Here is a 56,326-nt window from a genome sequence, read left to right on the forward strand (position 1 = left end):
GGAGGATCCGCGATGAGCCCGTCCCGAACCGCGACCACGTTTTCGCCGCCCGTGATGGAGGCGCGCCGCTGGCTTGAAGGGGTGGCGTTTTCGCCCGAGCGGCCGCTGATCAACGTAAGCCAGGCCGCGCCGGTAGAGCCGCCGCCGGAAGCGTTGCGCCGCGTGGTGGCCGAGGCGGCACTGAACGATGCGCAGGCGCATCTTTACGGACCGGTGCTGGGCCGGGGCGATCTGCGCGAGGAGGTGGCGGCGCAATGGACGGAGGCCTATGGCGGCGCGGTCGCGCCCGGACAGGTGGCGGTCACCTCGGGATGCAATCAGGCCTTTTGCGCGACGATTGCGGCGCTTTGCGGCGAGGGCAGCGAGGTGATCCTGCCCGTGCCGTGGTATTTCAACCACAAGATGGCGCTCGACATGGCCGGCGTACGGGCGGTGCCGCTGGAGACAGGCCCGGGCCTTTTGCCGGACCCAGAGGCGGCGCGCGCCCTGATCGGGCCCGCGACCCGGGCCATCGTGCTGGTGACGCCGAACAACCCGGGCGGCGTGGAATATCCTGCCTCGCTTGTGCGCGCGATGTACGATCTGGCGCGGGATGCCGGTATTCATCTGTTGATCGACGAGACCTATCGCGATTTCGACGCCCGCCCGGGCGCGCCGCACGATCTTTTCACGGACGCGGACTGGGACCGGACGCTGGTGCAGCTTTATTCGTTCTCCAAGGCGTACCGCCTGACCGGGCACCGGGTCGGCGCGATTGTTGCCGCCAATAGCCTTCTGGTGGAGGTGGAAAAGTACCTCGACACGGTCACGATCTGCCCCAATCAGCTGGGCCAGATCGCGGCGCTTTGGGGGATGCGCAACCTGCGCCAGTGGCTGGCCGGGGAACGGGCCGAGATCCTGGACCGGCGTGCCGCGATCGCGGCGGAGATGCCCAAGCTTGAGGCATGTGGCTGGGAGCTTTTGGGGTGCGGTGCCTATTTCGCCTATCTGCGGCACCCGTTCGCGCGGACCTCTGACGATCTGGCGCGCGAGCTGGTGCGAGAGGCGGGCATTCTGCTGCTGCCTGGCACGATGTTCCGCCCCGCGGGCGACGCGCAGGGCGCGCGGGAAGTTCGGGTCGCCTTTGCCAATGTGAACCGGGCCGAGATCGGCACGCTTTTCGACCGGCTGGCCGGGCTGAGCTGGCCCCTTGCCCCCGCTGGGGCAAGCGCTTAGACAGGCGCAACGAGACAAAACACCGCCGTCCGACGGGGAGCGACATGGCAGCCAAGAGCATTACGAAACCGCTGGTCTGGATCCTGATGGGCCTGCTGATCCTGGGGCTTGGCGGCTTTGGGGTGACCAACCTGTCGGGCACGCAGCGGGCCATCGGGTCGGTCGGTGAGGCGGAGATCACCGTCAACGATTACTTCCGCGGATTGCAGCGCGAGCTGCGCGCCATCGAGGCGGGCACAGAAGAGCCGATGAGCTTTGCGCGGGCGCGCCAGCTTGGTGTGACCGATCAGGTCCTGGCGCAGCTGGTGACGCAGGCCGCGTTGGATCACGAAACGATGCAACTGGGCCTGTCGGTGGGCGACGAGGCGCTGGCGCGGCAGATCCTGGAATTGCGGCAATTCACAGGTCCGGACGGGCAGTTCAACCGGGAGGCCTATCGTTTCACGCTGGAGCAGGTCGGGCTGAACGAGGCGCAGTTCGAGGAGGAAATCCGCGATGAGACCGCGCGATCGTTCCTGCAGGCGGCCGTGCTGGCGGGCGTGCAGGTGCCCGAAGTCTATACCGAGGTGATGACCGCCTATCTGGGCGAGCGGCGCAGCGTCGTCTCGGCGCTGTTGACCCGTGCGGATCTGGAGCTGGGCGTGCCGGAACCGACCGACACCGACCTAGAGGCCTATCACGCGGCCAATGCCGAGGCCTATACCCGGCCCGAGACCAAGCGGATCACTTATGCCTGGCTGAGCCCGGACATGATCATCGACACGGTCGAAATCGACGAAAGCGCGCTGCGCGAGGCCTATGCCGCGCGCGAGGCGGAGTTCAATCAGCCCGAGCGGCGGCTGGTGGAGCGTCTGGTCTTTCCCGACACAGGCGCGGCCGAAGCGGCAGCGGCGCGGCTGGAGGCAGGCGAGGCCACGTTCGAGGATCTGGTGGCGGAGCGCGGGCTGGAATTGGGCGACGTCGATATGGGCGTGCAGGCCGAGGCCGATCTCGGCGCGGCGGGCGCGGCGGTTTTCGCGGTGCAGACCGGCGAAATCGCGGGTCCGGTCGAGACCGGGCTTGGCCCAGCGCTCTTTCGAGTGAACGCGGTGCTGGACGCGCAGGTGACCACCTTCGAGGAGGCCGAGCCGATCCTGCGCGACGCAATGGCGGCAGACCGGGCGCGCCGGGTGATCGAGGCGCAGATGGAAAGCATCGACGATCTGCTCGCCGGTGGGGCCACGCTGGAGGATCTGGCGCAGGAAACGGAGATGGAACTGGGCGAAATCGCGTGGCACGCGGGCATGGATGCCGGAATCGCCGCCTACGAAGGCTTTCGCGAGGCCGCCCAGGCGGTTGGCGCCGACGACTATCCCGAGGTCGAGACGCTGGACGATGGCGGGCTTTTCGCCCTGCGTCTCGAGGAGGTTGTGCCGCCGGCCCTGCGCCCGCTGGACGAGGTGCGCGCAGCGGTCGAGGCGGCCTGGACAGATGCGCAGGTGGCGACGCTTCTCAGGGCGCAGGCCGAGCCGTTGGCGGCGCGTCTCGAGGCTGGCGAAAGCTTTGCCGATGTGGGCCTTAGCGTCGATCTGGAACAGCAGGTCACCCGGCAGGGCTTTGTTGCGGACGCGCCGGACCAGTTCATCGACACGGTCTTCGGCATGGAGGAGGGCGAGGTGCGCGTGATCGAGGGGCCGGGCCGGATCTTCGTGCTGCAACTGCAGTCGATCGCCGAGCCGGATCCCGAAGATCCCGATCTGGCGCAAAGCCGGGATTTCCTTCGCGACAACGCGGTCAACGGGCTGTCGCAGGACCTGTTCAACGTGCTGGCCACCGATATACGCGCACGGGCGGGCATCGAACTTGATCAGGCGGCGATCAATGCCGTGCACGCGAATTTCCAGTAAGGGACGCAGGAGTTGGAGCTGACCCCGTCCTTCGAGGACTTCGCGCAGGGCCACGCGGCGGGCCGCAACCAGGTGGTTTATGCCCGGCTCGCGGCCGATCTCGACACGCCTGTGTCGCTGATGCTCAAGCTGACGGGCGCGGCGCAGGATGCCTTCATCCTTGAATCCGTGACCGGCGGCGAGGTGCGCGGGCGTTACTCCATCGTGGGCATGAAGCCCGACGTGATCTGGCAGTGTCACGGCAGAGAAAGCCGGGTCAATCGCGCGGCGCGGTTCGATCCGACGGCCTTCGAGGACCTCGAGGGCGAGCCGCTTGATACGCTGCGCGCGCTCATTGCGGAAAGCCGGATCGAGCTGCCGCCGGATCTGCCGGCGTCGAGCGCCGGTCTTTTCGGATATCTCGGCTATGACATGATCCGGCTGGTAGAGCATCTGCCGAACGTGAACCCCGATCCTCTGGGCCTGCCCGATGCGGTTCTGATGCGGCCGTCGGTCGTGGCGGTGCTGGACGGGGTGAAGGGCGACGTGATTATCGTGGCACCCGCCTGGGCCGGAGACGGCCAGAGCGCGCGCGCGGCCTATGCGCAGGCCGCCGAGCGGGTAATGGACGCGGTCCGCGATCTGGACCGGGCCCTGCCGCGCGAGGCCCGCGATCTGCGAGAGGCCGAGCCCGATGCCGAGCCCGTGTCGAATTTCACGCGAGAGGGCTACAAGGCCGCCGTGGAAAAGGCCAAGGACTATATCCGCGCGGGCGATATTTTCCAGGTCGTGCCGAGCCAGCGCTGGACGCAGGAATTCCGCCGGCCCCCCTTCGCGCTTTACCGGTCGCTCAGGCGTACGAATCCATCGCCCTTCATGTTCTATTTCAATTTCGGCGGCTTTCAGGTTGTAGGTGCCAGCCCGGAAATCCTGGTGCGGGTGATGGAAGGCGAAGTCACGATCCGGCCCATCGCAGGGACCCGGCCACGGGGTGCCACGCCCGAAGAGGACCGCGCCAACGAGGCCGATCTGATGGCCGATGCCAAGGAACTGGCCGAGCACCTGATGCTTTTAGACCTGGGGCGCAACGACGTGGGTCGGGTGGCGAAAATCGGCACGGTGCACCCCACCGAAGAGTTCATCATCGAACGCTACAGCCACGTGATGCATATCGTGTCGAACGTGGTGGGAGAGCTGAGCGAGGAGCATGACGCGCTCTCGGCCCTGTTGGCGGGCCTGCCCGCCGGGACCGTCTCGGGCGCGCCAAAGGTGCGCGCGATGGAGATCATCGACGAGTTGGAACCGGAAAAGCGCGGCGTCTATGGCGGCGGCGTTGGCTATTTCAGCGCGGGCGGCGACATGGATGTGTGCATCGCGCTGCGTACGGCGGTGGTGAAGGACGACAAGCTTTTTATCCAGGCCGGAGGCGGCGTGGTCTATGACAGCGACCCCGAAGCCGAGTATATGGAGACGGTGCACAAGTCGAACGCCATCCGACGCGCGGCGAAGGATGCCTCGCGCTTTTCCGGCGACGGCAACGGCTGAGCGGGCGCAAAACCTTCTCAAAACTCCCGGCAAGGATTCTCGGACATTTTTTTGGCCCTTGGATCAACGGGAGCGTTGTTGATCCATATCAAATCTGTCGAAGGGAATGCATGACATATTCTATATTACGAATATGTTTGGAAAGGACTGCCCCATGCGCACCCTGCCCCGTCTTCTCGCCGCCCCGGTGATCGCCCTTGCTCTTGCGCTACCGTTGCCCGGACTGGCCGGCAGTGGCCCGCTTGACACTGCCGTCAGCGCCGACGCTGTCGGCGAAAAGAAGCAGACAAAGTCCGGGCTCTATATTACCGCCGCGGAAGCCGGGGGCATTCTCGCAGCACGTGAAGACGTATTGCTGATCGATCTGCGCACGCCGGAAGAAACGATGCTCGTCGGGCATCCCGTGGCGGCGGATGCGAACATTCCCTTCAAGCTGATCGACTCTGCCTACAGGCTGAATCCCGAGAAGGGCAGCTATGAGATGGTGGCTAATCCCGGCTTCGTCGGCACTGTCAAAGAGTTTCTGGAGAGCACGGACCCGGCGGCGGTCGTGGTCATGTGCCGCTCGGGCGGGCGCAGCGCGGCGGCGGTGGACGCCCTCGTCGCGGCCGGCGTCACTGTGCCGCTTTATTCCATGGTTGACGGGTTCGAGGGCGACAAGACGGATGCCGGGCGCCGGGATCTCAATGGCTGGAAGAATGCCGGGCTGAATTGGACCGACAAGATTCCTGAGGGCTTTCTGAAAGGCGTCGAGTAAGGCTTGCGCCGCGCCGGACGCCGGGGCATCACTGGCGGCATGGCGCGGCTGATCCTGTTCAATAAGCCCTTTGGTGTGCTGTCGCAGTTCACCGATAAAGGCACCGAGGGCTCTGTCCGTCCGACCCTGTCGCGGTTCATCGATGTGCCGGGCGTCTATCCCGCCGGACGGCTGGACCGCGACAGCGAGGGCTTGTTGCTGCTGACCGATGACGGGCGGCTGCAGGCGCGGATCGCGTCCCCGAAATTCAAGACCGAGAAGACCTATCTCTGCCAGGTCGAAGGGGAACCGGACGAAAGCGCGCTGGAGGCGTTGCGCGTGGGCGTGACGCTCAAGGACGGGCCAACGCGGCCCGCGCGGGTGCGCAGGATCGACCCGCCCGATCTCTGGCCGCGCGACCCTCCGGTAAGGTATCGCAAGAGCGTGCCGGATTGCTGGCTGGAGATCGTGATCTCGGAGGGGCGCAACCGCCAGGTGAGGCGGATGACGGCGCATGTGGGGCATCCCACGCTGCGGCTGGTGCGCTGGCGGGCGGGAGAATGGTCTCTGGAGGGGATCGCGCCGGGAGAATGGCGCGAGATCCGTCCGGCAGGAAGGTGAAGACACGCAGCGTTCGATCCTGAGGTGCCGCGGTTTTTCGCAAAGAGACCGCCAGTTTGTTTATCGTCCTGTTGAAGATGTTTGCGCCTGCCAGACACGCGCAGGTCACGGGGATGTCACGGGCTTGTCACTTGACCCGTTGCGGACTAGCGCCCCAGCATTTGAGGAACCGGGAGAGTTCTCATGGGCGCACCTCTTTTTCGTTTCAGTCGATTTGTAAGAGCTCGCCATCGACGTTCTGTCGCAGTATTGGCCGCCGGTCTGGTGGTTGGAAGCTTGATGTTATCCCCCGCTTCGGCGCAGCAGCAGATGGAACTGCACCTCGTCCTGGCCTTTGACGCCTCTGCCAGCGTGAATGATGTCGAATTCGAAATTCAGCGCACCGGGACCGCGCGGGCCTTGCGGCATCCTTCGGTTCTGGCCGCCGTCGAGCAGGCCGATGGCGGTGTGGCCGTGTCGATCATACAATGGTCCAGCGTCAGCCTGCAGGCGGTGGGGCTGGACTGGGTGACGCTGCGCACGTCGAAGGAGGTCAGGCGCTTTGCCGATCAGGTCCAGGCTATGCCGCGCAAGCTGTCCGGTGGTGGGACGATGGTGCATACCGGGCTGGAATTCGCCGCACGACAACTGGACGCGGCCCCGGCCGCGGCGCGACGCCGCGTCATCGACCTGTCCGGCAACGGCAGGTCGGACAATCTTGATAAAATGCTCGAAACACGGGATCAGCTGGTGCGCGATGGTGTGGTGATCAATGCCTTGGCCATCGAAGAGCTCAACAACGACCTGACCAGTTATTTCTACAGATACCTGATTGGCGGCGCCGGAGCCTTTGTTATCACCGCAGATGAATTCGAGGATTTTTCCGACGCGATGCGCATCAAGCTTTATCGAGAGATCAGGGGGGATCTTTCCGCAAAGATCCAGGATGATTGTCCGGGCCAGTTCCGGCAGGTCCGTCAGGCGTCACGGTAAGGCGCGCAATGTCACGATTGTCTGTAGCAGCTCACCACGTGTGGGGATCCGCAATTGAAATCAGCTTGTGTCCCTGACACCTGTCGTCCTCACTCTGCGCTCAAAACTGCCGAGACCGGCGCCAGCGCCACGCTGGCCGCGCGGTCCTGCAGACCCCAAAGCAAGAGCGCGCTGATCGTGTCGGGGCGCAGGCGGCCCAGCATGATCACGCCGCCCGTCTCCTGCCCCGCGCGGAACGCCGCCTGATCGAGGAAGCGGCGGATGACGGTGGCGTTCTGGCCCGCGCCATCGAAATCGCGGAAGACCGGCGCGGCAGGCACGCCTTCGCGCGCGATGAGTTTCTGGACGGTATTGAGACCGTTGGGAAAGAGGACCAGACCGTGCCCGCTGTCGAGCAGGATCGGGGCCAGTTGCTCCGCCGCCTCACGGCTGGCCTGTAGTCCCGAGCCGGTGCCTTCCATGACCGCGACGGCCTCGGGGACCGCGTCGAGATAGGTGGCCATCGTGACCTCGGCGTCACGCGCGGTTGCGGTCTCGGGCAGGTTGGCCATGGCCAGAACTTCGAGACCTGCCTCGCGGTACTGACCGGCGATGCGCGCGGCATCCGGGCGCGTGGCGTCGATGGCAAAGCTGATCGGATAGGGGAAGTCGGCGAGCGCCGCCGGGCCGATGGGGCTGGTGCCGTCATCGATAAGCACGATGGACATGAGCGGCTTGCCCTCGGGGTTCTCGAAGGGCACGGCGAAGCGGTCGATGGCGCGCTGAGGCTCGTCTTCTGCAACGGCCTCGTCCTCGGGCTCTGGCGTGGCGGTCTCGGGTTCGGGCGCGGGATCGCCAACCGAAGGAAGGCGGTTGGTGGTCACGCCCTGTGCGAGATCACCGATCGTACCGGCCGCTGGGGCGCTGTCCTGTGGCGTTTCTTCGGCTGGCGTGGCCGGCGCAGGATCGGGCAAGGCCGTCGCCTGCGCCTCGGGGACGGGTTCGGATGCGGGCGCGGGGGCCGGCGCCTCGGCGGGCTGTTCGGTGGCGGTGGGCGCGGTCGGCGCGGTGTCCGCCTGCGACGGGGCGGGATCCGGGAAGGCGCTGTCTTCGGCCTCGGGCAGCACGGGCTGGGCCGGGTCGGTGGAGATCGACAGATCCTCCTCGCCGCCAGGCGCCTCGGGCGCGAGGGCCTGCGGATTGGGCAGAACCGGGTCTTCGGTTCCGACAGCGACATCGGCGCCGCCCGTAGGCGCGGCGGGCGCGTCGAGCGCCGCCTCGGCCTGGCCCGTCTCGGGCGTGCGCGCGGGCGTCGTGTCGGCGTCCTTCAGAGAGCTCAGGTCATCCGGCGCGGGGGCGGTGACCTGCGGCACGCTGTCGGGCAGCTGGGTGTCCTGCAGGGGCGAGAGCGTGGCCTCTTCATCCTCGCGTTGCTGATTGAATTCGGAGCCTGCCGGCACGTCAAGCGCTGTGGCCTCGGGCGGGGCTGCGCCCGGAACCTCGGACATGAGAGAAATCGCCCCCAGAACCACGCCCGAAAGGGCCGTTCCGGAAAGAAGACCGGCGAGTAATCCGCGTAACACTGCTATGCCCCCGTCTTTTGCTTTTTGACACTCTTGCGCCCCTTGACGGTGCCGCGCAACCCTGAACATGTATACCGCGACCGCGACCCGGGCCGAAAGCCCCAACACTGAAGGGATCGGGCGAAATGCTGCTGCTGATCGATAACTACGACAGTTTCACCTACAACCTCGTGCATTACGTGGGCGAGCTTGGGGCCGAAGTGGTCGTGCGCCGCAACGATGCGATCGACGTGCAGGAAGCCATGGCGATGAAGCCCGCAGGCATTCTGCTGTCGCCCGGACCCGGCACGCCGGACCAGTCCGGCATCTGCCTGGCGCTGACGGAGGCCGCCGCCGAGACCAAAATTCCGCTTCTGGGGGTGTGCCTTGGGCATCAGACCATCGGGCAGATCTTTGGCGGAAAGGTGGTGCGGCATACCGACATCGTGCACGGCAAGATGGGCCTGATGCATCACACGGGCAAAGGCGTGTTCGCCGGCCTGCCCTCGCCCTTCGAGGCGACGCGCTATCACTCACTGGTGGTGGAGCGCGCGAGCTGTCCCGAGAGCCTGGAGATCACCGCCGAGCTTGAGGATGGTACGATCATGGGGCTGCAGCACAAGGAACTGCCCATCCATGGCGTGCAGTTTCACCCGGAATCCATCGCCTCGGAGCATGGTCATGCCCTGCTGAAGAATTTCCTCCACGTGATGAAGGTGCCCGCATGAGCGATGACCTCAAGCCGCTGATCGGGATGGCGGCCGAGCGCCCGCTGACGCGCGACGAGGCCGAGCGCGCCTTTGGCGTGCTGTTCGAGGGCGAGGCGACGCCGGCGCAGATGGGCGGGTTCCTGATGGCGCTGCGCACGCGGGGCGAAACGGTGGACGAATACGCCGCCGCCGCCGCCGTCATGCGCGCCAAGTGCAACAGGGTGCGCGCGCCGGCGGACGCGATGGATATCGTCGGCACCGGCGGCGACGGCAAGGGCACGCTCAACATCTCGACCGCGACGGCCTTTGTGGTCGCAGGCGCGGGCGTGCCGGTGGCCAAGCACGGCAACCGCAATCTCAGCTCCAAGTCCGGCGCGGCGGATGCGCTGACGCAGATGGGCGTAAACGTGATGGTGGGCGCCGAGGTTGTGGAAAAGGCGCTGCAAGAGGCCGGGATCGCCTTCATGATGGCGCCGATGCATCACCCGGCGATGGCCCATGTCGGCCCGGTGCGCGCCGAGCTGGGCACGCGCACGATCTTCAATATTCTTGGCCCGTTGACCAATCCGGCAGGGGTCAAGCGGCAACTGACCGGCGCGTTTTCCCGCACGCTGATCCGGCCCATGGCGGAAACGCTGGGTCAACTTGGATCCGAGCGTGCGTGGCTTGTGCATGGCGGCGATGGCACCGATGAGCTGAGCATCGCGGGCGTCAGTTACGTGGCCGCGCTGGAGGAGGATGGCAGCATCCGCGAGGTCGAGCTGCACCCGGAGGATTTCGGCCTGCCCGAGCATCCGTTCGAGGCGATCCTGGGCGGCACGCCCGAGGACAATGGCGCGGCGTTCCGGGCGCTCTTGCAGGGCGAGACCGGCGCCTATCGCGACGCGGTGCTGCTCAACGCGTCGGCGGCGCTTGTTGTCGCCGGAAAGACCGAGGATCTGCGGGATGGCGTGGCGATGGCCGCCGAGAGCATCGACAGCGGCGCGGCGCTGGCGCGGATCGAAACCCTGGCACGAGTCACATCGGAGGCCGCATGACCACCCCGTCCATTCTTGAGAAGATCAAGGCCTACAAGCTTGAGGAGATCGCCGCCGCAAAGGCCGAGAAGCCCATGGAGCAGCTTGAAGACGAGGCACGGGCCGCTCCGGCAGTGCGCCCTTTCGCCGAGGCGCTTTTGCAGGCCAGCAAGTCGGGCTTCGGCCTGATTGCCGAGATCAAGAAGGCAAGCCCGTCCAAGGGTTTGATCCGCGCCGATTTTGACCCCGAGGCGCTGGCGCAGGCCTATGCGCGAGGTGGAGCAACCTGCCTGTCGGTGCTGACCGATACACCCAGTTTTCAGGGCGCGCCCGAATACTTGCAACAGGCGCGCGCCGCCTGCGATCTGCCCGTGCTGCGCAAGGATTTCATGTACGATCCCTATCAGGTGGCCGAGGCGCGGGCCTGGGGCGCGGATGCGATCCTGATCATCATGGCCTCGGTCGGCGACGCGCAGGCGCGCGAGCTGGAAGAGGCCGCCGGCGCGTGGGGTATGGACGCGCTCATAGAGGTGCATAACCGCGAGGAACTGGACCGCGCAAGCCTTCTGACCTCGAAGATGATTGGGATAAATAATCGTGATCTCAATACCTTCGAGACCACGCTTGATGTTACCAAGAGCCTTGCGAAATTCGTACCCGCCGACCGGATCATCATCTCGGAAAGCGGTCTTTCCGGGCGCGACGACCTGTCCGAACTGGCACGGTACGGCGCCAAATGCTTTCTCATCGGCGAGACGCTCATGCGGCAGGAGAACGTGGAACAGGCCACGCTGGAGATCCTGTCCGCGCCGGCCTCGCCGCACGGGATGTTCTGATGGCCGGTCTAACGCATTTCGACGGCAAGGGTGACGCGCATATGGTCGACGTGTCGGACAAACCCGTCACCGACCGGGTTGCCGTTGCCGAAGGCTACGTGAAGATGGCCCGAGAAACCTTTGATATCATTGCTGAAGGCCGCGCGAAAAAAGGGGATGTCCTTTCTGTTGCGCGGCTGGCGGGGATCATGGGGGCCAAGAAGACGCCCGAGCTTATCCCGCTCTGTCACCCGTTGCCGGTGACCAAGGTAGCAGTGGACCTGACGCTGGACGCCGACCTTCCGGGCGTGCGGATCGAGGGCACGGTCAAGACATCCGGCCAGACCGGGGTGGAGATGGAGGCGCTGACGGCGGTCGGCACTGCCGCGCTGACCGTTTATGACATGGCCAAGGCCGTGGACAAGGCGATGGAGATCGGCGGCATCCGCGTGATCTTGAAAGATGGCGGGAAATCCGGGCGGTACGAGGCGTCATGATCACCGTCGAAGAGGCGCTGGATCATCTGTTCTCACTCGTTTCGCCCCTGGAAGTGGAACGCGTGCCGCTGGCCCAGGCCGGGGGGCGCGTTCTGGCCGAGGGCGCCGAGGCCCGGCGCGACCAGCCGCCCTTTCCCGCCTCGGCGATGGACGGCTACGCCGTGGCCGACGATGCGGTGCGGGTCGGCGCCACCTTCGAGGTGATCGGCGAGGCGGCGGCAGGACACGGATTTACGGGAACGGTCGGCGCAGGCCAAGCGGTGCGCATTTTTACCGGCGCCCCCGTACCCCCGGGGGCGGACCGTGTCGTTATCCAGGAGGATGTGACACGGGACGGGGACTGTGTCACCGTGACCGGCCCGCCCGACGAAAGCCCGCATGTGCGCCCGCAGGGCAGCGATTTCAAGATCGGCGACCGGATCGAAGCGCCGCGACGGTTGAGCCCGCCGGACATCGCCCTTCTGGCGGCAATGAACGTGGCCGACGTCAAGGTGCGGCGCAAGCCACGCGTGGCGCTGATCTCGACCGGCGACGAGCTTGTGATGCCCGGGGACGATCCCGGTCCGGATCAGATCATCGCGTCGAACACCTTCGGCCTGAAGGCAATGCTGGAAGAGATGGGCGCGCGGGCGCGGATCCTGCCGATTGCCCGGGACACAACCACCTCGCTGGAAACTGCATTCGAGTTGGCGGCCGGAGCAGATCTGGTGGTGACGATCGGCGGCGCGTCAGTGGGCGATCATGACCTCGTGGGCAAGGTCGCGGGCGACCTCGGCCTGCAGCGCGCCTTTTACAAGGTGGCGATGCGGCCAGGCAAACCGCTGATGGCGGGGCGCATGGGCGAGGCCGCGATGCTGGGCCTGCCGGGCAATCCGGTGTCTGCCATGGTCTGTGGCCACGTTTTTCTGGCGCCGATGATCCGCGTGATGCTGGGTCTGGGTGCCGCCCCTGCCCCGCGCCTGCGCGCGACGCTTAGCCGGGACATGGACGCCGGAGGCCCGCGAGAGCATTACATGCGCGCGGAGGTGTCAAACGGGCAAATCACTCCAGAACCGCGCCAGGACAGCGCGCTTCTGTCGGTGCTGGCGCGGGCCAACGCCCTGATGATCCGACCCGCAGGGGATAAGCCGCGTAATGCGGGAGATGTGATGGAATATATCTCCCTCTGATTGTACTGCTTTGGGTTATCCACAGACTTGTTGACACAAAACAAGAACATGCGTAGAACAAAACGAAACGCATCCCGGGCGGAGGACATCCTACATGCTGACCAAGAAGCAGCTGGACCTGTTGGAATTCATTCACAAGCGTGTACAGCGCGACGGGGTGCCCCCCAGTTTCGACGAGATGAAAGACGCGCTCGACCTGCGGTCGAAGTCCGGCATTCACCGGCTGATCACGGCGCTTGAGGAACGCGGGTTTATCCGGCGTCTGGCGCATCGCGCCCGGGCGCTGGAGATCGTCAAACTGCCCGATAGCCTGATGAGCGACATGGTCGGCGCGTTCAGCCCCCGCGTGATCGAGGGCGACCGGCCAGACACGCCGCCGCCCGCGCGGGCAAAGCCGGTGAGCACACTGGACGTGGCGGAACTGCCGCTGATGGGCAAGATCGCCGCCGGTGTGCCGATCGAGGCCATCGCCCATGCCAGCCGCAACGTTGCGGTGCCGGGCGGTATGGTTTCCGGACCGGGTCAGCACTACGCTCTGGAGGTCAAAGGCGACTCGATGGTCGATGCGGGCATCAATGACGGCGACGTGGTGATCATCCGCGAGACGGAAGTGGCCGACAACGGCGATATCGTCGTGGCTTTGGTCGAAGATCACGAAGCGACACTCAAGAAATTCTTCCGTCGCGGCAACGCCATCGCGCTGGAGGCCGCCAACCCGGCCTACGAGACGCGCGTTCTTCCGGAGGACAAGGTCAAGGTGCAGGGCAAGCTGGTGGGCTTGATCCGCAGCTACTAGAGAACTTGCTGCCGGGTAACGGACGTTCCTCAATGGTATGATGCCCCGCGCTTAAGGGCGATCAGCGGTCTTGCGTGCGAAGGATCACTGTCGGTTCCAGAGCCGGTCGCCGCTGAGGTCGCGTGCGGTGACCTCACGTATCCCGGTTTCTGTCCGGTAGAGCGCAAGCGCGCCTGTGTCGCGCAGGCCCTTGGGTGTCAGGATGCGGCAGGGCAAATCGGGCGCGGGATCGACTGTCAGCACCACCAGCGTCTCAGGCGCGCAATCGCGAAGCTCGGCGGCCGCGCGTTTACCGCGCAGGGCCAGCACCGGCCAGCCGGTGGCGGCGACCTTGTCCCATCGCGCGTGGGCGGCCTCCTGCTCGGCGGCGTCGCCATCGTTTTCCAACCAGTTCGTTGCCACGAACCCCGCGCCCCGCGCGGTCGAAAGGGCGCGGCCCGCATCGGTCATCACGCCGACCAGCCCGCCGGTTTCCGAAATCAGCACGTCGGGGCGCGTGGCCTGTCCCCAGATCACGACCGCGACACAGACCGGCATCAGGCCGATCAGCCGCGACCGGCCCTGCCAAAGGATGACGAAGAGGATCCCCAGCGACAGAAGCGGCAGAACCATGGGATCCGGCCTTGGTACGGTACCCCGCGCGCCGTCGAGGGCCGAGACCCGTGCCGCGACGCCCAGGATCCAGTCGAGGCCAAGCCCCATCGGCGCGAAGGCAAGCCAGTCGAGCCCGATCGGCATCAGCAGCACGGCCACCACCGCCATCGGCATGACAAGCACGCTCATCAGCGGTACGGACAACAGGTTGGCCACAAGACCGTAATGCGCGATCTGATTGAAATGGGCGGCCGCGATGGGGGCGGTGGCCAGCCCCGCCACCCCGGAGGAGATGACCACGGTCAGCACCGGGCGTAGCCAGCGCGGACCCATGCTCAGCCCGTTGTCCCGGATGGCGTTGAAGACGGCGACCAGGGCCGTGGTGGCCGCGAAGGACATCTGGAAGCCCGGCCCGAGCAGGGCTTCGGGCCGCAGGATGAGCATGATCGTGGCGGCCAGCGCCACGGCGCGCAGCGAAAGCGCGCGCCGGTCTGCCAGCACCGCGCACAGCATCACGGCCACCATGACAAATGCGCGCTCGGTCGCGACGTTGCCGCCCGAGAGCGCAAGATAAAAGCTGGCCACGACAAGCGAACCTATGGCGGAAAGCTTCTTGGCCGGCAGGCGCAGCGCCAGAAACGGGATCGCGGCGAAGCCGAGGCGCAGACCGCCGAAGACGACGCCTGCAAGCAAGCCCATGTGAAGACCAGAGATCGCCAGAAGATGCGCCAGGTTCGAGACGCGCAGCGACGTCAGCGTCTCCTGCCCGATGCCCGAGCGGTCGCCGGTCATGATGGCAGCGGCGAATCCACCGGTTTCGCCCGGCAGCGCCGCCTTGATCCGCGCCGAAAGTGCCATGCGCGCCTTGAAGAGCCATTGACCCGAGGCGGGCGGCGCGAAGGCCAGAACCGGGCTACGGTTATAACCGACCGCGCCCAATTTCTGGAACCAGGCGTGGCGCTGAAAGTCGAAGCCGCCGGGTTCCACCGGCCCGCCGGGGGGCGACAGATGACCTGTGAGGATCACCGTCAGACCGGGGCGCGGCGTGACATGCGGACCGGACCCATGTAGCGAAACGCGCACCCGCGCCGGAGTCTTGTCCGGATCGAGGCGTGCCAGGACCACGCGGTCAAGCGTAAGACGCACCGCGTCCGACCCCGAGCGGTCGATGCCCACGATGCGCCCCTCGACCGGGCCGTAATAGCGAAACCCGAGCTTGGCTTCGGCGAGCGTTTGCGCGCGCAACCCGGCGACGCACAGCCCGAGCCCGACCAGCGCCACGGCAAGACAGATCGGGGCCAGCCCGATCCCGGCCAGACGCGCGGCCAACGCGGCGAGCGCCGCGACCGCGAGTGTGCCGGCATAGACCGGCCAGTCGGGTTCGACCGGGAGCGTGAAATACAGCCCGATGCCGCAGGCCAGCGCAACCGGAACCCACGGGAACAGATGCCCCCGCTGCGCCATCCACACGGCGATGAGATCGGGCCGGAGCGCCAAGGCTTGTCTCCTCTTTGACGGGCCGGTAGACAGGCCTACGTCCCATCGCTGCAACGCTACTCTTCTCTTGATTACCGAAAGGTTAATGCGCGCCATGTCCAAACAGGTCGTGACCCGGTTTGCCCCCTCGCCCACGGGCTTTCTGCATATCGGGGGCGCACGCACGGCGCTGTTCAACTGGCTCTTCGCACGCGGGCGCGGTGGCAAGTTCCTGTTGCGGATCGAGGACACGGACCGGGCGCGGTCCACCCCGGAGGCGACGCAGGCCATTCTTGATGGGCTGACGTGGCTCGGGCTTGATCATGATGGCGAGGTCGTCAGCCAGTTCGCGCGCGCCGCGCGCCATGCCGAGGTGGCGCAAGAGCTGCTGTCTGAGGGCAAAGCCTACAAGTGCTTTGCCACCCAGGGTGAAATCGAGGCCTTCCGCGAGGCGGCGCGGGCCGAGGGCCTGTCGACCCTTTACCAAAGTCCGTGGCGCGACGCCGATCCCGCGACGCATCCCGACGCACCTTTCGTGATTCGCATCAAGGCCCCGCGCGAGGGCGCCACTGTGATCGCCGATGCGGTGCAGGGCGACGTGACGATCCGCAACGATCAGCTGGACGACATGGTGCTGCTGCGCTCGGACGGCACACCCGTCTACATGCTGGCGGTGGCGGTCGACGACCACGATACGGGTGTCACGCATGTGATCCGGGGCGACGACCACCTCAACAACGCGGCGCGCCAGATGCTGATCTACGAGGCGATGGGCTGGCCCCTGCCCGTTTATGCGCATATTCCGCTGATCCACGGGCCGGACGGCAAGAAACTCTCGAAGCGGCACGGGGCGCTTGGCGTGGACGAGTACCAGAAGATGGGCTACCCGGCGGCGGGCATGCGCAATTATCTCGCGCGGCTTGGCTGGAGCCATGGCGACGACGAGTTCTTTACCGACGCGCAGGCGCAGGATTGGTTCGGCCTGGACGGGATCGGCAAGTCGCCGGCGCGGTTCGACTTCAAGAAACTGGAAAACCTCAGCGGCCAGCATATTGCGGCGGCCGAGGATGCCGCACTGCTGCATGAACTGGGCGGGTTTCTGAAGGTAACCGGACAAGCAGGCTTGTCCGAGGACAAGGCCGCCTTGATGGCCGCGGGCATGTACTGCCTGAAAGAACGCGCGAAGACATTTCCGGAACTTCTTGATAAGGCGGAATTTATCCTTTCCGACCGACCAATCGAGCCGGATGAGAAAGCCGCGGCTCAACTTGATAATGTATCCCGTAGTATACTGAAAGAATTGACGCCGCGCTTGCAAACTGCTACGTGGTCGCGGGAAGATCTGGAGGCGGCGGCCATGGGTTTCGCAGCCGAGAAGGATATGAAGTTCGGCAAGCTGGCAGGTCCTATGCGGGCCGCTCTGGCAGGCCGGAGCGCCACGCCAAGTGTTTTCGACATGATGCTGGTGCTCGGTCGCGAGGAAAGTCTTGCTCGACTTCAGGATGCCGCGCAGGGGGCCGAATAGGCCCTGTGCAGGGCGCACGATATATGCAGTCCGGGCGAAAGCGATCCGGGCGAAAGCAAGGGAGACGACCATGGCCGACGGCACAACCAAGACCGCAAAGCTGACCATTGACGGCAAGGACTATGACCTGCCAGTTTATTCGCCCACCGCAGGCCCGGACGTGATCGATATTCGCAAGCTTTACGCGCAAGCGGGCGTCTTCACCTATGATCCGGGTTTTACCTCGACCGCGAGCTGCGACAGCACGATCACATATATCGACGGCGGCAAAGGTGAGCTTTTGCACCGCGGCTATCCCATCGACCAGCTGGCGGAGAAGTCGCATTACCTCGAAGTGTGCTACCTGCTGCTTTACGGTGAACTGCCCTCGGCGGCGCAGCTGGAAGATTTTGAAAATCGCGTGACACGCCACACCATGCTGCATGAGCAGATGATGTATCTCTTCCGGGGCTATCGCCGGGACGCGCATCCGATGGCGATCATGGTGGGAGTTGTGGGCGCACTGTCCGCTTTTTACCACGACAGCACCGATATTTCGGATCCGTGGCAGCGCGAGGTCGCGTCGATCCGGATGATCGCTAAAATGCCGACCATCGCGGCCAACGCGTTCAAGTACACCCTGGGACAGCCCTTCGTCTATCCGCGCAACGACCTGGATTACGCCTCGAATTTCCTGCGCATGTGCTTTGCCGTGCCGGCGGAGGATTACGAGGTGAACCCGATCCTCAGCCGCGCGATGGACCGGATCTTTACCTTGCACGCAGATCACGAACAGAACGCGTCGACCTCGACGGTGCGCCTCGCCTCCAGCTCGGGCGCCAATCCGTTCGCTTGCGTTGCTGCCGGGATCGCTTGTCTTTGGGGGCCTGCCCATGGCGGCGCCAATCAGGCGTGTCTGGAAATGCTGCAGGAGATTGGCACCGTCGACCGCATCCCGGAATACATCGCCCGCGCCAAGGACAAGGACGATCCGTTCCGCCTGATGGGCTTCGGTCACCGGGTTTACAAGAACTTCGATCCGCGCGCGAAGGTGATGAAGCAGTCGGCCGACGAGGTGCTCGACCTTCTGGGGATCGAGGACAATCCGACGCTGCAAGTGGCCAAGGAGCTTGAGAAAGCCGCGCTGGAGGATCCGTATTTCGCGGATAAGAAGCTGTTCCCGAACGTGGACTTCTATTCGGGCATCATTCTTGAGGCGATGGGCTTCCCGACCTCGATGTTCACGCCGATCTTTGCGCTTAGCCGTACAGTGGGCTGGATTTCCCAGTGGAAGGAAATGATCGGCGATCCGCAGCTCAAGATCGGGCGTCCGCGCCAGCTTTACATGGGCTCCACGCTTCGCGATTACGTGGATATGGAAAACCGCTAACCGCAACGTCAGTCTGATCCGGCGCCCCGTCTTATGACGGGGCGTTTTTTGTTGGAGAATCGCCAGGCCGGACCTTGGAAAGCCGCGTTCTTGTGTGGCCAATCGCGCGCTTTGAGCGAAACTGTTCGACTTTCAAAAACAGTCCTGACGCGCGGCCGTATCGATAGCATCTATTTTCGCCTGACTCGCAAGTTCCTTAAGACAAGAAAAAAATTTTACTTAATCTGTACGTGTTCGTGAGTATGGGGGTACAACCGACATGACAGCGCTTATCCTGCTGACCCTTTTGGGCATTGGTGCAACGGCTTTTGCCTTTGATCTTTTCGAGGATAATGATGACGACACCGGTGCCGCGACAAAGGGGGGCAACGACGACCAGGTCGCTGGGACAGAGGGGGAAGATATCCTTCGGCCAGGACCCGGTGACGATACCGTGCGCGCCGGGGCGGGCTCTGACCTTGTCGACGGTGGTTCGGGAAATGACCGCCTTTTCGGGGAAGAGGATGATGATTTCGTGGCCGGAGGTGCGGGGGATGATTTCCTGCGCGGGGGCGCCGGAGATGACGTGCTCATCGACAGTGATGGCGCAGACACGCTACGCGGAGATACGGGCGACGATTTCATCCTTTCGTCCGGATTTACCGATCAGACGACATTTATCGACACGCTAGCAGCCGCGATCGACGATCCCACCGCAACGCCGGATCTGTTCGGGGCTGACCCGGAAGACATCGGGTTTGATCCCCGTAGCGACGCGGACAGCGAGGGCGATGTAGTGGATGGCGGTCGCGGCGACGATACTTTTTTCTTCGGTCAGGATGACACGATTACCGGTGGCGAAGGCACGGATTTCTTCATTGGCGGAGAGAGCCTAACCGCCGGTAAGCCGGCGGTCATCACCGATCTTGAGGTCAATGAGGAAGCCCTGGTTCTGACCACCGAAAGCGTGCCGTCGCCAGACGTGACGGTTGAAAACGTGAACGGCGACGCCGTGGTGAGCCTGAATGGCCTGGCAGCGGTTATCCTGAAGGGGGTTGGCGCGACCTTCACGCTCAGCGATGTGAAACTGATAGACGTGTCGGCCTGATCGGGCCTGTCAGCGGCCCTCGTAGCTTGGGGCGCGTTTTTCGAGGAAGGCCAGCACACCTTCCTTGAAATCGCGTGAGGTGCCGCAGCCGCCCTGCAATTGCGCCTCTAGATCTAGCTGCGCGGCCAGGCTGTTGTCCCAGCTGCCGCGGATCGCCTTTTTCAGATTCGCATAGGCCACACTTGGCCCCTTGGCGAGGTGTGCCGCACGCGCCTTCCAATGAGCGTCGAAAGCGTCGTCGGGCACCGCCTCCCAGATCATGCCCCAGGCGTCGGCCTGTTTGGCGCTTATCGGTTCGGCGAAAAGAGCGGCCCCCATGGCCTTGGCCGCGCCCATCTGGCGCGGCAGCCAGAATGTGCCGCCGGCATCGGGAATGAGGCCGATGCGGGTGAAGGCCTGCAGGAAATAGGCGGACTCGGTGGCGATCACCACGTCAGCCATCAGCGCAAGATTGGCCCCTGCCCCGGCGGCGGGACCGTTCACGGCCGAGATCGTCGGGATCGGGCAATCGCCGATGGCGTGCAGCATCGGCTCGTATTCATCGCGCAGCACCCGTTCGAGATCGAGCGCAGACAGGTTACCTGTATCCGAAAGATCCTGTCCCGAGCAGAACGCCTTGCCGTTTCCGGTCAGCACCAGCACGCGGGCCTTGCGCGCGGCAAGACCCACAGCGTCGGTGATTTCGGCGCGCATTTGCGTGGACAGCGCGTTCATCTTCTCGGGCCAGTCCAGCCGGAGCGTGGCAACGCCCTCCGCGATATCGAGCGTGATGGTCTGGTAGTCTTTCATCGCGTCCGCGCCTCCTGTTCAGGTCCGGCGCAGTGAACCCGCCCTGCCCTGCAATTGCAATCCGGAACGGCGCGTCACTCGTCCATGATGCGGCGCAGCCGGGCGGTTTCCTCTTCCGAGAGGGCGGCAACATGAGGCTCTTCGGCCTGTCCCCGTCGGCGGATATAGACCGCCGCGAGCGAAACACCGAGAATCAGCATGCCGGGCCCTGCAAGCCACAGGATCCAGTTGGCCCCTCCGGCGACCGGGTTCAACAGAACGTACTCCCCATAGCGGTCGACGATGTAATCGACGACCTCCTCGTTGCTGTCGCCTTCCAAAAGACGTTCGCGCACCAGAAGGCGCAGGTCGCGCGCCAGTTCGGCGTTGGAGTCGTCGATGGACTCGTTGCGGCAGACAAGACACCGCAGGCCCGAGGATATGTCGCGCGCGCGCTCCTCCAGTGCCGGGTCGTCAAGCACCTCGTCGGGCTGCACGGCCAGCGCGGGCCCGGCCAAGAGCGCGAAGATGAGAAGCAGCCGCTTCATTCGGCAGGCACCTCGGCGGCAGGCGTGCGGCGACGGTTGCCGGCCGCGACCCGGTACCGGCGATCCGAGAGCGAGAGCGAGCCGCCCAGGGCCATGAGGATCGCCCCGCCCCAGATCCAGTTGGCGAGCGGTTTGTAATAGGTGCGCACGGCCCAGCCTCCGCCGACCTGCGGATCGCCGATCACGACGTAGACATCGCGCAGGAAACCGATATCGAGCGCCGCCTCGGTCGTGGGCATGGCGGCCACCGGATAGACGCGTTTTTCGGGAAAAAGCGTGCCGATCTCGCGGCCATCCCGCGCAAGCGTGACCTCGGCCATGGTGGAGCGGTAGTTCGGGCCCTGCACGTTTCGCACGTCGTCGAGCGTGAGGGTGAAGCCCGCCACGTCAAAGCTTTCGCCAATTTGGGCCACGCGGATATCCTCGGCCTCCCACGCCATCATGCCCGCCACACCGGCCATCGTGACGCCAAGCCCGGCATGGGCCACCGACTTGCCCCAGTCGGCGCGCGGCAGGCTAACGAGACGCCGCAGGCGGTTCTCACCGCGTCCCGTGCGGCTCCACAGGTCGACGGCGGCGCCGGAGACGAGCCACGCCCCGAGAAAGAGCCCTACGGGGCCCAGAAGGCTTTGACCCGTCTGCATGGCCCAGGCCAGGCCGCCGACGGCAATGGCGAGGATGAACGCCCCGCGCAGAGGTTTGATCGTGCGTTTCAGATTGGCGCGCTTCCACGGCAGCATGGCGCCCACCGGCAGGATCAGGCCAAGCGCCACCATGAAGGGTGTGAAGGCCATGTTGAAGAAGGGCGCGCCCACGGACAGCTTGCGGTCGAAAAAGATCTCGGCGATGAGCGGCCAGATCGTACCGACAAAGACGACGAAAGCCGAGACGCCCAAGATGACGTTATTGGCCACCAGCCCGGATTCGCGGCTGACGAGGGAAAAGACGCCCTTGGCCTGCATCGCCTGCGCGCGGGCAGCGAAAAGTGTAAGGCCCACCAGCATGAAGGTCGCCGTGATCATCAGCAGGAACACGCCCCGTTCGGGGTCCGTGGCGAAGGCATGCACCGAGGTCAGCACGCCCGATCTAGTGATGAAGGCCCCGATCATGGAGAAGCCGAAGGCGATGATCGCCAGCAGGATCGTCCAGCTTTTCAGGGACTCGCGCTTTTCCACAACGATGGCCGAGTGCAAGAGTGCCGCCGCGATTAGCCACGGCATGAAGGACGCGTTTTCCACCGGGTCCCAGAACCAGAAGCCACCCCAGCCAAGCTCGTAATAGGCCCACCAGGAGCCGAGCGCGATGCCGATGGTCAGGAAAATCCACGCGGCCAGCGTGTAGGGCCGGACCCAGCGGCCCCAGGCGGCGTCGACACGCCCCTCGATCAGGGCGGCCACGGCGAAGGAGAAGGTCATCGAGAGACCGACATAACCGAGATAGAGAAACGGCGGATGGAACGCGAGGCCGGGGTCCTGCAGGAGCGGATTGAGGTCCTGCCCGTCGAAGGGCGGCACGGCCATCCGCAGGAAGGGGTTAGAGGTGAAGATGATGAAGGCGAAGAAGGCAGCCGCGATCGACCCCTGCACCGCCAGCACCCGCGCCTTGAGCGTTGGCGGCAGGTTGCTGCCAAACCATGCCGCGAACGCGCCGAAAAGCGTCACGATCAGCACCCAGAGCAACATCGAGCCCTCGTGATTGCCCCAGGTTCCGGTGATCTTGTACAGCATCGGTTTCGCCGAGTGGCTGTTCGAGACGACCAGCTGCAGCGAGAAATCCGAGGTGATGAACGCCCACATGAGCGCGAAGAACGCGCCCGCCGTCAGAAGAAACTGAAGTGTCGCGGCGGGTTCGGCCACGGCCATCCAGCCAGGCCATCGCCGATGGGCCCCGATAAGCGGCACGGTGGCCTGGAAACAAGCGATGAGGAACGCAAGGATGAGGGCGAAGTGGCCTAGCTCTGTAATCATGCACCCGTTATAGAGCCCCGCGCCGCCCCATCCAACGGGATTCGGACGCGGCGCGGGATCACATTGTCGCGGGGCGCGGACCGGTTCCGGTCATGGGGCTTGCGGCCCGCGCCGGGTCTCGGTGACCTACCCTTTGCGTTGCTGCCATTCCGCGAGCGCGGGATTGTCCTCGGAGGGTGATGGCAGCTCAGGTGCAACCCGGGCCGCCGGCTCCGCTGCGCCGACTTCCAGCGAGCGCAAGCTGTCGATATTGCTGACCACCTGCGGCGTTCGGGCCATCGTGACGGCGATGGACCGCTGAAATTCCTGCCCCTTCGCCTGATGCCGGGCCCCGAAATAGAAGCTGACGATCGCCCCTAAGAGCCACCAGAGAGGTTCCGGCACCAGAGAGATTCCCTGCATCCGTTCGGAAAACCAGATCGGATCGACCATCGCGGCGACGAAAAGCCCTAGGGTGCCAAGCGCCATTGCGGGGCGCGGGATGCGGTTCAGCCCGTCGATGAAACGGTCATACCATCCCTTGCGCTCGCGCGCGAATTCGGCGGCAAGCTGATTGAGCGCCGCGCCCTGCAATTCGGCGGCGCGGGCGTCGGCGGCGTCTGCATTCACGCGAAAGACCTCAGCCGTTTCGGCAATGGCGTTGCGCCCGGTTCCGAAAACAAGCGACAGGGCGCGTTCGATCAAACCCATGTCGCCACCCGTTCTTTGAAGGCCTCGGCGCTCAGATGAAAGCGCGGCGAGATGAATTCCTCGGCCCGCCTGATCCAGCCACCCTTGCCGCCGGCGCGGGTGCGGGCGTATTTGCGCATGTTGGGGCGCCGGTCAGCCAGACGGAAATAGTAATTGCGCCGTGCGATGCCATAGGCGTCGGCGAAGTGATCGGGCGCCTGATTGTAGGCTGCGCGCGCCGCCGCGATGGTCTGCGGACCGATGATCCCGTCCGCGACGATGGTCTGGCCGAAGCTTGCGATCACCCGTTGCAGGAGAATGACCGCGCGAGCGCCGGCGTTGACATACATATCGAAAACACTGGCCTGAACCGGCTCGGGCAACGCGCCAATGCCAGGACGCTTGAAGTAATGCTCGACAAAAATCTTCTCGGCCTGCTCGCGGCTGAGCGCCTTGACATCCGCCACGCCCACGCGCCCGTCGCCGTCAAGGTCAAGCCCGAGGCGGCGCATGGTATGGATCGTCACGCCGTATTTCGTGGCCCCGCCGGGATCGTCGGGATCGTTGACATAGCCGCCTTCGCGGGCGACGATTTCTTTCGCAATCTGGGAAACGCTTGGCATCTTGCCCACCTTTCGCGCCGTTTCGGTGTGCAAAGGCTTGGGCAAGATTGGTTAATCGGACGATTAACTACCGTTCGGTGGCTGGTAGACGCCCTGCTCCTTGAGGCTTTCGACGACTTCCTTGGGCATGTAATCCTCGTCGTGCTTTGCAAGGATTTCGGTCGCGCGGAAGGTGGCGCCGTCATAGGTTCCGGTGCCGACCATGCCTTGGTTTTCTTCGAAGAGATCGGGCAACACACCTTTGTAGGTTACGGGAATGGAAGCCCCGCCATCGGTGACATTGAAGCGGACGGTTTCGCCCTCTCCGCGGATAAGCGTGCCCTCTTCGACGAGACCGCCGATGCGGAAGGTTTCCGTGGGCGCGGGCGGTTCGGCCATGATCTGGCTGGGGGAGCGGAAGAAGTTGATACCGTCGCGCAGAGCGTACCCAATCAGCCCGGTAGCGATCACCAAGGCAATGGACGCCACCGCGACGATCTGAATCCGGCGCTTTTTCTTGAGCGATTTCATAAGCCTGCCACCCTCCAAGCCTTCGATGTCACGGGAAGACCGGGGCCAGCATGAGGCCCGCAGTCTCAGTTTCACGTAACATCAGATTCGCGTTTTGCAAGGCTTGTCCACTTGACCCCTTGGTAAGGTTGTCGAGCGCGGCCACCACGATCGTCCGGCCCGGAATGCGGTCTGCCACCACTCCGATATGACAGAAATTGCTGCCGCGAATATGGCGCGTGCTGGGGACCTCGCCCATCGGCAAAAGTTCCAGGAAAGGCTCGTCGCGATAGGCGTCCTCGTACGCCGCATAGATTGCCTTGGCGTCGCCATGGACATAGCCGGTGGCGAGGACGCCGCGATTGGCCGGGACGAGATGCGGGGTGAATTGGATTTTCACCTCGCGGCCCGCGATCGCGCTGAACTCCTGGTCGAATTCTCCAAGGTGGCGGTGCGTGCCGCCTGTGGCGTAGGGATGGTAGCCCTCGGACAATTCCGCGTGCAGCAAGTTTTCCTTGAGGCTGCGCCCCGCGCCCGAGACGCCGCATTTCAGGTCGAGAATGATATTGTCGAGATCGACGACCTGCGCCGTGATTAGGGGCCGCAGCAAGTACTGCCCGGTCGCGGCATTGCACCCGGTGCCGGCGACAAGCCGCGCGTCGCGGATGTCGTCACGGTAGAATTCGGTCAGGCCATAGACCGCCTCTTTCTGAAGCTCGATCGCCGCATGAGGGTTGCCGTACCACTTCTGATAGGCCGCAGGGTCGCGCAGGCGGAAATCGGCAGACAGATCGACGATGCGCAGATCGCGCGGCAGAGCCGAGATGACCTCCTGGCTGGTCTTGTGGGGCAGCGCGCAGAAACACAGGTCGATAACGGAAAAGTCAATCTCGCCGATGGTCACCAAAGTCGGCAGGTCGAGGTGGCGCAGATGCGGGAAGGCCTGCGCCATGGACTGCCCGGCCTTCGAATTGGCCGAGAGCGCCGCGGTCTCCATCCCCGGATGGGTGGCAATGAGGCGGACAAGTTCCGCGCCGGTGTAGCCCGACGCGCCGAGAATGGCGATCTTGTGGGTCATGGGACCTCTTTCAACTGTTGCTTAGGCTTTAGGAAAAAACGGATGGAGCCGCAACTGCGCGTGGCTCAGGCGGCTGTAAAGGCAATCTCACGTCGCAGAAACTGCGTCGCGCGGTCCGATACGCGGCGCGGATCGCCGGTGGTTAGAAACCGCGTACCTTCGCCCTCGCCCACCATTTCGGGGCGACGCTCAAGGTAATCGGCAAGGCTGTCGGCCACGAGGCGTGGCTGCGAGAAGACTTGCACGTCGGGCCCCAGAGCCTGTTGAAAGACGTGTTCCATCAGCGGGTAATGCGTGCAGCCCAGCACCGCCGCTTCCGGATTGGGCATCTTTCGCTTGAGCGCGTCCACATGGCTGCGCACGAGCGCCTCGGCAAGGATCAAGTCGCCCTCTTCGATGGCATCGACAACGCCGCCGCAGGCCTGCGCCTCGACATCGACGCCTATGGCGCGGAAGGCAAGTTCACGCTGAAACGCGCGACTGCTGACCGTGGCGGGCGTGGCGAAAAGTGCTGCGTGCTTCAGCGCCACCTCGCGCGGCGGGGAATTGTCGCCCCATTGACGTTCTGTGAGCGCCTCGATCAGCGGCACGAAAACCCCCAGCACGCGCTTGCCCTTGGGCACACCCGCCTCTTGCATGCGGCGCAGGGCAGCGGCAGAGGCGGTGTTGCAGGCGAGAATAACGAGGTTGCAGCCCTCTTCGTCCCAAAGTCTCTGCACGTGTCCCCGGGTCAGCTCATAGATATCGTCTGCATCGCGCACGCCATAGGGCGCGTGGGCATTGTCGCCCAGATAGACGATCGGCAGATCGGGCAGACGCTTTTCCACCGCATCGAGCACGGTCAGGCCGCCAAGCCCGGAATCGAAGAGTCCAACCGCCATGATCGTGCTGCGCCCTGCGCGCGCCCCTACTGAAATTCAAAGCCGATCACGTCCGGATCCACCGGGCGTGTGCTTAGCTCATACGTCTTGTAACGCAGGAACGCCATGAGGGATTTCGTGTCGCCCGCCCGCGCGGCCAACTGATCGGGGTCTATGGGCCGCCCGATGACGGCGCGAACCGGCGCATCGACCCGCTTGCCGAACTCCTTGATCAAAAGCCCCATGCGCAGGGTGACATGCAGGTGGCTGGCGACCTGGAAGAGGCGGCTGTTATGCCCTTCGAAAAAGATCGGCACGACGGTCGCGCCGGACTTGGCAACCATCCGGGCCGTGAAGCCGCGCCAGCTTGGGTCCATCGGCTGCGCGAACGGCTTTGCCGCCGTACTAACCGTGCCGCCGGGAAAGATTCCGATGGCGCCGCCATCGGCGAGATATTGAAGCGCGGTCTTGCGGGTCTGCAGGTTGAGCGCGAGGGCCTCTTTCGTCTCATCGAAGCTGATCGGCAGGACGATCCGGTTGAGATCCTCCGCCTTGTTGAAGACGGAATTGGCAAGAATGCGGAAATCGCCGCGCGTCTGGCTGAGGATATGCCCCATCATCATACCGTCGAGGATGCCATATGGATGGTTGGCGATTACAATCAATGGGCCGTCGCGCGGAATCGCGTCGAGGCTGCCGGCCGCCACGTCGAGCGAAAGCCCATAGCGGTCAATCATGACCTGCCAGAAATCCCGCCCCGCCGCGACCTCTCGCTCATAGCCCGCCGCGCGCTTGATCAGGCGCATCCGACCGCTGAGCGTCTCCATGGTACGGATCATCGCCCGCCCGCCCCGTGTCTGGGCCGAGTGGGCATAGCTGATGTCACGGGCGATGTGACGGTCTTGGCGCATGGTCTGCGGGTCCGGTTTTCGATTCGCGATTTGGAGAGGTGTTTACGACAAATCTGACCGTATCGCGTGAACTTTCCGTGACGTTCACTCCGCCGCCTGCGCCAGTGAGACACCGCCGCCACGAATCGTGGCGAGTAGGGTCTCGCGCTCTTTCCCAGCTGTTTCGGTATTGGCCGCCTTGACCGGGCCGAAGCCGCGGATTTTCAGCGGGAGACGGGCCAGGGCCAGAATGGGGTCGCGGGTTTCCGAGACGAGCTTGGGCAGAACCTCTGCCACGTCGCGCTCGTACTGGCGGATAAGTCCACGCTCCATCCGTCGCTCGGCGGTGTAGCCGAAAGGATCAAGCGGCGTGCCACGAAGTGCCTTGAGCCGGGTCAGCAGGCGCATAGGTCGCTCGATCCACGGACCGAAGCGGCGTTTTTTCGGTCGTCCATCCGGGCCGGTGCGGGACAGAAGCGGCGGCGCAAGGTGGAACTCCATGTCGAAGTCGCCTGTGAAGGTCTCTTTCGCCTTTTCTCGCGTTGAAAGCAGCAGGCGCGCGACCTCGTATTCATCCTTGTAGGCCAAAAGCTTGTGATAGCCTTTCGCCACAGCCTCACGCAGCTCATCGTCCTCGATGCCGTCTACCAGCTTGCGGTACCTCCGCGCCAGCCGCTTGCCTTGATAGGCCGTAAGGTGATCGGCGCGAAAAGCGATCTTTTCATCCAGCGATTTCGGTTTCTGCAAAATGTTGGGCGACATATGCGCCTGCGCGTCGTCCGGATTCAGGACGGCCCAACGCCCGATCTCGAACGCCCGTAGGTTGTGCTCGACCGCCGCGCCGTTGAGCGTGATCGCCTGAACGATGGCGTCATGGGTCACCGGCAGAAGCCCGCGCTGCCACGCCGCGCCAAAGAGGATCATGTTGGCATAGATCGCGTCGCCCATCGTGGCGCGGGCCAGCTCGGAGGCATCGAAAAGCTGTACTTCGTCGCCCAAGCGCGTCTCAAGCGCCGCGGTCAGCTTTGCCGTGGGCAGGCGGAACTCGGTATCGCGGGTGAAGTCGCCGGTCATGGTCTCGTGGCTATTGACGACGGCCCCGGTACGACCCGCGCGTGTTAGGCTAAGCGTCTTGGCACCTGCGCTCACCACAAGATCACCGCCGATCAGGGCGTCGGCCTCGCCCAGGGCCACCCGGATCGCGCTGATTTCGGCGGGGCTGTTGGCGATGCGACAATGAATATGCACGGCGCCGCCCTTCTGCGCGAGGCCTGCCATTTCCATCATGCCCGCGCCCTTGCCGTCGATCTGTGCGGCTTGCGCCAGAACCGCGCCGATGGTTACCACACCGGTACCGCCGACGCCGGTGATGACGACGTTATGCGTTCCGGTCATCTCTGGCAGGTCGGGCTGCGGCATATCGGGCAGCGTGAGATCCGAGGCAGCCTCCTTGCGCAGTTCGGCGCCTTTGAGCGTGACGAAAGACGGGCAGAAGCCTTTGAGGCAGCTGAAATCCTTGTTGCAGGCGGATTGGTCAATCGCGCGCTTGCGGCCAAGCTCGGTCTCGTGCGGCACTATGGCGACACAGTTCGACTGCACACCGCAATCGCCGCAGCCCTCGCAGACATCCGAATTGATGAAAACGCGCTGATCCGGGTCCGGGAAAGTGCCGCGTTTACGACGGCGGCGTTTCTCAGCCGCACATGTCTGTACGTAAACGATGGCCGACACACCCTTGATTGTGCGGTATTTCTCCTGCACCTGCGACAACTCGGCCCGTGAGTGCCAGCCGATACCAGAGGGAAAATCGGCGCGGTTGGGCTCTTCCTTTTCATCGAAGACCACGGCAACGTCACGCACGCCCATGGCCTGCACCTCGCGCACGATCCGGTCGGGGCCCAGGTCGCCTTCGTTGCCCTGCCCGCCGGTCATGGCGACCGCGTCGTTATAAAGGATCTTGTAGGTGATGTTGGTACCCGCGGCGAGCGCCGCGCGGATGGCGAGGATCCCGGAATGGTTATAGGTGCCGTCGCCGATATTCTGAAAGACATGATCGCGGGTGGAAAACGGCGCCTCGCCGATCCAGTTAGCCCCTTCCGCGCCCATGTGGGTATATCCCGACGTCTCGCGGTCCATCCAGAGCGCCATGATGTGACAGCCGATGCCGGCATAGGCGCGACTGCCCGCGGGCAGCTTGGTGGAGGTGTTGTGCGGACAACCCGCACAGAAATAGGGCAGTCGTGTCGCGATCTCTTCGTTTTCACTGGCTTTCTTATCTTCTTCAATAGCTTGCAGACGGGCCTTTACGCGATCCGTTCCGCGGCCTTCCTCGACGAGGATCGTGCCGATCTTCTCCGCCACCATAACAGGATCGATGGCCATCTGGACTGGGAACAATTCTTCCTGATGCAGGCCACCGGCGCCGCCCTTGTACCAGCCATAGACGCGCCGCCCCTTCCGGTCGTCAAAGATCGCCTCCTTGATCTGGATCTCGATCAGCTTGCGCTTTTCCTCAACCACCACGATCAGGTCGAGTCCCTCGGCCCAGTCGTGAAAGCCCCTCATATCCATTGGGAAGGTCTGGCCGACCTTGTATGTCGTCAGACCAAGCCTTTCGGCCTCGGCGGCATCGATACCAAGAAGGTCGAGTGCATGGACAAGATCCAGCCAGTTCTTGCCGGCGGCGACAAACCCGATCTTCGCACCCGCTTTGCCCAAAACCCGTTTGTCGATTTTGTTCGCATGTGCAAAAGCTTCGGCGGCGAACCTCTTGTAGTTTATCATGCGCGCTTCCTGCGCAATCCAGTGATCGCCAAGCCGGATATTGAGCCCGCCCTCGGGCATGTCGAATTCGGGCGTGACGAACTGCATGCGATCCAGCGACCCGTCGACCACGCTTGTTACCTCGACCGTGTCTTTCATCAGCTTCAGACCGCACCAGACACCCGCAAAGCGGGACAGCGCATAGCCGTAAAGCCCGAAATCGAGGATCTCCTGCACGCCCGCGGGCGACAAGACCGGCTTATAAGTGTCGACCATCGCCCAATCCGACTGGTGGCAGACGGTCGAGCTTTCGCCGGTATGATCGTCCCCCATGGCCATGATCACCCCCCCATTGGGCGACGAGCCGGCCATGTTGGCGTGACGCATGACATCGCCGGACCGGTCCACGCCCGGCCCCTTGCCGTACCACAGACCGAATACGCCGTCATAGCGCCCCTCGCCTCGGAGTTCGGCCTGCTGTGTCCCCCAGAGCGCTGTCGCGGCGAGGTCCTCGTTGAGGCCCGGCTGAAACGTGATCTGTGCCGCAGACAACTCTTTTGCAGCGCGGGTCATCTGCATGTCGACCGCGCCGAGGGGCGAACCGCGATATCCGGTCACGTATCCGGCGGTGTTGAGGCCCGCCGCACGGTCGCGCGCCGCCTGCATAAGCATCAACCGAACCAGCGCCTGCGTGCCATTGAGCAGCACCGGCGATTTCTCGAGGTCGAGCCTGTCGGTGAGGGAAATTTTCTGATTGCTCATGACACACCTCCCGATTGCGTCGCTTGCCTCAGTTTAAGGCAAATATAGGTCAAAAATGGTGACCTATAAAGCGCAAACTGATAAATTCGCCGTGTGGATGGTCTTGCAGGCGCAGGTTTTCTGCTATTGCGCTGTGGTGGGTATGCGTCGACTCGGAAGTTGCGGAAATGGATTGGGACAAGCTGAGAATCTTTCATGCGGTGGCCGATGCCGGAAGCCTCACACATGCGGGCGATCAGCTTCACCTGTCGCAATCGGCGGTTTCCCGGCAGGTGCGGGCGCTGGAAGAATCACTCAACACGACGCTGTTTCACCGCCATGCACGAGGACTCATCCTGACCGAACAGGGCGAGCTTCTGTTCGACGCGACGAAAGCGATGATGAAACGGCTCGATGCCGCCACCGCGCGGATCCGCGACAGCGAGGAAGAGGTGTTCGGCGAATTGCGCGTGACCACGACCATCGGGTTCGGCACGCTTTGGCTCGCGCCGCGCCTGCCCAAGCTGTTCGCCGCGCATCCCGATCTGAACATCGACCTCATGCTCGAAGAACGCGTGCTCGACTTGCCCATGCGCGAGGCCGATGTGGCAATCCGCATGAAGGAACCCAGCCAGGCCGACCTGATCCGCAAACGCCTGATGAGCGTGCACATGTGCCTTTACGCATCGCGCGATTACTTGGAACAGAACGGCACGCCCGAATCATCGGAGGATTTGCGCAATCACCGGCTGCTGTGCCAGAACCCGAGTTCGGCGCAGGTCGGTGCGGGCGCGACGCTTGTCGGGGAATTGATGACCTATGACATCCCCTCGCTGCTTACAGTGAACAATTACTTCGGTGTCTTGCAGGGCGTGATCCACCACATCGGCATCGGGGTCCTGCCCGATTACTTGAGTCGGGATTTTCCGAACCTCGTACAGGTTCTGCCCGACATCCACTCGGTCGAGGTGCCCGTGTTTCTCGCCTATCCCGAGGAACTGCGGCATTCTCAGCGCATCGCGGCGTTCCGTGATTTCGTGCAGGACGAGATCATACTTTATCGAAAAACGATGAAAGAACAGGCAGATACATAAATTCTGCGGTCGATGCGATCAGAGCTATGCATCAGGCGCATAGCGGGCTTTCTGCAGATGCGGCATCTTATCTCTTGATCGGCCACGGGTGAGGTTCTAATTCCCGACCATGACGATGGACGCGCAAGCGGACATCTTCATACCTCCCTGTTGGACTTCGGCCGAGCTTAGTGCTCGGCCTTTTTTTTGGCGCCCGCTTGCTATGTCAAATGATGGGCAGGTCTGACGGCGCCGGCGGCGAGATTTGCCGCGCACCGGTCTCCGTGATCACGAAAACGTCCTCGTGCACCATGATGCGTCCCGATGGCATGTCGAGGCCCGGTTCCAGCGTGACCACCATTCCGGGCGTCAGCACAGTCGTGTCCGCCTCGGTCAGTGACAGCCCTTCGGTCAGTTGCATGCCGAGCCCGTGGCCAAGCCGGCCCGCCGTGTCGGCATCGCCGACCTGACGCGCCATGGCGCGCCACGCGTCACACGCCCGCGACCCGGGGCACAGCACCTCGCGCCCCGCCTCGGCAGCGGCAAGCAGACGCTTGTAGGCACTCTTGGCGGTCTCAGAAGCTGCACCGACCGCGAAGTTACGGTCAAAATCGCAGAAATAGCCGTCATAGACCGCGCCTGTGTCGAGCATCAGCAGGTCACCCGGCGCCAAGGGCGCGTCGGTCGCAGGCGAGATGACGTCGCCGTATCCATCCGGGCCCGCGCCGCCCGCAAGATAGGGCACCCAGTCCGCGCCTTCCTCTAGCAGAAGCCGCTGAAAGTCGCGAAAGGTTTGAGACAGAGGCACGCCCTCATCCGCAATTTCGTTCACCCGGGCAAAGGCGCGACCGGCGATGGCGCAAATCGTCTCAATCTTGGTCAGTTCGGCGGGGGATTTCACAGCCCGTGCGTTGGCCAGAATGCCGTGATCATGAATGAAGGCGAGGCCTGTCATCTCTTTGAGCCTGTGAAAATCGTCCAAAGGCATGCGCAGATGGGTTTCCAGATGCGAGGGTATGCCGACCGGACCTCCGATCTCGCGCAGAGTGCCGGCCAGAAGGCTGACGCCGTCATCATCCGGCACAGGTGCAGGCCACGTGCGGATATCGGCAATCCAAGTGGTGGCCATCAGGGCTGCACCTATGGACGGGATGACGGCAACCGGAGCACCACGCGCGGGCAAGATCACGAACCACGGACGTGTCGGGCTTTCCCAGAACCGCGTCAAAAAGCCGGAAACATAGCGCACATCCGGTTCACAGGTGAGCAGAAGCGCACCCAGACCGTGCCGGTCCATGCCAGTCTGTATACGCTGGACGCGCGCTTCATACTCCGCACGCGCGAAACCGCGGCTCATGCGTCGGCCATCTCGGATATGATAACGAGCGCGACATCGTCCGGACCGAGAGTACTGAGTTTAAGCGCGGCGACACCGGCCGCGCCGGATTCCGTCGTGGCCATGTCCTGGCCTGCCAGCAGGGGCAGGATCGACGCCGCCTCTTCCTCGGAGATCAGCGCGAAACGGTCCGCATCCCTCGCAAGCCCCTTGAGCGCGATGAGCGATGGCTCCTTGCAGTCGAGACGTCCCATGGCGGAAACCGGCCCGATCGTGGCCACGGGTTCGCCTGCGGAAATACTGGCGTGCAGGGCTGGCGCGGCGTGAGGTTCGACGACGATGATTTCCGGCGCGTCGCCCCAGACCTGACGAAACCAGGCCGCGCAGGCAGCGGCCAGCCCGCCCACACCGGCCTGCAGAAAGATATGCGTGGGCGGCTGCGGCATCTGGCGTGCCGCTTCGGCGGCCATCACAAGATACCCCTCCATCAAACGGTGGGGCAGTTCGGTGTATCGAGGCCAGGAGCTGTCGGAAAGCAGGATCCAATCGTTTTCATGCGCCGCGTCGTGCGCGGCCTCCATGCTGGTCTCGTAATCATTGCCTGCGCGTACGACTTCGGCCCCCTTGTCGCGCAACCTTTGCGCGAACGTGTCCGGCACCGTATCGGACAGATAGATGACCGCACGCCCCCCAAAAATGCGCGCGCCCGCCGCGACCGACATCCCGTGATTGCCTGCGCTTGCGGTGACATAGGTCTGCCCCGCGAGCGCGGTGGACAGATCCTCGGCCCCGGTTTCAGCGGCGGCGTGCGCAATCACGTAGGCTGCGCCAAGCGCCTTGAAACTGCCCAGGCCCATACGCCCCCGTTCATCCTTGGCCCAAACAGCACAGTCAAAACCCGTGAGCGCAACAAGCGGCGTTTCGCACGCCGCCGGGCATTGGGTCAGCATGGTTTCGGGGGCAGCGGCGTCGATACTTGGGTCAGGGATATCGGCAAGCATGGCGTGCGGCAGTCCCTTGCCGCGGTGGGGATTGTCGTCAATCTGCATAAAGCGCCCTTTTTGTCGGAGGACACTCAACGCGCTATCGCGCTCGGGGTCAATGCCTCGCGAAGCTCCAAGAGAAACCCAAAAAAATTTGTTCCTTTTAGGTTATTGTTATTATTAATACTTTTTGAAACCTGAACAGAAGAGTTCAAAAAACTTTTCGGCGATCGGGAACGCATGGTTCGGTATCTTGTTGTCCTGTCAGACCGGCGCGGCACTGCTGTCCTGCCGGAAATCAGAACCCAAAAGTGGTCATCAGTAACAGGAGTAACCTATGCAATTCCGTAACATTACACTCGCCGCAATTCTTACCGGCAGCACCGCGCTTGGCGCATATGCCGCCGACACGATCGAAGACGCTGGTAACAATTATGAGGATGCGGCCGAGATCTCGGGCAACTACGTTTATGACACCGACACCTACGAAGTTGGCGGCCAAGTTTATAAGAACGTTGGCGGCGAAATTCGCGGAGAAAACGAAGCCATCGCAGACGAGGATAGCGATACCCAGATGTCCGAAACCGAAGCGACTTCGGCTGAGAACATCATTGTTGCCGCAACGCCGGGTACCGCAGTGTCGTCGTCCAACGATGTCATGATCGGTACCGTCGCGTACACGCAGGAGATGAGCAACGGCTACCGCGTGTTTGTCGAGATCGACCCTGCCACACAGATTGCCGCCAACGTCATCGGCTTTTCGGTCGACAGTCTCGAAGTGAAAACCGTGGGCGAAGGCATTGAGTACGACAACACAGTCGAGCATCTGCGAGAGCGTGTCGCCGACAAGAGCTAATCGGTTCATTCGTTAACGAGTATCGAAAGGTCCGGCCCTGCGCCGGGCCTTTTCGTTCAGGCCGCCCTATCGCGGCCCCTTTTCCCCCTGCCAGTCATGCCCTAAAGAGGCACCAAGCCAGCCTTTTGGGGGACATTGCAGATGCAAGAACCGGCGATCACGCCCGAACTGATCGAGGCCCACGGCCTCAAGCCCGATGAGTATGACCGGATTCTCGAAATTCTGGGGCGCAAGCCCTCTTTCACCGAGCTCGGCATCTTTTCGGCGATGTGGAACGAGCACTGTTCCTACAAGTCCTCCAAGAAATGGCTGCGGACGCTGCCCACGGACGGCCCGCAGGTGATCTGCGGGCCCGGCGAGAATGCCGGTGTTGTCGATATCGGCGACGGTCAGGCGGTGGTCTTCAAGATGGAAAGCCACAATCACCCCTCTTACATCGAGCCCTACCAGGGTGCGGCAACCGGCGTAGGCGGTATCCTGCGTGACGTCTTCACGATGGGCGCGCGGCCCATCGCGTCGATGAACTCGCTCAGTTTCGGCGAGGTGGCTCATCCCAAGACCCGCCAGCTTGTGCATGGGGTGGTCGAGGGTATCGGCGGCTATGGCAATTGTTTTGGCGTGCCTTGCGCAGGTGGCGAAGTGCGATTTGACCCGGCCTATAACGGCAATTGCCTTGTGAACGCCTTCGCCGCGGGTCTGGCAGATAATGACAAAATCTTCTACTCCGCCGCGTCGGGCGTGGGCATGCCCGTGGTTTATCTTGGCGCGAAGACCGGGCGGGATGGCGTCGGCGGCGCAACCATGGCCTCGGCAGAATTCGACGAGTCGATCGAGGAGAAACGCCCGACCGTACAGGTGGGCGATCCCTTTACCGAAAAACGCCTTATGGAGGCGTGTCTTGAGCTGATGCAAACGGGCGCCGTCATCTCGATCCAGGATATGGGCGCGGCGGGCCTGACCTGTTCCGCGGTGGAAATGGGCGACAAGGGCGGCCTTGGCGTGCGGCTCAACCTGGACCGGGTGCCACAGCGCGAAACCGGCATGACAGCCTATGAGATGATGCTCAGCGAAAGCCAGGAACGCATGCTGATGGTCCTGCGACCCGAAAAAGAGGCCGAGGCGCGCGCGGTGTTCGAGAAATGGGATCTCGATTTCGCCATTGTGGGCGAGACCATTGCCGAGGATCGTTTCCTGATCCTACATGGGAATGATGTGAAGGCCGATCTGCCGCTGGCCACGCTGTCGGGCAGCGCGCCGGAATATGACCGGCCGTGGGAAGAGCCCGCCGCGCCGGCGCAGCTAGATCCGTCCAGTGTGCCGGGCGTCGATCCCATCGATGGGCTGCGCGCACTCATCGGTTCGCCCAACTATTGCTCGCGTCAGTGGGTCTATGAACAATACGATACGATGGTGATGGCCGATAGCGCCCGCCTGCCCGGGCTCGGCGCCGGGATCATCCGGGTCCACGGAACCGACAAGCTTCTCGCGTTCACGTCGGATGTGACGCCCCGTTATGTGAAGGCCAACCCAAAGGAAGGTGGCAAACAGGCGGTGGCCGAGGCCTATCGCAATCTCAGCGCCGTGGGGGCCAAGCCGCTGGCGACCACCGACAATCTCAATTTCGGCAATCCGGAGAAACCCGGGATCATGGGTCAGTTCGTCATGGCCATCAAGGGCATCGGCGAGGCCGTGGCCGCGCTCGACACGCCCATCGTGTCGGGCAACGTGTCGCTCTACAACGAGACTGACGGCCGGGCCATCCTGCCCACGCCCACCATCGGCGCGGTCGGTCTGATTGCGCACGAGGACGAGGCAATCAACGGGCAGGCCCGCGACGGGCATGTGGCGATCCTGGTCGGTGAGACCACCGGACATCTGGGGCAATCGGCGCTGCTGGCCGAAGTGTTCAACCGGATCGAGGGAGACGCGCCGCCAGTCGACCTGGAGGCCGAAAAACGCAACGGCACGTTTATTCGGGACAACCACACCCTGATACGGGCGTGCACCGACCTCAGCGATGGCGGGCTCGCCCTGGCCGCGTTCGAACTGGCCGAGGCGGCGGGTGTTGGCGTCACACTCGACACGGACGACACGGCCCAGCTTTTCGGCGAGGATCAGGCGCGATATCTTGTGGCGTGCAACTTCGATCAGGCCGAGGCGTTGATGGCCGCCGCGCACAAGGCCGGCGTGCCGGTCAGCTACGCGGGCAAGTTCGGCGGCGATCATGTCACGTTCGGGGCATCCTCGGCGCCACTGGCCGATCTGTCGCGGGTCTACCGCGAGACCTTCGGCGCGACCTTCGCCTGAGCCCTGAAACCCTTGTATGCATTGGGGCGCTTGCACTCGATTGCCGTGCTCTCTACATCAGGGGAAGGCAAACCAAGGAGACCCGCGCATGCCGATGCAAGCCAAGGAAATCGAGGATCTGATCCGCGAAACCTTTCCGGACGCGCAGATCACCATCACCGATCTTGCGGGGGACGGGAACCATTATGCCGCCGAGGTGATCGACGCCTCGTTCAAGGGCATGAACCGTGTCCAGCAGCAGCGCGCGGTCTATGCCGCGCTCAAGGGCAAGATGGACGGGCCTTCGGGCGATCTGCATGCCCTCGCGCTGACCACGAAAGCGCCCGGCTGAAATGAGCTGGGGCACTATCCTCTTGATCGTGCTGATCTTTCTGGCGGCGATTGTTCTTGCCGGCGTATCGCTGCGGCGAGATCCGGGACGTCGGGGAAGTGCCCCGGGCAAGGGCCACCACACGCTGCGCTCTGATTACAATTCCGGCATGGGCGGGGGAAACTCGGCCGAATGGCAGGTGCCCCGCGACCCGCAGGCCTATGCTAAACGCTTCATTCCGAAGGGAAAAACGAAATGACCGACGCGAAGACGCAAATCGAGGAAACCGTCAAATCCAATGACGTGGTGCTTTACATGAAGGGCACAAAGACGATGCCGCAATGCGGATTTTCCAGCCGCGTGGCGGGGGTTCTGAACTATATGGGCGTGGAGTTCCAGGATGTGAACGTGCTGGCCGACGACGCTATCCGTCAGGGAATAAAGGATTATTCCGACTGGCCGACCATTCCGCAGCTTTACGTCAAGGGAGAGTTCGTGGGCGGCTGCGACATCATCACGGAGATGACGCTCTCGGGTGAACTGGACCAGCTCTTTGAGCAGAACGGAGTCACCTACGACAAGGACGCCGCAGAGAAAATCCGGGAAGCGAACGCCTGAAACCTTGGTTTTGGCGTGGTTCGAGAGGCGGGGGAGACCCCGCCTTTTTTCGTGTTCGGAGGAAAGTTTTGTACAAAAAGGAGCAGGTTTTCAGACGCCCTTGTCCATTTTGTACAAAAGTTTTGGTATGGGAGGTGTTAAGGATTTGTTAACGAGTCCCGTACTCATGCAGGTGCGGACGCTAACGTTGCCGCCGCAGCCAAGCCTCAAACACTTCGAATGCATTTCGCCAGAAGCAGATGCATAAAGCGGTCCTTATCGGCTGTCTGTCCGGATGTCCGTTTTGCGGACAAAGAAGTCCTTCGGATAAGTCCGGCTTACTCGGCGCGCGTCCCATAAATTCATTATTATCCGTCAAGAATGAAAACAAGCAGTGGTCAGCACTGATACATGTCAAATTTCATCGCGAACAAAGATGTTAGCATTTTAAAAAGATATCCGAGAGGGAGGGCTGGCAGTGCGTCGTCTTTTTTGCCTTCTTCTCGCCATTGCAATCGGTTCTGCAGAAGCAGGTATGGCGCAGGAGGATTGGCCGACAGAGTTGGAAATTTTCGAAAAAGGGACACCTATTGGCACAGAAGCCATTGAAGCTCTTCTTGAATCGAATTCGGTCATTATCGAACTTACGGGAGAAGCCTTTGGACAGGGCTTCGTTCTGGATTGTCGGTCAACCAATCCGATGGTGCTTTTTTTCAATGGCGCCGCAAGCATCCGTGAGCATAACTCATCTTGCTTGATAGAGAAGTCACGCCTGTGCCTGCAAAGGACAGATATGACCCTTTGTGTCGAACCGCGCGTATTGCCTGGCGGAGAGACGCCATTCATCGCGGTCTGGGAGGTGCGCTTTGAAGACGGGTCGGTTGAACAGTTTTCAGGAACCGGATCGGACCCCGCGACACGTTTCGTGAACGTGCCGGTTTCAGCCGAGAAGCTGCTTGTCGCGACGGGCGAGATCGACCTTGGAGCGATCGCTTTCAGTCTGGACGAGCTCGTCCCTCTCTCCTTGAGCATCGCGAGGGATAACCCTTTGGCGATTTACTTCGATAGCCCGGTGTACGGAGAGCTCGAGGTTGGCGTACAGATTGTTGGCTGGCCTGATCCGCTCCGGCTACCGGGGGCGGGGCGAAAGTCGGAAGCAGGCGACGCCGCGTTGGCAAGATCCTCACTCGAGGAATTCATTTCTCAGAATGCTCCCAAAGATGATGCGCGCACTGTTTACGGCGAGTTTTCAACAACGTGGATAAATATGCAGCGCGGGCCGTGCATTCGGATACGAGATATTCAGGTTGAGACGCTGAACGCGGTGCAGGCTTGTGTCGATACCGCCGCCGGAACCATGGCCGTTCTAATCATCACGAAAAAAGCTTTCGGGGACGAAACGATTGCGCAGGTGGATGTTGACGATTTTTTGAGCCGATCGCAGAAAATCCTGGATAGCATTCGGATTGGTCCGTTGACGCGGCCGTAATCAGTCCCGCGTTTCGGGTCTTCCCCGGAGCCGAGAGCCGTGTTCTGTGTGTCGAAGCGATGGCCTGCCATGGTCTCAAAGCAGAATTTCGCTGCGATGTCTTCAAATTCTGTCTTTAAGGACCCGACCTGCCGGTTGGACATAGCCGCGGGATGGGCGGAACGCGGGAGGGCACTTTGGCGATCACGCGGTGGCGTTGGGGGCACCGCCTACGTTTGCGCAGGGCACGCCTGACCATGGGGGGCTATCGCTTTCTTGGGTAAAGCAAGGGCCAAAGCGCCCCACCCTCCCCCTCAGATATCGAGCGTGTTGTCCTTTTCCCACTGGCTGAAATGGGACATGTAGCTGTTCCACTCGTTGGTCTTGAGCTTAATGAAGGCCTGCGAGAATTCCTCGCCCATCGCCGCCTTGAGCCCCTTGTCCTTGTCATAAGCGCGCAGGGCGTCGAGCATGTTGAGGGGCAGCTTGGGGGCGCCTTTGACCTTGTGGCCTTCGGCGTACATGTCGATCTCGTGGCGCTTGCCCGGATCGGCTTTGGTGCGGATGCCGTCGAGGCCGGCGGCGATGATGACGGCCTGCAGGAGATAGGGGTTGGCCGCGCCGTCGGCGAGGCGCAGCTCGAACCGTCCGGGGCCCGGGACGCGGACCATGTGGGTGCGGTTGTTGGAGGTCCATGTCACCGTGTTGGGCGCCCATGTGGCCCCGGAGGTCGTGCGTGGCGCGTTGATGCGCTTGTAGCTGTTCACCGTGGGGTTAGTGATGGCGGCCATGGCGGAGGCGTGTTTCATGATGCCGCCGAGGAAGTTGCGGCCTTTCTCGCTGAGGCCCAGTTCCATCGCGTCGTCGGCGAAGATGTTGGTTTTCGCCTTGGCACCCGGCGCGTCCCAGACCGAGATATGCGCATGGCAGCCATTGCCCGTCAGCCCCTCGACGGGCTTGGGCATGAAGGTGGCGCGGAAGCCGTGACGCTCGGCCACCGACTTGGTCATGAATTTGAAGAAGGAATGGCGGTCGGCGGTCACCAGCACGTCGTCGAATTCCCAGTTCATCTCGAACTGGCCGTTCGCGTCCTCGTGGTCGTTCTGGTAGGGGCCCCAGCCGAGATCAAGCATGTAGTCGCAGATCTCGCGCACCACGTCATAGCGGCGCATGACGGCCTGCTGGTCGTAGCAGGGTTTCTCGGCTGTATCGAACTCGTCCGAAAGGGCGTTGCCATCGGGGGTGAGCAGGAAATACTCGGCCTCGACGCCGGTCTTCACGTGCAGCCCTTCGGAGGCGGCCTCCTCGATCAGGCGGCGGAGCACGTTGCGGGGGGCCTGGGCGACGTCCTCGCCTTCCATCACCGGGTTGGCGGCGACCCAGGCGACCTCGGGCTTCCACGGCAGCTGGATCACCGAAGACGGGTCGGGCACGGCGAGCATGTCGGGATGGGCGGGCGTCATGTCGAGCCATGTGGCGAAACCGGCGAAGCCTGCGCCCTCTTCCTGCATGTCGGCGATGGCCTGGGCGGGCACCAGCTTGGCGCGTTGGCCGCCGAAAAGGTCGGTAAAGGAAATCATGAAGTATTTCACGCCGGTCTCGGCGGCGAAGGCGGCGAGGTCTTTGGTCATGTTTTTTGTCCCCTGTCGTGTTTATTCTTTCTTGGAATGAAGCCGGGTGTTGCGCGGGTTGTCAAAGCTCCCGGCCCGGAAAGTGGTTTAAAACGCGCCTCCGGGCATGCCGGGATACCATTTTGTGCCTGCCAGCGGCACGCGGGCCATGGCGGAGGCCTCGAGCGTGAGGGCGGCGAGGTCTTCGGGCTCGAGGTGCTGCACGTGGTTCTTGCCGCAGGCGCGGGCGAGGGTCTGACATTCCAGCGTCATGACCTTGAGATAGTTGTTGAGGCGGCGACCGGCCTCGACCGGATCGAGGCGTTGGGCCAGTTCGGGGTTCTGCGTGGAGATACCCGCCGGGTCGCGGCCCTCGTGCCAGTCGTCATAGGCGCCTGCTGTGGAGCCGAGCTTCTGGTACTCGTCCTCCCATTTGGGGTCGTTGTCGCCGAGCGCGATCATGGCGGCGGTGCCGATGCTGACCGCGTCCGCGCCGAGCGCCAGCGCCTTGGCCACATCCGCGCCCGAGCGGATGCCGCCCGAGACGATCAGTTGCACCTCGCGGTGCATGCCGAGGTCCTGCAGCGCCTGCACGGCCTCGCGGATACAGGCGAGCGTGGGGATGCCCACGTGCTCGATGAAAACGTCCTGCGTGGCCGCCGTGCCGCCCTGCATGCCGTCGATCACGACCACGTCCGCCCCGGCCTTGACCGCGAGCGTGGTGTCGAAATAGGGGCGCGCCGCGCCGACCTTGACGTAGATGGGTTTCTCCCAGCCGGTGATCTCGCGCAGCTCGAGGATCTTGATTTCCAGATCGTCGGGGCCGGTCCAGTCGGGATGGCGGCAGGCGGAGCGCTGGTCGATGCCCTTAGGCAGGGTGCGCATTTCCGCCACACGGTCGGAGATCTTCTGGCCCAGAAGCATGCCGCCACCGCCGGGTTTCGCGCCCTGACCCACGACAACCTCGATCGCGTCGGCCTTGCGCAGGTCAACGGGGTTCATGCCGTAGCGGGAGGGCAGGTATTGATAGACGAGCGTTTTCGACTGGCCGCGTTCCTCGGGCGTCATGCCGCCATCGCCGGTGGTGGTGGAGGTGCCGGCGAGCGAGGCGCCACGGCCAAGGGCCTCTTTGGCCTGTGCGCTGAGCGCGCCAAAGCTCATGCCGGCGATGGTGATCGGGATCTTGAGCTCGATGGGTTTCTTGGCGAAGCGGGTGCCGAGCACCACGTTAGTGTCGCAGCGCTCCCTGTACCCCTCCAGCGGGTAGCGCGACATCGACGCGCCCAGAAACACCAGATCGTCGAAATGCGGCACGCGGCGTTTCGCCCCGCCGCCGCGGATGTCGTAGATGCCGGTGGCCGCGGCGCGGCGGATTTCTGCATTCACTTCGGGCGTGAAGGTGCTGGAATATTTGGGCAAAGTGCGCGGTGCGTGATCGTCCTTGGCCATGATTGCCCCCTTAGTACGCGTTGTCGATGTCGAAGTTGTAGAGCTGCCGGGCCGAGCCGTAGCGGCGGAACTCTTCTGGCCTGGCGTCGATCCCTGCCCGATCCAGCAGGTCGGTCAGAATTTCGATATGCTCGGGCCGCATCTCTTTCTCGATGCAGTCCGCGCCGAGGCTTTTGACCGAGCCGCGCACGAAAAGCCGGGCCTCGTAGATCGAATCGCCAAGCGCATCGCCTGCGTCGCCGCAGACCACCAGATTGCCCTTCTGCGCCATGAAGGCCGACATGTGGCCGACATTGCCCTGCACCACGATGTCGATGCCCTTCATCGAGATGCCGCAACGGGAGCTGGCGTTGCCCTTGATGACCAGCAAGCCACCGTGGCCCGTGGCGCCGGCATACTGGCTGGCGTCGCCTTCGACGATGACGGTGCCCGACATCATGTTTTCGGCCACGCCGGGGCCGACGGAGCCTTTCACATGCACGGTGGCCTGTTGGTTCATGCCCGCGCAGTAATACCCGGTTGAGCCCTTGACCGTGACCTCGATGGGGGCATCAAGCCCCACGGCGATGGCATGGCTGCCGCGCGGATTTACGACCTCCCACGCGGTTTCATTGGTCTGTTGGGCCTGGGCCTGAAGTGCTGCGTTGAGGGCGCGCAGACCGTCGGCGGATAGATCGAATGTCTGCATGTCAGTGCTTCCAGAAATAGACGGTGGCGGGTTCGGGCTCCCACACGCGGGCGTCTTCGATACCCGGCAGGTTCACCAGCGCGCGGTATTCAGAGCCGAAAGCGACGTATTGATCGGTTTCGGCCATGACGGCGGGTTTGCAGGCGATGGGATCGCGCAGGACGCCAAAGCCGTCCTTGGTGCCGACAACGAAAGTGTAAAAGCCGTCGAGATCATTAAGACCGCTTTCAAGAGCCTCGCCAAGGCTTTGGCCCTCTTGCATTTTCCAGGTCAGGTAAGCGGCGGCGACTTCGGTGTCGTTCTCGGTTTCCACCTGCACGCCCTCATGGGCGAGCTTGCGGCGGAGCGAGTTGTGATTGGAGAGCGAGCCGTTATGCACGAGGCACTGGTCCGCGCCGGTGGAAAACGGGTGCGCGCCGAGGGTGGTGACCGCGGATTCAGTCGCCATGCGGGTGTGGCCGATGCCGTGGCTTCCCGTAAGATGCGGGATGTCGAAGCGCTTTGCTACGTCCCCCGGCAGGCCCACTTCCTTATAAATTTCAATGATTTCCCCGGCGCTCATCACGCGGGTGTCGGGGCGCAGGCGCTTAACCGCTTGCCGCGCTTCTTTCAGCTTGTCCTCGGGCAGGGTCAGGACCGCGTGGGTGTCCTTGATCCGCACAGTGACCGGCGCGTCGATGGCCGCGCTCAGCTCGTCCTCCAGCCCGGCGAACACGCCCGGATCGGCGGCCTGCAGGGTAAGCTTGCCCTGCCCGTCCTCGCCCTTGGCGTAGACCGCGATACCCGCGCTGTCGGGGCCGCGATCGGACATGGTGATGAGCATTTCGGTGAGCATTTCGCCCAGCCTTGGTTCAAGCGACTTGTCCTTGAGGAAAAGTCCGACGATTCCACACATCAGCGCCTCCGCCAGAAAGTTTCGCAAAAGCTAGGACAAAGGCGGAAAGGTTTCAATAAAAGAATTTTTGTTTCATGACAGGAATGTCATGCCGAGCCGTTCTGCGGGTAGGAGATGACCGACAGATAACGCACCGGCAGCTTGGTCAGCTCGTCAGGGCCATGCGGCGCGTCGGCGTCGAAAAAGAGGCTGTCGCCCGCCTGAAGGTGAAAATGCCGGTCGCCGTGGCGGTAGCGGAACTCGCCTTCGAGGATGTAGAGCAATTCGATCCCGTCATGCTGAAACGTGGGAAAGATATCGGATTCCTCGTCAAGAGTGATGAGATACGGCTCGACTACCACACCGCTGTTATTGGCGCCGAGATGCCCTAGAAGCCGGTACTGGTGCCCGGCGCGGGTGCCGGCGCGCTCGATTTCCAGCGCTTCGCCCGCTTTTACGTGTACTGCCTCGCGCCGTTCTTCGAAGCGCCGGAAGAACGACGTGATCGGCACGCTGAGCGCCGCCGAGAGGACCTGTAGCGTGGTCAGCGATGACGAGGTCACGCCATTTTCGATCTTCGACAGCATGCCGACGGACAGGCCCGTCGCCTCGGCGAGGTCCGCCACGGTCATGCCGCGCGCGCGGCGCACCTCGCGCACCTCGCGGCCGATGGCGGTTTCGAGGTTCTTCTCGCGCGGATCGCGGACGCGGTGCGGATCCTGGTTCAATCGGGTGGTCGGCATAACACGCAGTCCACGGATGGTTTGACAACCTCCGACCATGGGCAACCGGAGGCGGTTTGACAAGCCTGAGAGGACAGTTGCGGCGGCGCGTCATTCGCGGGGGTTGCAGCGGGAATGCCCCGCCACGGGCAAAATTTCGGCAAAGTCCTGTGCAGGATGGATCGAAGACAGCGCCGGTCAGGCGCATTCTGGCCGGTCTGTTGCACCACAGGAGCAGACGTATGGTACAAGTGACCCCCCCAAGACGCCAACCCGCGACCCCGCAGAAGCGCGCACGCGCCAGCCTGCAGGCACCGGCCGCCGAAGCCCCGAAAAAGGTCAGGGCGCAGATCTTTACCGATTTCGCCGCGATCTGACCGATTTATGAGGCGCACAAAGTAAAACCGCCGCGCCGGGGCGCAGCGGTCATGAAAGTGTCGAGATAGGGCGGCGTCAGCCGACCAGTTCGAGACCCGAGAAGAAATAGGCGATCTCGACCGCCGCGGTTTCCGGCGCGTCCGAGCCGTGGACCGAGTTTTCGCCGACCGATTCCGCGAATTCGGCGCGGATCGTGCCGGGGGCGGCATCGGCGGGGTTCGTGGCACCCATCACTTCGCGGTTCTTGGCAATCGCGCCTTCGCCTTCGAGCACCTGCACCACGACCGGACCGGACGCCATAAATTCGCAGAGCTCGCCGAAGAACGGACGCTCGGCGTGCACGGCGTAGAAGACGCCGGCCTGCTCCATCGTCAGTTTGATGCGCTTTTGCGCCACGATGCGCAGGCCGGCCTCTTCGAACTTGGCGTTGATCTTGCCGGTCAGGTTGCGTTTGGTGGCATCGGGTTTGATGATGCTAAGCGTGCGTTCGACAGCCATGTGAGCCTCTTTGTTTTCAAGGGGTTTCCGCGCCCGGGCCAAAGCCAGGCGCAGGATTTGGCGCCCCGATAGCATGCAGGCCCGGCTTTGAAAAGCCGCGATTGACCGCCGACCGGCAATGCGGCATGGGAAGACCATGCTGAAGCTCGAGAACATCTCTTACTCGGTTGCCGGCCGCCCCCTGATCACGGGCGCCTCGGCGATGATTCCGGATGGCCACAAGGTGGGGCTTGTCGGCCGGAACGGGACAGGAAAAACCACGCTTTTCAGACTGATACGCGGCGAACTTGCCCTGGAAGGCGGCGAGATCAGCCTGCCGTCGCGCGCCCGGATCGGCGGCGTCGACCAGGAGGTGCCGGGCAACGAGGTGTCGCTTCTGGATACGGTGCTGGCCGCGGATACCGAACGGGCCGATCTGCTGGCCCGGTCCGAGCGCGAAACCGATGGCGAGACGATTGCCGAGATCCAGACCCGGCTTGCCGATATCGACGCCTGGAGCGCCGAGGCGCGCGCGGCCTCGATCCTCAAGGGGCTGGGGTTTACCGACGAAGAACAGGCGATGCCCTGCTCGGCCTTCTCGGGCGGCTGGCGGATGCGCGTGGCGCTGGCCGCCGTGCTTTTTGCGGCGCCTGATCTGCTGCTTCTCGACGAGCCGACGAACTATCTCGACCTCGAAGGCGCGCTCTGGCTTGAAAGCTATCTGGCGCGCTATCCGCATACGGTGCTGGTCATCAGCCACGACCGGGGCCTCTTGAACCGCGCCGTGGGCGCGATCCTGCATCTCGAAGACCGAAACTTGCAGCTTTACCAAGGCGGGTACGACCGCTTTGCCGCCACCCGGGCCGCCCGCGTGGCCGCCGCCGAGGCCGAGGCCAAGAAACAGGACGCCCGCCGGGCGCATCTGCAATCTTATGTGGACCGCTTCCGCTACAAGGCCGACAAGGCCCGCCAAGCGCAGGCGCGGATCAAGGCGCTGGAAAAGATGCAGCCCATCACCCGCCCGCAAGAAGCCGCGTTGCGCCGCTTCAGTTTTCCCGCGCCCGAGGCGCTGTCGCCGCCCATCCTGCGGCTGGAAAGCGCCGCGGTGGGCTATGACGGCACGCCCGTGTTGCGGCGGCTGAACCTGCGGATCGATCAGGATGACCGGATTGCACTTCTGGGCCGGAATGGCGAGGGAAAGTCCACACTTTCCAAACTCTTGGCGGACAAACTTCAGGTGATGGAGGGCCAGCGCACGGCGGCCTCAAAACTTCGGGTCGGCTATTTCGCCCAGCACCAGGTTGACGAGCTGCGCCTTGAAGAAACCCCTATCGACCATATCCGCCGTCTGCGCGGCGACGAGGGTCAGGCGAAGCTGCGCGCCCGCCTTGGCGGGTTCGGCATCGGCGCGGAGCAGGCCGACACGCCCGTCGGGCAGCTCTCGGGCGGGCAAAAGGCGCGGCTGAGCCTGATGCTCGCCACGCTCGACGCGCCGCATATGCTGATCCTCGACGAGCCGACGAACCATCTGGATATCGAGAGCCGCGAGGCGCTGGTCGAGGCGCTGACAGATTATACCGGCGCGATCATCCTCGTCAGCCACGACATGCATCTTCTAAGCCTCGTGGCGGACCGGCTCTGGCTGGTGAAGGACGGGACGGTGACGCCCTATGACGGCGATCTCGACAGCTATCGCCGGATGCTGCTCGACCAGAAGCCGGAACCCGCCAGGGACGCCGACGCCCCGAAAGCGCCGCCCAAGCCCAAGCGCGCCCCGCGCGACCAGATCCTGACCCTGCGCGCCGAGGTCCGCAAATGCGAGGAGCGGGTGGAAAAGCTTCATGACATGCGCGACCGCATCGCGGGCAAGCTGGCCGATCCGACCATGTATGATGACGCCCGCGCCGGTGACATGGAAGCCTGGCAGCGCAAATATGCCGAGGTCATGGACGGGCTCGACCGGGCCGAAACGCTCTGGATGGCGGCGCTGGAGCGGCTGGAAGCGGCCGAAAGCTAGGCACGGCTTTACAAGCGGCCTGCGAGACGCCAAAGGTCGCAGCCATGGATCCAAGTTTTCTCATCACCGCCTGGGTGGCGCTTTTCGTCATCATCGACCCGATCGGCATGACCCCGCTTTTCGTCGCGCTGACGCAAGGCGACAGCACCGCGCGCCGGCGGGCCATTGCGATGCGCGCGTGCATCACGGGCGCGCTGGTGCTGATCGTCTTTGCCAGTTTCGGCGAGGCGGTGCTTGGCTTTATCGGCATTTCCATGCCCGCCTTCCGCATCGCGGGCGGGCTGTTGCTGTTCCTGACGGCGCTCGACATGCTGTTCGAACGGCGCACCAAGCGGCGCAAGGATCAGGCGAGCGAAGAAGACGACCGCGAGGATCCGTCGATCTATCCGCTGGCCATTCCGTTGATCGGGGGGCCCGGCGCGATCACCACGATCATCCTTTTGGCCGGTCAGCAGCCGGGGCTCGAAGGGCTCGCCTGGGTCATCGGCGTGATGCTGAGCGTGGTGCTGCTGGTCTTCCTGCTGTTCCTGACCGCCGGAATGCTCGAACGCGCGCTTGGGCAGACGGGCATCAACGTGATCACCCGGCTTCTGGGGATGCTGCTGGCCGCGCTGGCGGTGCAATTCGTTCTCGACGGTTTGAAGGGCTTCGGTCTGGCGGGCTGAGGGCGCACCGCCTATATCTGTCCCATGACCGGAGATGATACCGCCCGCCTAATCTATCTCGTGCTGCTCGGCGGCGCGATCCTGATGTGGTTTTTCGCCCAGAACCGCGCCTCGCTTGGCAAGATGACGCAACAGGCGCTGGTCTGGGGGCTGATTTTCGTGGGCGTGATCGCCGCGGTGGGCCTCTGGGGCGACATCCGCAGCACGGTACAGCCCGGCATCGCGCGCACCGTGGGCGAAAATACCGTCGAGCTGCAGCGCCAGATGGACGGGCATTACTACGTGACCGCCGAGGTCAACGGCGCGCCAATCGACTTCGTGGTCGATACCGGCGCCACCATGATCGTGCTGACCCGCGCCGATGCCCAGGCCGCGGGGCTCGACACATCCGATCTTGCCTTTGTGGGGCGCGCGGGCACCGCCAATGGCGAGGTGCGCACCGCCCCGGTGCGGCTCGATAGCCTCGTCATCGGCCCGATCGAGGACCGCGGCGTCGCGGCGGTGGTCAATGCGGGCGAGCTCGACCGCTCGCTTCTGGGCATGAGCTATCTGCAGCGCTTCAGCCGCGTCGAGATTGTTGACGGCAGGCTCATCCTCACCCGCTGACCGGCCGCTTCATCTGGCGAAAAATACCTCGGGGAGTTTGAGGGGTGGAACCCCTCATTCCTGACAAACGCGCGCGGCGCAGCCGCTCAATCGGATTGCGTCCCCGCCTCGGCCTTTTTCTCCCACCGCCCGGATTCTTCGGACCAGTATTGCGCGGCACAGCCCGCGTCGGTGAGCGCTTTCCATTGTCCCCGCGCGTGGGCCGTCGCCGCCGCGTCCGCGCCGTCGAAAAGGATGCAGGTCCGCTCCAGCGCCTGCACCTCCTCGGGCGCAACCTCGGCGCCGTCGATGCTCATGAGGCAGTGCGCGCCGTTCGGGGCGGGGCCGGCGGCTTCGGTCAGCAGGATCGGCTGACGCGCGTCATGCGGCCCGCCGGACAGGCCGTGGGGCAGAAAGCCGTCGGCGGGTTCCAGCCAAAGCTTGCCATCGAGCCAGTCCATCCGGTCGCGCGCCGTGCCGCGCACCGCGACGCGCCACCCGGCGGCGAGCGCACGGTCGAGCAGCATCGGCAGCGCGACCTCGAGCGGGCGGCGCGTCAGGTGATAGAAATAAACCGCCCCCATGGCGCCACCCTGCCCCGCGTCAGTCCTCGCCTTCGTATTGGTCCGAGATCAGCCGGTTGAGCGACATCACGCCCCAGCCGGTCGCGCCCTTGGGCGCGAAGCTGGTTTCCGCATCGACCCGCGCCGCCCCGGCGATATCGAGGTGGATCCAGGGCGTGCCATCCTTGATGTAGCGCTGCAGGAACTGCGCGGCGGTGATCGCGCCGCCCTTGCGGCCGCCCACGTTCTTCATGTCCGCGATATTGGACTTGATGAGCTTGTCATAGGCCTCTCCCAGCGGCATACGCCACGCGCCCTCGCCTTCGTTGCCCGCCGCACGGAGGAACTTGTCCGCGAAACTGTCGTCGTTGGAGAAGACCCCGGCATGTTCGTGGCCGAGGGCGACGATAATTGCGCCGGTCAGGGTCGCCAGATCGATGACCGCGGCGGGCTCGTATTTTTCCTGCGCGTACCAGAGCACATCGGCCAGCAAGAGCCGTCCTTCGGCGTCGGTGTTGATGATCTCGACCGTGTCGCCCTTCATGGACGTCACCACGTCGCCGGGCCGCGAGGCGCTGCCCGAAGGCATGTTTTCCACCAGCCCGACGAGCCCGACCACATTGGCCTTGGCGCGGCGCTTGGCCAGCGCCTTCATGGTGCCGACCACGGTGCCCGCGCCGCCCATGTCCATGGTCATCTCTTCCATGCCGCCCGCGGGCTTGATCGAGATGCCCCCGGTGTCGAAGACCACGCCCTTGCCCACCAGCGCCAGGGGCGCGTCGCCCTTTCGCCCGCCGGACCATTCCATGACCGCGACCTTCGTGGGCGTCGCAGAGCCCTGGCCCACCGACAGGAGCAGGCCCATACCGAGCTTTTCCAATTCGTCCTCTTCCAGCACCGTGATCTTGAGCCCGTCGGCTTCCAGCCCCTGAATGCGCTCGGCGAAGGCAGTGGTGGTCAGGTGATTGGCCGGCTCCGAGACAAGATCGCGGGTCAGCAGCACGCCTTCGGCGATGGCGAGCGGCGCGGCCGCGGCCTCTTCGGCCTCTGCCGGGGTCGCGACCATGATCGTCACCGGGCCGATATCCTTGCCAGGATCGGATTTGCGCGCCGTGAACGCGTAGGAGCGCAGCGCAAGACCCTGCGCGAACTCGCCGATCCGCCGCACAGGCGCGCCCAGAACCAGCAGCGGCGCGGTGCCGCGCGCCTTTGCCAGTGCCGCGCCGGCCTTGCGGGTCTCGACCGCGTCGGCGCCGCGCTCGTGGCAGAGCACATCCAGCGCCTCGGCGGCCATGCCGGTGGGCCAGGCCAGCGTCTTGACGTCGCCGGGCTTTGCCTTTTCCCAGCTGGCGCTTTCCACCAGCCGCTTGAGCGCGCCTTTGGTGAGGCGATTGGCACGGCGCGCGCCCGGCCCCATCTTGCCGCTGGGCGTGATCACCACCGCGACGCGGCCCTCGAACTCTGCTATGGCGTCAAGATCGGTCTCGGCGAAGGTGATCGGGGTCATGCTGGTCATCGGCTGCTCCGTGGTGATTGTCTGATATGTTGGCCACAGTCCTAGCGCGGTGCCCGGCCCTTGGCCAGAGCCGAGCGGATGCCCGCGAAAGGCGGGGCGCTTTAGCAGTTTTCCCCCGCTGGCAATTCGACTAAGTTCTGGTCGAAACCGGCTGCCACGGGGGGAAGCGTTTGACCAGATTCGACAGATACATGCTGTCGCAATTCATGGTGCTGTTCGGGTTCTTCGCACTTGTTCTGGTGTCGATCTTCTGGATCAACAAGGCGGTGCGGATGTTCGACCGCCTGATCGGTGACGGGCAGCCGGCCTGGGTGTTCCTGGAGTTCACCGCGCTGACTCTGCCCGGCGTGATCGGAATCGTTCTGCCGATCGCGACCTTCGCCGGGGCCGTCTATGTCACCAATCGCATGTCCACCGAAAGCGAGCTGACCGTGGTGCAGGCGACGGGATATTCGCCCTGGCGGCTGATCCGGCCGGTGGTGATCTACGGTGTCTTCATCGCGCTGATGATGTCACTGCTGAGTCATTACCTCATTCCCAAGAGCCTGAGCCAGCTGCGCCTGCGGCAGGCGGAGGTCAGCCAGAACATCACAGCCAAGCTGCTGACCGAAGGCGAATTCCTGCACCCGGCGCCCGGGATCACCTTCTATATCCGCGACATCACGCCCGAGGGCGAACTGCGCGATGTCTTCCTGTCAGACCGGCGCGACGCCGAAGACCCGGTCACCTATACCTCGACCCAGGCCTATCTGGTGCAGGAAGGCGGCGGTACGAAGCTGGTGATGGTCGACGGGCTGGCGCAGAACCTGCGGCGCAACGGCAACCGCCTTTTCACCACGCATTTCGATGATTTCTCTTACGATGTCAGCAGCCTGATCCGCCGCGATCCGACCAACCTCAACCGCGTCGATTTCGCCCTGACCGGCGATCTTCTTTTGCGTCCAGAGTCCGTGGCTGAACGCACCGGCGCGCGCCTGTCGGAAGTGCTTTACGAGGCGCATGGACGCTTTTCCGAGGCGCTGATGTGCATCGTGGCGGCCACGATCGGATTCGCCACGCTGCTTGTAGGCAGCTACAGCCGGTTCGGCGTCTGGTGGCAGATCGTGACGGCCTTTACGCTTTTGGTGATGGTCAAGATGATCGAAGGCGCGGTGTCGGGCGCGGTACTTGCCCAGGCGAGTGCCTGGCCGCTGATATACGTTCCTTCGGCGGTGGGTGCGGGCCTGACGGTAGTCCTGCTTTATCTTGCGGCCAATCCCGGCCTTTGGCAGCGGATCCGCCGATTGGGGCGCAGACCGCCCGCGACGGGGTCGGCGGCATGATCCTGCACTACTATTTCGCGCGGAAGTTCCTGTGGACCTTCGCCCTGATCGCCCTGGTCTTCGTGATCCTGCTGGCGCTGATCGACCTTGTGGACGAGTTGCAGGACTTCCCCGACCTGCCGTTCTGGGACGTGCTGGGCATCGTCCTGCTGAACGTGCCGCATGCCAATTACGAAATCCTGCCGCTGGTCGTGATCCTTGCGACCGTGGCGCTTTTCGTGCGGCTGGCGCGGTCCTCCGAACTTGTCGTGGTGCGCGCGGCGGGCCGCTCGGCGCTTCATACGCTGCTTGCGCCGCTGACGGTCGCGGCGCTGATCGGCGTGCTGGCGATCACCATGCTCAACCCGATCGTGGCGGCCAGTTCGAAACGCTATAACGACGTGGTCAATACCGCCATGGGCGGCGGATCCAGCGTTCTGGCCATCGCGTCCGAAGGCCTTTGGCTGCGTCAGGGCAGCGCCGAGGGTCAGACGGTCATTCACGCAGCCCGCGCGAGTTCGGATGTGAGCATTCTGTTCGACGCGACCTTCATCAGCTTTTCGCCGGACGGGCAGCCCGAGCAACGGATCGTGGCAGATACAGCGCGCCTGGCGCAAGGCGAGTGGCAGTTGAGAAACGCCAAGATCTGGGAGCTGGGTGTTGGCGGCAACCCCGAGGCCGAGGCGCGTGTCGAGGCCGAGCTGAGACTGCCCTCGGCGCTGACGCAGGACCGGATCGTCGACAGTTTCGGCAAACCCGAATATATCCCCCTGTGGGAGCTGCCGGCCTTTATCAACCAGCTGGAAGAGGCCGGTTTCTCGGCCCGTCGCTATGCGATGTGGTACCAGATGGAACTGGCGCGCCCGCTGTTTCTGGTGGCGCTGGTGATGGTCGCGGCGGCCTTTACGATGCGGCACGCGCGGCTCGCCAATACCGGGCTGTCGGTGCTTTTCGCGGTGATGCTGGGCTTTACGCTGCACTACATCCGGAACTTTGCGCAGATCCTGGGGGAAAACGGGCAGATCCCCGTCTATCTCGCCGCCTGGGCGCCGCCTGTGGCGTCTTTCCTGCTGGCGGCCGGCATCCTGCTTCATATGGAGGAAGGATGAGTCCGGGTTTGCGCATTCTGGCCGTTTGCCTGGCGCTATTGGCGCCAGTCGCGGCTTTTGCGCAAAGCGAGGACGTGGCGGATGCCCCCAGCCCCGCCATGCTGGTGGCGGATGACGTGTTTCTGGACGGCTCTGAGCAGCTTGTCGCCACGGGCAATGTCGAGGCGTTGTTCGATGGACAGCGGCTTCGGGCGGCGCAGATCGTGTATGACCGGACGCGCGAACGGCTTTTGATCGAGGGGCCGATCACGCTTGAAGACGAGACCGGCCGGATCCTCGTTCTCGCCGACAGCGCCGAGCTTGACCGGGAGATGCAGAACGGGCTGATGCGCGGCGCGCGGATCGTGATGGACGACCAGATCCAGCTTGCCGCGCACGAGCTGGCCCGCGTGAACGGGCGATACAACCACCTTTCAAAGACCGCCGTCACCTCCTGCCGGGTTTGCGAAACCGGGCGTCCGCCGCTGTGGCAGATCCGGGCGCGGCGCGTGATCCACGACCAGCAGGAGCGGCAGCTTTACTTCGACGATGCGCAGTTTCGGGTTTTCGATACGCCTATCTTCTACTTGCCGCGCCTGCGTCTGCCCGATCCCACGCTAGAGCGTGCAACGGGCTTTCTGGTGCCGTCGCTGCATAATTCCTCGCTTCTGGGCTTCGGTGTGCGGGTGCCGTATTTCATCCGCATCGGCGATCATCGCGACCTGACGGTCACGCCGTATCTTTCGACCAAGACGCGGACGCTTGAACTGCGCTACCGGCAGGCGTTCCGCACTGGGCGCATCGAGGTGACTGGGGCCTTTTCGAACGACGATGTGGGCGTGCAATCGCGCCGCAACCGGGCCTATCTGTTCGCCAATGGCGCGTTCGAGCTGCCCCGCGATTTCCAGCTGCGGTTCGATATCGAGGTGGTGAACGACGATACCTACCTGCTGGATTACGGCTATGGCAGCAAGGACCGGCTTGACAGCGAGATCGAGATTGAGCGCGCGCAGCGGGACGAGTACGCGCGCGCCGCGCTGACGGCCTTTCACAGCCTGCGCCCGGGCGAGAGCAACGACACCCTGCCGACCTTTGTGGTGAACGGCGAATACGAGCGCCGGCATCGTCTGACCCGAGGCCTTGGCGGGGAGGTGCGGCTTGGCCTGCTGAGCCATGGTCACGTGCGGTCGTCCAACCTGATCAGCGACGGGCCGGACTTCGATCCGTGGGCCGATGGCCGCGACGTGAGCCGCCTGACCCTGTCGGCGGACTGGCATCGGGGCTGGACCCTGCCGGGCGGGATTCTGGGCCGGGTGCAGCTTGGGCTGGCCGCGGATGCCTTTGCGATCAACCAGTCCGGCGTGACCAGCCAATCCAGATCGGTGAACCTGACACCGCAGGCGGCGGTGCAGTTGCGCTGGCCACTCGTGCGCGCAACGGGCAGCGGCGCGCGGCATGTGATCGAGCCGGTGGTGCAAGCGGCGTGGATTGGCGGCGAGAACCCGACGGTGCCCAACGACGAAAGCACCCGGATCGAGTTCGACGAGGGCAACCTGTTCAACGTGTCGCGCTTTACCGCGCCGGACCGGCGCGAACGCGGCCTGTCGGCGGCCTATGGGTTGAGCTGGACGCGTTACGGAGAGGCAGGCTGGCAGAACAGCCTTGCGGTGGGACAGGTGATCCGCGACGAAACCCAGATCGACCCCGGCGGCGGCTTTGCCTTTTCCAACTCCTCGGGTCTTCAGGAGCGGTATTCGGACCTGCTCATCGCGGGGCAGGTCAAGACCGACAGCGGGCTGAGCATGACCGCGCGAGGTCTCTTCGACGACGGGTTCGTCACCACGAAGGCCGAGGCGCGAGGCAGCTGGTACAACAACGTCGCCAAGATTGGCGCGACCTATATCTGGTTGCGCAACGATCCGGCGGAAAACCGGCCCGGCAATATCTCGGAATGGGCCTTTGACGCGTCTTATCGGCTGTCGCGGCACTGGACCGGGCAGGCCGACTGGCGTTATGACGTGGCGGCCGACGAATCCGTGCGCGCGGGGCTTGGCCTGACATACACCAACGAATGCGTGGATATCACGCTTTCGGCCTCGCGTCGCTTTACCTCTTCCACTATTCTGGTGCCGTCGACAGACATCAGCTTCACCGTGGGGCTTCGCGGCTTCACCACAAAGACACGCGACCAAAGTTACGTCCGGACATGCGAGAAATGATGCAACAGATCCAACCGCTTCGCGCGGCCCTTGCGGCCCTTGCCCTGACCCTGGCGGCCATGATCGCGCCACCGGGACCGGCCGGCGCGCAGAACCTCTTCGAGCCGGTGATCAAGGTCAACGACCTTGCCATCACCCGCTACGAGATTCAGCAACGGGCCAGGATGCTGCAGATTTTCCGCGCGCCGGGCGATCCGACGAAGCTGGCGCGTGAACAGTTGATCGAAGACCGTCTCAAGCTTGATGCGGCGCGAGCCAACGGGTTCACCCTTGACGAAGATCAGGTCACGCTTGGCATG

Annotated in this window: 52 protein-coding genes (1 of these 52 only partly in view); 30 read left to right on the forward strand and 22 right to left on the reverse strand. The window is 63.8% G+C overall.

Features of this window, described 5'->3' with window-relative positions:
* Window positions 1–12: 12 nt before the first annotated feature.
* The 6 genes from EZV60_RS09715 (at window position 13) to EZV60_RS09740 (ending at window position 6,954) form a co-directional block, all read left to right on the forward strand.
* Window positions 13–1,215 carry an aminotransferase gene (locus tag EZV60_RS09715; RefSeq protein WP_135504904.1) on the forward strand — a complete coding sequence of 401 codons (1,203 nt, stop codon included), beginning with the start codon at window positions 13–15 and terminating at the stop codon, window positions 1,213–1,215.
* 44 nt (window positions 1,216–1,259) lie between these two features.
* Complete coding sequence (locus EZV60_RS09720) at window positions 1,260–3,101, forward strand: peptidyl-prolyl cis-trans isomerase (RefSeq protein WP_135504906.1); 1,842 nt, start codon at window positions 1,260–1,262, stop codon at window positions 3,099–3,101.
* Window positions 3,102–3,113: 12 nt separating this feature from the next.
* Window positions 3,114–4,625 carry an anthranilate synthase component I gene (gene trpE / locus EZV60_RS09725; protein WP_135504909.1) on the forward strand — a complete coding sequence of 504 codons (1,512 nt, stop codon included), beginning with the start codon at window positions 3,114–3,116 and terminating at the stop codon, window positions 4,623–4,625.
* Window positions 4,626–4,779: 154 nt separating this feature from the next.
* On the forward strand, window positions 4,780–5,382 hold the full coding sequence (locus EZV60_RS09730; protein ID WP_135504911.1) for a rhodanese-like domain-containing protein: 603 nt from the start codon (window positions 4,780–4,782) through the stop codon (window positions 5,380–5,382).
* A 39-nt stretch (window positions 5,383–5,421) separates the two neighbouring features.
* On the forward strand, window positions 5,422–5,982 hold the full coding sequence (locus EZV60_RS09735) for a pseudouridine synthase (RefSeq protein WP_135505255.1): 561 nt from the start codon (window positions 5,422–5,424) through the stop codon (window positions 5,980–5,982).
* Window positions 5,983–6,165: 183 nt separating this feature from the next.
* A complete protein-coding gene (locus tag EZV60_RS09740; RefSeq protein WP_135504913.1) occupies window positions 6,166–6,954 on the forward strand; it encodes a DUF1194 domain-containing protein in 789 nt (262 codons plus the stop codon).
* 89 nt (window positions 6,955–7,043) lie between these two features.
* Here EZV60_RS09740 and EZV60_RS09745 read toward each other — a convergent pair whose 3' ends face one another.
* Window positions 7,044–8,516 (reverse strand): divergent polysaccharide deacetylase family protein, encoded by a 1,473-nt coding sequence (locus EZV60_RS09745; protein WP_245306264.1) that lies wholly within the window; start codon window positions 8,514–8,516, stop codon window positions 7,044–7,046.
* A 125-nt stretch (window positions 8,517–8,641) separates the two neighbouring features.
* Here EZV60_RS09745 and EZV60_RS09750 point away from each other — a divergent pair, with 125 nt between their 5' ends.
* From EZV60_RS09750 to lexA, 6 genes are all read left to right on the forward strand, one after another.
* A complete protein-coding gene (locus EZV60_RS09750) occupies window positions 8,642–9,223 on the forward strand; it encodes an anthranilate synthase component II (protein ID WP_135504917.1) in 582 nt (193 codons plus the stop codon).
* Entirely contained in the window at window positions 9,220–10,242 is a 1,023-nt protein-coding gene (gene trpD / locus EZV60_RS09755; RefSeq protein WP_135504918.1) for an anthranilate phosphoribosyltransferase, read from the forward strand. Before EZV60_RS09750 ends, trpD begins: the two co-directional genes overlap by 4 nt.
* Window positions 10,239–11,057 carry an indole-3-glycerol phosphate synthase TrpC gene (trpC, locus tag EZV60_RS09760; RefSeq protein WP_135504919.1) on the forward strand — a complete coding sequence of 273 codons (819 nt, stop codon included), beginning with the start codon at window positions 10,239–10,241 and terminating at the stop codon, window positions 11,055–11,057. Before trpD ends, trpC begins: the two co-directional genes overlap by 4 nt.
* A complete protein-coding gene (moaC, locus tag EZV60_RS09765; RefSeq protein WP_135504921.1) occupies window positions 11,057–11,533 on the forward strand; it encodes a cyclic pyranopterin monophosphate synthase MoaC in 477 nt (158 codons plus the stop codon). Before trpC ends, moaC begins: the two co-directional genes overlap by 1 nt.
* Window positions 11,530–12,702 carry a molybdopterin molybdotransferase MoeA gene (locus EZV60_RS09770; protein ID WP_135504923.1) on the forward strand — a complete coding sequence of 391 codons (1,173 nt, stop codon included), beginning with the start codon at window positions 11,530–11,532 and terminating at the stop codon, window positions 12,700–12,702. The genes moaC and EZV60_RS09770 overlap by 4 nt, the downstream gene beginning before the upstream one ends.
* Before the next feature lie 94 nt (window positions 12,703–12,796).
* On the forward strand, window positions 12,797–13,498 hold the full coding sequence (lexA, locus tag EZV60_RS09775; RefSeq protein WP_135504925.1) for a transcriptional repressor LexA: 702 nt from the start codon (window positions 12,797–12,799) through the stop codon (window positions 13,496–13,498).
* A gap of 84 nt (window positions 13,499–13,582) precedes the next feature.
* Here lexA and EZV60_RS09780 read toward each other — a convergent pair whose 3' ends face one another.
* Window positions 13,583–15,589 carry a ComEC/Rec2 family competence protein gene (locus tag EZV60_RS09780; protein WP_342588785.1) on the reverse strand — a complete coding sequence of 669 codons (2,007 nt, stop codon included), beginning with the start codon at window positions 15,587–15,589 and terminating at the stop codon, window positions 13,583–13,585.
* Between the two features lie 94 nt (window positions 15,590–15,683).
* Between EZV60_RS09780 and gltX the strand changes: the two genes are divergently transcribed.
* The 3 genes from gltX (at window position 15,684) to EZV60_RS09795 (ending at window position 19,549) form a co-directional block, all read left to right on the forward strand.
* Entirely contained in the window at window positions 15,684–17,093 is a 1,410-nt protein-coding gene (gene gltX, locus EZV60_RS09785) for a glutamate--tRNA ligase (RefSeq protein WP_135504927.1), read from the forward strand.
* A 70-nt stretch (window positions 17,094–17,163) separates the two neighbouring features.
* Complete coding sequence (gene gltA / locus EZV60_RS09790; protein WP_135504929.1) at window positions 17,164–18,462, forward strand: citrate synthase; 1,299 nt, start codon at window positions 17,164–17,166, stop codon at window positions 18,460–18,462.
* A 259-nt stretch (window positions 18,463–18,721) separates the two neighbouring features.
* A complete protein-coding gene (locus EZV60_RS09795) occupies window positions 18,722–19,549 on the forward strand; it encodes a calcium-binding protein (RefSeq protein WP_135504931.1) in 828 nt (275 codons plus the stop codon).
* 9 nt (window positions 19,550–19,558) lie between these two features.
* On the opposite strand, the gene EZV60_RS09800 is transcribed toward EZV60_RS09795, so the two are convergent.
* The 10 genes from EZV60_RS09800 to EZV60_RS09845 form a co-directional block, all read right to left on the reverse strand.
* Complete coding sequence (locus EZV60_RS09800; protein ID WP_135504933.1) at window positions 19,559–20,338, reverse strand: enoyl-CoA hydratase-related protein; 780 nt, start codon at window positions 20,336–20,338, stop codon at window positions 19,559–19,561.
* Between the two features lie 74 nt (window positions 20,339–20,412).
* Complete coding sequence (locus EZV60_RS09805; RefSeq protein ID WP_135504935.1) at window positions 20,413–20,865, reverse strand: cytochrome c-type biogenesis protein; 453 nt, start codon at window positions 20,863–20,865, stop codon at window positions 20,413–20,415.
* Window positions 20,862–22,832, reverse strand: coding sequence for a heme lyase CcmF/NrfE family subunit (locus tag EZV60_RS09810; protein ID WP_135504937.1), 1,971 nt, complete (start codon window positions 22,830–22,832; stop codon window positions 20,862–20,864). The genes EZV60_RS09805 and EZV60_RS09810 overlap by 4 nt, the downstream gene beginning before the upstream one ends.
* Before the next feature lie 126 nt (window positions 22,833–22,958).
* Window positions 22,959–23,522 carry a holin family protein gene (locus tag EZV60_RS09815; protein WP_135504939.1) on the reverse strand — a complete coding sequence of 188 codons (564 nt, stop codon included), beginning with the start codon at window positions 23,520–23,522 and terminating at the stop codon, window positions 22,959–22,961.
* Complete coding sequence (locus tag EZV60_RS09820) at window positions 23,513–24,124, reverse strand: holin-associated N-acetylmuramidase (RefSeq protein ID WP_135504941.1); 612 nt, start codon at window positions 24,122–24,124, stop codon at window positions 23,513–23,515. The genes EZV60_RS09815 and EZV60_RS09820 overlap by 10 nt, the downstream gene beginning before the upstream one ends.
* Window positions 24,125–24,187: 63 nt before the next feature.
* A complete protein-coding gene (gene ccmE, locus EZV60_RS09825) occupies window positions 24,188–24,634 on the reverse strand; it encodes a cytochrome c maturation protein CcmE (protein WP_135504943.1) in 447 nt (148 codons plus the stop codon).
* Between the two features lie 28 nt (window positions 24,635–24,662).
* Window positions 24,663–25,691, reverse strand: coding sequence for an N-acetyl-gamma-glutamyl-phosphate reductase (argC, locus tag EZV60_RS09830; protein WP_135504945.1), 1,029 nt, complete (start codon window positions 25,689–25,691; stop codon window positions 24,663–24,665).
* A gap of 65 nt (window positions 25,692–25,756) precedes the next feature.
* On the reverse strand, window positions 25,757–26,572 hold the full coding sequence (locus tag EZV60_RS09835) for a glutamate racemase (protein WP_135504947.1): 816 nt from the start codon (window positions 26,570–26,572) through the stop codon (window positions 25,757–25,759).
* Between the two features lie 26 nt (window positions 26,573–26,598).
* Window positions 26,599–27,462 carry a lysophospholipid acyltransferase family protein gene (locus EZV60_RS09840; protein WP_135504949.1) on the reverse strand — a complete coding sequence of 288 codons (864 nt, stop codon included), beginning with the start codon at window positions 27,460–27,462 and terminating at the stop codon, window positions 26,599–26,601.
* Between the two features lie 84 nt (window positions 27,463–27,546).
* On the reverse strand, window positions 27,547–30,966 hold the full coding sequence (locus tag EZV60_RS09845; RefSeq protein ID WP_135504951.1) for an indolepyruvate ferredoxin oxidoreductase family protein: 3,420 nt from the start codon (window positions 30,964–30,966) through the stop codon (window positions 27,547–27,549).
* A gap of 167 nt (window positions 30,967–31,133) precedes the next feature.
* On the opposite strand from EZV60_RS09845, the gene EZV60_RS09850 reads away from it, so the two are divergent.
* A complete protein-coding gene (locus tag EZV60_RS09850) occupies window positions 31,134–32,039 on the forward strand; it encodes a LysR family transcriptional regulator (protein WP_135504953.1) in 906 nt (301 codons plus the stop codon).
* A gap of 205 nt (window positions 32,040–32,244) precedes the next feature.
* On the opposite strand, the gene EZV60_RS09855 is transcribed toward EZV60_RS09850, so the two are convergent.
* Both EZV60_RS09855 and EZV60_RS09860 read right to left on the reverse strand, forming a co-directional pair.
* Window positions 32,245–33,375, reverse strand: a complete 1,131-nt coding sequence (locus EZV60_RS09855; protein ID WP_135504955.1) for a M24 family metallopeptidase — start codon at window positions 33,373–33,375, stop codon at window positions 32,245–32,247.
* The gene (locus tag EZV60_RS09860) at window positions 33,372–34,403 is read right to left on the reverse strand and encodes a pyridoxal-phosphate dependent enzyme (RefSeq protein WP_135504957.1); all 1,032 of its coding nucleotides are present in this window, start codon (window positions 34,401–34,403) and stop codon (window positions 33,372–33,374) included. Before EZV60_RS09860 ends, EZV60_RS09855 begins: the two co-directional genes overlap by 4 nt.
* A 271-nt stretch (window positions 34,404–34,674) precedes the next feature.
* Here EZV60_RS09860 and EZV60_RS09865 point away from each other — a divergent pair, with 271 nt between their 5' ends.
* From EZV60_RS09865 to EZV60_RS09890, 6 genes are all read left to right on the forward strand, one after another.
* Window positions 34,675–35,193, forward strand: coding sequence for a hypothetical protein (locus EZV60_RS09865; protein WP_135504959.1), 519 nt, complete (start codon window positions 34,675–34,677; stop codon window positions 35,191–35,193).
* Window positions 35,194–35,334: 141 nt separating this feature from the next.
* Window positions 35,335–37,500, forward strand: a complete 2,166-nt coding sequence (purL, locus tag EZV60_RS09870; RefSeq protein ID WP_135504961.1) for a phosphoribosylformylglycinamidine synthase subunit PurL — start codon at window positions 35,335–35,337, stop codon at window positions 37,498–37,500.
* 88 nt (window positions 37,501–37,588) lie between these two features.
* The gene (locus tag EZV60_RS09875) at window positions 37,589–37,831 is read left to right on the forward strand and encodes a BolA family protein (RefSeq protein WP_135504963.1); all 243 of its coding nucleotides are present in this window, start codon (window positions 37,589–37,591) and stop codon (window positions 37,829–37,831) included.
* 1 nt (window position 37,832) lies between these two features.
* Complete coding sequence (locus EZV60_RS09880; protein ID WP_135504966.1) at window positions 37,833–38,069, forward strand: hypothetical protein; 237 nt, start codon at window positions 37,833–37,835, stop codon at window positions 38,067–38,069.
* Window positions 38,066–38,428, forward strand: a complete 363-nt coding sequence (gene grxD, locus EZV60_RS09885; RefSeq protein ID WP_135504968.1) for a Grx4 family monothiol glutaredoxin — start codon at window positions 38,066–38,068, stop codon at window positions 38,426–38,428. The genes EZV60_RS09880 and grxD overlap by 4 nt, the downstream gene beginning before the upstream one ends.
* A 457-nt stretch (window positions 38,429–38,885) precedes the next feature.
* Window positions 38,886–39,896, forward strand: a complete 1,011-nt coding sequence (locus EZV60_RS09890; RefSeq protein WP_135504970.1) for a hypothetical protein — start codon at window positions 38,886–38,888, stop codon at window positions 39,894–39,896.
* Window positions 39,897–40,189: 293 nt separating this feature from the next.
* Here EZV60_RS09890 and glnT read toward each other — a convergent pair whose 3' ends face one another.
* From glnT to EZV60_RS09915, 5 genes are all read right to left on the reverse strand, one after another.
* Complete coding sequence (glnT, locus tag EZV60_RS09895) at window positions 40,190–41,506, reverse strand: type III glutamate--ammonia ligase (protein ID WP_135504972.1); 1,317 nt, start codon at window positions 41,504–41,506, stop codon at window positions 40,190–40,192.
* Window positions 41,507–41,593: 87 nt separating this feature from the next.
* Window positions 41,594–42,934: an FMN-binding glutamate synthase family protein gene (locus EZV60_RS09900; RefSeq protein WP_135504975.1), complete on the reverse strand. Its 1,341-nt coding sequence runs from the start codon at window positions 42,932–42,934 to the stop codon at window positions 41,594–41,596.
* 10 nt (window positions 42,935–42,944) lie between these two features.
* Window positions 42,945–43,622, reverse strand: coding sequence for a GltB/FmdC/FwdC-like GXGXG domain-containing protein (locus tag EZV60_RS09905; protein ID WP_135504977.1), 678 nt, complete (start codon window positions 43,620–43,622; stop codon window positions 42,945–42,947).
* A 1-nt stretch (window position 43,623) separates the two neighbouring features.
* Window positions 43,624–44,517 carry a class II glutamine amidotransferase gene (locus EZV60_RS09910; RefSeq protein WP_135504979.1) on the reverse strand — a complete coding sequence of 298 codons (894 nt, stop codon included), beginning with the start codon at window positions 44,515–44,517 and terminating at the stop codon, window positions 43,624–43,626.
* Window positions 44,518–44,603: 86 nt separating this feature from the next.
* On the reverse strand, window positions 44,604–45,239 hold the full coding sequence (locus EZV60_RS09915) for a helix-turn-helix domain-containing protein (RefSeq protein ID WP_135504981.1): 636 nt from the start codon (window positions 45,237–45,239) through the stop codon (window positions 44,604–44,606).
* Window positions 45,240–45,460: 221 nt separating this feature from the next.
* On the opposite strand from EZV60_RS09915, the gene EZV60_RS19465 reads away from it, so the two are divergent.
* Window positions 45,461–45,595 (forward strand): hypothetical protein, encoded by a 135-nt coding sequence (locus tag EZV60_RS19465; protein WP_280952579.1) that lies wholly within the window; start codon window positions 45,461–45,463, stop codon window positions 45,593–45,595.
* A gap of 76 nt (window positions 45,596–45,671) precedes the next feature.
* On the opposite strand, the gene ndk is transcribed toward EZV60_RS19465, so the two are convergent.
* On the reverse strand, window positions 45,672–46,094 hold the full coding sequence (ndk, locus tag EZV60_RS09920) for a nucleoside-diphosphate kinase (RefSeq protein WP_135504983.1): 423 nt from the start codon (window positions 46,092–46,094) through the stop codon (window positions 45,672–45,674).
* Window positions 46,095–46,230: 136 nt separating this feature from the next.
* Here ndk and EZV60_RS09925 point away from each other — a divergent pair, with 136 nt between their 5' ends.
* The 3 genes from EZV60_RS09925 to EZV60_RS09935 are packed head-to-tail and all read left to right on the forward strand — an operon-like array spanning window position 46,231 to window position 49,361.
* Complete coding sequence (locus EZV60_RS09925; protein ID WP_135504985.1) at window positions 46,231–48,090, forward strand: ABC-F family ATP-binding cassette domain-containing protein; 1,860 nt, start codon at window positions 46,231–46,233, stop codon at window positions 48,088–48,090.
* A 44-nt stretch (window positions 48,091–48,134) separates the two neighbouring features.
* Window positions 48,135–48,755 carry a MarC family protein gene (locus tag EZV60_RS09930; RefSeq protein WP_135504987.1) on the forward strand — a complete coding sequence of 207 codons (621 nt, stop codon included), beginning with the start codon at window positions 48,135–48,137 and terminating at the stop codon, window positions 48,753–48,755.
* Window positions 48,756–48,779: 24 nt separating this feature from the next.
* On the forward strand, window positions 48,780–49,361 hold the full coding sequence (locus EZV60_RS09935) for a retropepsin-like aspartic protease family protein (protein WP_135504989.1): 582 nt from the start codon (window positions 48,780–48,782) through the stop codon (window positions 49,359–49,361).
* An 86-nt stretch (window positions 49,362–49,447) separates the two neighbouring features.
* Here the strand turns inward: EZV60_RS09935 and EZV60_RS09940 are convergent, their stop codons facing one another.
* Together EZV60_RS09940 and EZV60_RS09945 are read right to left on the reverse strand one after the other, a co-directional pair.
* Window positions 49,448–49,924 (reverse strand): DNA polymerase III subunit chi, encoded by a 477-nt coding sequence (locus tag EZV60_RS09940; RefSeq protein WP_135504992.1) that lies wholly within the window; start codon window positions 49,922–49,924, stop codon window positions 49,448–49,450.
* Between the two features lie 19 nt (window positions 49,925–49,943).
* On the reverse strand, window positions 49,944–51,419 hold the full coding sequence (locus EZV60_RS09945; RefSeq protein WP_135504994.1) for a leucyl aminopeptidase: 1,476 nt from the start codon (window positions 51,417–51,419) through the stop codon (window positions 49,944–49,946).
* 191 nt (window positions 51,420–51,610) lie between these two features.
* Between EZV60_RS09945 and lptF the strand changes: the two genes are divergently transcribed.
* The 4 genes in view from lptF to EZV60_RS09965 are tightly spaced (each overlapping or abutting the next) and all read left to right on the forward strand, a layout consistent with a single transcriptional unit that may run on beyond the window.
* Window positions 51,611–52,741, forward strand: a complete 1,131-nt coding sequence (lptF, locus tag EZV60_RS09950; protein ID WP_210115080.1) for an LPS export ABC transporter permease LptF — start codon at window positions 51,611–51,613, stop codon at window positions 52,739–52,741.
* Entirely contained in the window at window positions 52,738–53,829 is a 1,092-nt protein-coding gene (gene lptG, locus EZV60_RS09955; protein ID WP_135504998.1) for an LPS export ABC transporter permease LptG, read from the forward strand. Before lptF ends, lptG begins: the two co-directional genes overlap by 4 nt.
* On the forward strand, window positions 53,826–56,027 hold the full coding sequence (locus EZV60_RS09960) for an LPS-assembly protein LptD (RefSeq protein ID WP_135505000.1): 2,202 nt from the start codon (window positions 53,826–53,828) through the stop codon (window positions 56,025–56,027). The genes lptG and EZV60_RS09960 overlap by 4 nt, the downstream gene beginning before the upstream one ends.
* A protein-coding gene (locus EZV60_RS09965; protein ID WP_342588786.1) for a peptidylprolyl isomerase crosses the window boundary here: on the forward strand, window positions 56,024–56,326 show its beginning. The gene runs 945 nt beyond the window's last position; 303 of the gene's 1,248 nt are visible here — the first part of the coding sequence; it begins with the start codon at window positions 56,024–56,026; its stop codon lies beyond the right edge, outside the window. The genes EZV60_RS09960 and EZV60_RS09965 overlap by 4 nt, the downstream gene beginning before the upstream one ends.

It is taken from the genome of Roseovarius aestuariivivens (assembly GCF_004761875.1).
Taxonomy (GTDB): Bacteria; Pseudomonadota; Alphaproteobacteria; order Rhodobacterales; family Rhodobacteraceae; genus Roseovarius; species Roseovarius aestuariivivens.

What these genes read in the sequence shown, in the direction of transcription:
- EZV60_RS09715 (WP_135504904.1), top strand. Translation starts at nt 13, where the DNA reads ATGAGCCCGTCCCGAACCGCGACCACGTTTTCGCCGCCCGTGATGGAG.
- EZV60_RS09720 (WP_135504906.1), top strand. Translation starts at nt 1,260, where the DNA reads ATGGCAGCCAAGAGCATTACGAAACCGCTGGTCTGGATCCTGATGGGC.
- EZV60_RS09730 (WP_135504911.1), top strand. Translation starts at nt 4,780, where the DNA reads ATGCGCACCCTGCCCCGTCTTCTCGCCGCCCCGGTGATCGCCCTTGCT.
- EZV60_RS09735 (WP_135505255.1), top strand. Translation starts at nt 5,422, where the DNA reads ATGGCGCGGCTGATCCTGTTCAATAAGCCCTTTGGTGTGCTGTCGCAG.
- EZV60_RS09740 (WP_135504913.1), top strand. Translation starts at nt 6,166, where the DNA reads ATGGGCGCACCTCTTTTTCGTTTCAGTCGATTTGTAAGAGCTCGCCAT.
- EZV60_RS09750 (WP_135504917.1), top strand. Translation starts at nt 8,642, where the DNA reads ATGCTGCTGCTGATCGATAACTACGACAGTTTCACCTACAACCTCGTG.
- trpD (WP_135504918.1), top strand. Translation starts at nt 9,220, where the DNA reads ATGAGCGATGACCTCAAGCCGCTGATCGGGATGGCGGCCGAGCGCCCG.
- trpC (WP_135504919.1), top strand. Translation starts at nt 10,239, where the DNA reads ATGACCACCCCGTCCATTCTTGAGAAGATCAAGGCCTACAAGCTTGAG.
- moaC (WP_135504921.1), top strand. Translation starts at nt 11,057, where the DNA reads ATGGCCGGTCTAACGCATTTCGACGGCAAGGGTGACGCGCATATGGTC.
- EZV60_RS09770 (WP_135504923.1), top strand. Translation starts at nt 11,530, where the DNA reads ATGATCACCGTCGAAGAGGCGCTGGATCATCTGTTCTCACTCGTTTCG.
- lexA (WP_135504925.1), top strand. Translation starts at nt 12,797, where the DNA reads ATGCTGACCAAGAAGCAGCTGGACCTGTTGGAATTCATTCACAAGCGT.
- gltX (WP_135504927.1), top strand. Translation starts at nt 15,684, where the DNA reads ATGTCCAAACAGGTCGTGACCCGGTTTGCCCCCTCGCCCACGGGCTTT.
- gltA (WP_135504929.1), top strand. Translation starts at nt 17,164, where the DNA reads ATGGCCGACGGCACAACCAAGACCGCAAAGCTGACCATTGACGGCAAG.
- EZV60_RS09795 (WP_135504931.1), top strand. Translation starts at nt 18,722, where the DNA reads ATGACAGCGCTTATCCTGCTGACCCTTTTGGGCATTGGTGCAACGGCT.
- EZV60_RS09800 (WP_135504933.1), bottom strand. Translation starts at nt 20,338, where the DNA reads ATGAAAGACTACCAGACCATCACGCTCGATATCGCGGAGGGCGTTGCC.
- EZV60_RS09805 (WP_135504935.1), bottom strand. Translation starts at nt 20,865, where the DNA reads ATGAAGCGGCTGCTTCTCATCTTCGCGCTCTTGGCCGGGCCCGCGCTG.
- EZV60_RS09810 (WP_135504937.1), bottom strand. Translation starts at nt 22,832, where the DNA reads ATGATTACAGAGCTAGGCCACTTCGCCCTCATCCTTGCGTTCCTCATC.
- EZV60_RS09815 (WP_135504939.1), bottom strand. Translation starts at nt 23,522, where the DNA reads ATGGGTTTGATCGAACGCGCCCTGTCGCTTGTTTTCGGAACCGGGCGC.
- EZV60_RS09820 (WP_135504941.1), bottom strand. Translation starts at nt 24,124, where the DNA reads ATGCCAAGCGTTTCCCAGATTGCGAAAGAAATCGTCGCCCGCGAAGGC.
- ccmE (WP_135504943.1), bottom strand. Translation starts at nt 24,634, where the DNA reads ATGAAATCGCTCAAGAAAAAGCGCCGGATTCAGATCGTCGCGGTGGCG.
- argC (WP_135504945.1), bottom strand. Translation starts at nt 25,691, where the DNA reads ATGACCCACAAGATCGCCATTCTCGGCGCGTCGGGCTACACCGGCGCG.
- EZV60_RS09835 (WP_135504947.1), bottom strand. Translation starts at nt 26,572, where the DNA reads ATGGCGGTTGGACTCTTCGATTCCGGGCTTGGCGGCCTGACCGTGCTC.
- EZV60_RS09840 (WP_135504949.1), bottom strand. Translation starts at nt 27,462, where the DNA reads ATGCGCCAAGACCGTCACATCGCCCGTGACATCAGCTATGCCCACTCG.
- EZV60_RS09845 (WP_135504951.1), bottom strand. Translation starts at nt 30,966, where the DNA reads ATGAGCAATCAGAAAATTTCCCTCACCGACAGGCTCGACCTCGAGAAA.
- EZV60_RS09850 (WP_135504953.1), top strand. Translation starts at nt 31,134, where the DNA reads ATGGATTGGGACAAGCTGAGAATCTTTCATGCGGTGGCCGATGCCGGA.
- EZV60_RS09855 (WP_135504955.1), bottom strand. Translation starts at nt 33,375, where the DNA reads ATGAGCCGCGGTTTCGCGCGTGCGGAGTATGAAGCGCGCGTCCAGCGT.
- EZV60_RS09860 (WP_135504957.1), bottom strand. Translation starts at nt 34,403, where the DNA reads ATGCAGATTGACGACAATCCCCACCGCGGCAAGGGACTGCCGCACGCC.
- EZV60_RS09865 (WP_135504959.1), top strand. Translation starts at nt 34,675, where the DNA reads ATGCAATTCCGTAACATTACACTCGCCGCAATTCTTACCGGCAGCACC.
- purL (WP_135504961.1), top strand. Translation starts at nt 35,335, where the DNA reads ATGCAAGAACCGGCGATCACGCCCGAACTGATCGAGGCCCACGGCCTC.
- EZV60_RS09875 (WP_135504963.1), top strand. Translation starts at nt 37,589, where the DNA reads ATGCCGATGCAAGCCAAGGAAATCGAGGATCTGATCCGCGAAACCTTT.
- EZV60_RS09880 (WP_135504966.1), top strand. Translation starts at nt 37,833, where the DNA reads ATGAGCTGGGGCACTATCCTCTTGATCGTGCTGATCTTTCTGGCGGCG.
- grxD (WP_135504968.1), top strand. Translation starts at nt 38,066, where the DNA reads ATGACCGACGCGAAGACGCAAATCGAGGAAACCGTCAAATCCAATGAC.
- glnT (WP_135504972.1), bottom strand. Translation starts at nt 41,506, where the DNA reads ATGACCAAAGACCTCGCCGCCTTCGCCGCCGAGACCGGCGTGAAATAC.
- EZV60_RS09900 (WP_135504975.1), bottom strand. Translation starts at nt 42,934, where the DNA reads ATGGCCAAGGACGATCACGCACCGCGCACTTTGCCCAAATATTCCAGC.
- EZV60_RS09905 (WP_135504977.1), bottom strand. Translation starts at nt 43,622, where the DNA reads ATGCAGACATTCGATCTATCCGCCGACGGTCTGCGCGCCCTCAACGCA.
- EZV60_RS09910 (WP_135504979.1), bottom strand. Translation starts at nt 44,517, where the DNA reads ATGTGTGGAATCGTCGGACTTTTCCTCAAGGACAAGTCGCTTGAACCA.
- EZV60_RS09915 (WP_135504981.1), bottom strand. Translation starts at nt 45,239, where the DNA reads ATGCCGACCACCCGATTGAACCAGGATCCGCACCGCGTCCGCGATCCG.
- EZV60_RS19465 (WP_280952579.1), top strand. Translation starts at nt 45,461, where the DNA reads ATGGTACAAGTGACCCCCCCAAGACGCCAACCCGCGACCCCGCAGAAG.
- ndk (WP_135504983.1), bottom strand. Translation starts at nt 46,094, where the DNA reads ATGGCTGTCGAACGCACGCTTAGCATCATCAAACCCGATGCCACCAAA.
- EZV60_RS09925 (WP_135504985.1), top strand. Translation starts at nt 46,231, where the DNA reads ATGCTGAAGCTCGAGAACATCTCTTACTCGGTTGCCGGCCGCCCCCTG.
- EZV60_RS09930 (WP_135504987.1), top strand. Translation starts at nt 48,135, where the DNA reads ATGGATCCAAGTTTTCTCATCACCGCCTGGGTGGCGCTTTTCGTCATC.
- EZV60_RS09935 (WP_135504989.1), top strand. Translation starts at nt 48,780, where the DNA reads ATGACCGGAGATGATACCGCCCGCCTAATCTATCTCGTGCTGCTCGGC.
- EZV60_RS09940 (WP_135504992.1), bottom strand. Translation starts at nt 49,924, where the DNA reads ATGGGGGCGGTTTATTTCTATCACCTGACGCGCCGCCCGCTCGAGGTC.
- EZV60_RS09945 (WP_135504994.1), bottom strand. Translation starts at nt 51,419, where the DNA reads ATGACCAGCATGACCCCGATCACCTTCGCCGAGACCGATCTTGACGCC.
- lptF (WP_210115080.1), top strand. Translation starts at nt 51,611, where the DNA reads ATGCTGTCGCAATTCATGGTGCTGTTCGGGTTCTTCGCACTTGTTCTG.
- lptG (WP_135504998.1), top strand. Translation starts at nt 52,738, where the DNA reads ATGATCCTGCACTACTATTTCGCGCGGAAGTTCCTGTGGACCTTCGCC.
- EZV60_RS09960 (WP_135505000.1), top strand. Translation starts at nt 53,826, where the DNA reads ATGAGTCCGGGTTTGCGCATTCTGGCCGTTTGCCTGGCGCTATTGGCG.